This is a genomic window from Nitrosopumilus piranensis (assembly GCF_000875775.1).
Classification (GTDB): domain Archaea; phylum Thermoproteota; class Nitrososphaeria; order Nitrososphaerales; family Nitrosopumilaceae; genus Nitrosopumilus; species Nitrosopumilus piranensis.
In genome coordinates, this window is the sequence record NZ_CP010868.1 from 1,334,488 (window position 1) to 1,389,828 (window position 55,341).

Genomic DNA, 55,341 nt, shown 5'->3' on the forward strand with positions numbered 1-55,341 from the left:
TATGGGTTTTTGAGATTGAGAAAGCCAAGTAATGATGCACACAGAGATGAAGTAGGGACAAATTCTTGCATCGTCAGAGAACTTCATGTTTATGGAAAGTCAGTAAAGATTGGACAAAAGGAAGAAAGTGAGATACAACACTCAGGTCTAGGGAAAAATTTGATGAAAGAGGCAGAAAGAATTTCAAAAGAAGAGTTGGACGCAAAAAAGTTATTGGTAATTAGTGCAGTTGGTACCAGAGAGTACTATCAAAAGTTAGGGTATTCGTTATATGGGCCATACATGTCCAAAATATTAAACAAGGGATAAGATATGTCAGAACAAGAAATTATCGGAAAGGGTACTTGGATTGACAAATTAGCTTCCGAATTACTTGAAAGGGAAAAATCACTTGGAAGAAATTTAGAACTTCTTAAAGTAGAAAGTGGTCTAGGAGCATCAGGAATTCCGCATATTGGAAGTTTGGGCGATGCAGTAAGAGCTTATGGAGTAAAGCTAGCTTTAGAGAATTTAGGTTACAAATCAGAATTAATTGCATATTCAGATGATCTTGACGGATTGCGAAAAATCCCAGAAGGAATGCAAGAGTTTGGTTTGGAAGAACATCTAGCAAAACCAGTATCACTCATTCCAGATCCATATGGATGCCATGATTCATACGGCATGCACATGAGCAGTATTCTTTTAGATGGACTAGACAAAGTTGGAATTAAATACAAATTTAGAAGAGCAATTGACACATACAAACAAGGATTACTAAAAAACAACATCCACACCATTTTACAAAACAGCACAAAGATCGGAGAAAAAATTTCAGAGTTAGTAGGACAAGAGAAATATCAAAAGTACCTGCCATATTTTCCAGTATGTGCAAGCTGTAATCGACTCTACACAGCAGAAGCAACAGAGTATATAGCAGATGAAAAGAAAGTCAAGTATCATTGTCATGATGCTGAAATAGGCTCAAAAATGATCAAAGGATGTGGGCATGAAGGAGAAGCAGACATTGCAAAAGATCTTGGAAAACTTGCCTGGAAGGTAGAATTTGCAGCAAGATGGTCAGCATTTGATATTAGATTTGAGGCGTATGGAAAAGACATCATGGATTCTGTTAAAGTAAATGATTGGGTAGCAGATGAGATTTTAGATTTCCCACACCCACATCACGTAAAATATGAAATGTTCTTAGACAAAGGCGGAAAAAAGATTTCAAAATCATTAGGAAATGTGTTGACTGCACAAAGATGGTTAAAGTTTGGCAGTTCAAAATCAATTCTATTGTTACTTTACAAAAGAATCACAGGGGCTAGAGAGTTGGGATTAGAAGACATACCATCTCTGATGAATGAATACAATGAATTAGAAGACATCAATTTTGGAAGAATTAAGATAGATAATCAAGCAAAACTTGTAAAGTCAAAAGGACTCTACGAATATGTTAATCTATTAAATCCCCCAAAACAGCCAAGTACACATGTTAACTATAGACTATTAATTGAATTAGCAAAAATTTTCAAAGAAAATAGAAATGAAAGGGTGATGAAAAAGTTAATTGACTATGGGGTAATAAAAAACCCAGAACCAGAAATTGAAAAACTCATTGAACTTGCAGGAAATTACTCTGATGAGTTTGATGAACAAGAAAAAATGCAAATTGAACTAGATGGCACTGCAAAAAAAGCATTAAAAATTTTAGCAGAAACTCTTGGAGCAGAGGATGAACCAGAAGACATTCAAAATACAATTTACCAAATTGCAAAATCAAATGATGTACAACCAAAAGATTTCTTTAAAATATTATATCAGATAATTCTTGGAACCTCCAGAGGACCAAAAATTGGTCCATTTATCTCAGATATTGGAAGAAAACAAGTAGCAGAGAAACTTTTAGAGTACACGTAAAATTGGTCCATTCTGAGCATAACAGATCAAAAAACAGTGGGGGATTTGCCCTAATTATTTTGGGGGCATTATTACTAATTATTGGCCCACAAGAAGCAATTGTTCCAAAAAGTATGAGCATAGCAACATGGATTGTAGGACTAATAATTGGAGGATTAGGATTTTACCTTAAATTTTTGAGAGGCAGAACAAAACAACAATAAAGAAAGATTCATCTTTTAGAGAAAGACGGTGAAAAATGATATGGGGTTGTTTGGTAAAAAGGAAGAAACAGTATCAGAAAACAGTGATGAATATGTACTAAAAGAAGAACTAGAAACAGAAGTAGAAAATCTCCAAAATGAATTTAGAGCAAAACAAGATGAATTAAAGAGTATTCAGCAAAAAATTGAATCAGTAAAAGGAGAATATGAAACAGCAGTAAGTAGTTTGATGTCCGTCAAAAAAGAGCTAAATCAAAAAAGAATGGAGCTTGACATATCTATTCGTGAGTATAAAGAAACTAAAGAAAAAACAAAAAATTCTGAACAAATCAAAGATTCAAAATCAATTACAGAGTTTAATAAAACAGAAGATGACTTGTCAAAGATGAAACAAGAGTTAGAAGAAATGACTAAAGAATATGATGAAATTAAAGAAAAAATTACATCAGAACAATTAGCACTTGCTCAGATTAGAAAGCAACAGATAGATGCAGAAAAAGAACTTGATGAAGCAAATTCACGATTGTATAATGCAAAAGAGGAATTGGACAAAAAAGATCAATTTCAAGACACCAGTATTCTCACACCCAAGGAGAAAGAGTTCATTCAAGGAAATAACAAAAGTTCTGCAGGCGTAATTGAGGCTGCTAGTGCCGTTGTAGGATCACTGAAATCAAAACTCAACATGACACAAAAAGAATTAGAAGCAATACAGTCACTGTTAGAAAAAGAGAGAGAAGAGCACGAAGAAACTAAAAAAGAATTAAAAAAACTCAAATCCGAAAATCAGAAATTATAGACTTTCAAAATGCTTTTTCCATTTCAACTTGATTTCCTCTTCACTGATTCCCAAATCATACAATGGAGAAATTACCTCTGAGATATCAGTTACATCAACTAATACAATAGAACCAATTGGACTTTTGATTCCACTATCACGATAGTGTTTTAAAATATCATCATAAGGATTGGAATTACTTAAGATTTTGGCTACACCCTTGAACAAAAACCCCTTTCGCAACAAGGGATCAATGACGTTAATTTCCACATTAGGATTTGTTTTCAAATTAGTCATTGTGTCAGGAGAACGAATGTCTGCAAATGCTAATTGAGTTTTAGACCATCCAATTATAGTTCCTTTAGGCGAAATATTTGGAGTGCCATCAGAAGAAACAGTTGCGATATAACCTAACTTTTGAAGATCCAAAAATTTTTTGATTTGAGGAGTGATTTCAGACAATATTTTTAGGAATTCTTACAGTGTAATTAATTTTTGAGTTATCGCATGAATTCAGCAGCTTCTATAGAAAAGAAGAAGAACCCTATTCCGCCCCCAATAATTCCAATCCAAATAGCAATTTGTTTTATTCTAGACATATGATAGGAATCATTCAAACTCATTATTGAATCTAATTAGTCATTCAGACAATTATAATTAGAATGACTACAATCAAGCATTATTGGCCAGCATAAAGGATGTAGGGAGATTTTTTATTTTCATAGTTGGAGGATTAGTAGCAATTATTGTAGGCTCATTTATGATTAGAGGAACTATGCACATGTGGGATAACCCAGACAATGCAGATGATGAAAAAAAGGACTAAAAAACAAGTATACTAAACAAGTTACAATTGCTTCAAGACTCATCAATAAGAAAATCACTTGACTTATACATTAAAAATAGAATTTTAGATGTAGACTCTGAAATCAAACAAACATTTCCAAATGTCAAAAAGATTTGGAAGTGTGAAAATGAATTAGATTTTCTATATGGATATTATGTTGGAAAAATAGAAGAAGGGGCATTGCGTTATTTGCTAAAAGCAACTAGGGCATCAGCAGGAGGATACGTGGATTCATTTGAGATACGAGGAATCATAGAATCATACAAAAATCAATTATACAACACAATAAAGACTGCAATAAATCAGTGAACTAGAAATACTACATCACACATCTAAAAACATGGTAGGCCCACAAGATGGCGGTTTTGGATTTGACCAATCAAAAAAATATACCAAGGTAGACAATATTGATGAGGTTTGTGTACAATGTCAAGCAGGCCAACACAAAAACTGTTTGAAAAAAGCAAAAAAACAAGATGATTGTGAATGCGAGCATTGTATAATTTACGGTTAAATTAATCAAAAATCAAGAAATTTTTTAATAATATTATGTTTAAGGATTAATCTTGTCAAATGAATACACCTTCTATTGTAAGTTTTGTGGAAAAGACTTTGGCAGTAGTGTTATTGACCTTGCAGCACATATCGGCAAGGAACATGATGAACCCAAAAAAAATAATTTCTAAGATGGGAAAATGAAATGTAGTAATGATGGAATCGGATGCTATCATGATAACTCAATCCACATGGACGGAAATAGTAAATGTCTAGTCAGAGGATGCAAATGTCAAAAGTACAAACCTTAGATACCAGATAACTTGTTTTCAAGTTCTGTGATTTCTTTTTGGTATGATTCGGAAATATTGTTTGCAAATTCTTTGTGTTCTGCAATTATTCTAGTCAATGCATCTTTGTATTCGGGGTGACCATTTTTTAACACATCACATGATTCCAAAGAAGTTACATGGCCAGTAACAGTAGCTATTGCATCTTTTTGATTAAATTTTACAATCCCACCAAATGCCTCAATTAGCATGTATGCAGAATCTGCTTTACATTTGTAAGTCACACGTCCAGTATCAGTATTGAATAGTTGTGTTATTCCACCAGGTTTTCGTGTAACAGTGACTGTCATGGATGAATTGTAAAATATGAAGTATTAATTATTTTAGAAAAAAATTAGGCGGTAGAAGAAGGTGGATCACCAGAATCAGAAGCTAAGAATTTATCAACTTCATTAATTCCGAGTTTGTCCCTACCAAGAAGATCAAACTTTTGCAAGATTGTTTCAAATTTTGTTTCTTCTTGAACTTGTTCGTTTACAAACCATTCTAGAAATGCATATGTGCAATGATCTTTTTCTTTATGTGCAAGTTCAACAATTTTATGAATTGCTTTTGTTACAGATTGTTCATTTTTGAGAGCAGTTTTGATTGTTTCTTCAAGGGATCTGTATGAACTTTTTGGTGCTTTGACTGCAGGTATTGTTGCAATTGCCCCAACATCATTTAAGTAATGAATTATTTTTAGCATGTGTGTTTTTTCTTCGTCTGATTGAGCATAGAAGAATGTTGCACCGCCTTGGTATCCTGTAACTTCACACCAAGAAGCCATTGCAAGATAACTGTTAGATGCTGCAGATTCTAGAGCAATCTGATCATTTAGTGCTTTTTTCATTTTAGTAGAGATTCTCATTGTTATCATAAGGAGGTCATTTCTTTTTAAATTTAAAGGATTATGAATAAAACTTCATAATTAAGAATATCATTGCAAATCCACTAAGAAAAATTATTCCTGCAAAACTCAAAATCCTCAATATCCCAGATGGTTGAGATTCTTTATTCAAGAATTTACCAGTAACTAGTCGGAAATTAAATACTGCAATTATAGGTGCAATAATAAATGAAAGAACTGTTGCAAAATCAACTAATTCCTTTAGATTATTCCCAAACTGAAATATTACAACAAGTGAACCTGTAGCGATTACGAGTAAGAACACTACATACAAGGTTCGAAATTTTGTGTGTATTTTTTCCTCTTTTTTGGTAAAAATCAACTCTATTGTTCTTTGTAAGGAACGAGAATATCCATCAAACACTGCAATTATGGTTCCAAACATAACAGTGAATGCAGATGCAGTAATTATCAGGTAGCTCCAATCCCCAATTGTTTTAGTGTACAATGAAACAATCTCATTTGCAAATAGAGCATTGTTGTTTGGTAATTCATGACCAGAACCATAAAAGATGAAGGCACCTAATGTGACAAACATTATTGCAAGAATTCCCGTGATAAGATATGCCAATCGGAATTCAAACAAAGTTTCTTTGAGTTTTGGTTTGTAGTTTGTTTGTTTCATTCGTTCCAGCGTCCACAAACTATTCCAACTAGAAAGATCAACTGCAGTTGGCATCCACCCCATTAGTGCAAGCAAGAAAAAGATTCCAGACACACCCCAAAGATCTTTTGGTTCAAATCCTGCAACAGGTTCTATAGGGCCATTATAAAGAGAAAGTAGAAATGCTGAAACCGTAGATACAAGCAAAACTATTGCAATAATCTTAATCAAACTATCAAGAACATGATATTTTCCAATTCCAAGTATGCCAACACAGACAGCAAACAAAATGATTATCGTCCATTCTCCAAGAAAATCAAGTCCAAAAAGATTCTCAAAGAATCCTGCAGTAACAAATCCTACAGCTCCTGTAACAAAGAACATGGAAGCAATTGTAATGAAAAAGTACAACCACAATGCAGGTTTTCCAAGTTTTTTGTATCCATCAATTATACTAGTTTGAGTAGAATTTGCATAACGAGAACCATATTCAAAGAAAGGATATTTTAACAAAGTAACTACAACCACAAACCCTAAAATCAGCAAGCCATAATCTGCGCCTGCTCTAGTAGATTGAACAAGATGAGACACACCTATTGCAGTACAGGCAAATAAGATTCCAGGTCCAGCTGTTTTAGAAAAATGAGAAAGTTTTGAATCCATTATTCTAGACAGGGTTGATATTCCAAGAGCCATCAACCCAAACTCCAATAACTTTAGCGCCAGTGTTCCAAGATGAAATCACATCCACACCTTTTTTGATTTGAGATATGTGCTCTTCATCAGATACAGGATTTCCAGCGCAGTCATAGTGACCTGACACTACAATTAGTTCGGATTTGTGTGCATTAATTGAAATTCCAACTTTTGTCTTAATTGATTCAAGATCAGAATTGTCTGCAACTTTTTTGTCAACACCAGGTTCTGTAATGGCATCAACATAATTAACAGAATAATTTTCTTTAATCCATTGTGCTAGTGGTAGTTGAATTCTTCCATCCATACAGGAAACAGATGTTGCAAATTTTCCTTCTGCCATGCTTTATCAGAAATAGAGGAGAATAAAAATTATTTTCCATACAAAAAGCATCCAGTAGTGTGATCATTTACCATGCCTATTGCCTGCATTAAGGCATAGCATATTGTTGGGCCCACAAAACTAAATCCACGTTTTTTTAGATCTTTACTTAATTTTTCAGATATTTCAGTAGATGTGGGGAGATCAGATAATTTTTTGAATTTATTTTTAATTGGTTTGTAACCTACAAAGCCCCAAAGATATCTATCAAAAGACTCAAACTCTTCTTGGACTTTAAGGAATTGTTTTGCATTATTTATTGCAGAATTGATTTTGAGTTTATTTCGAATTATGAATTCATCTCGTAGTAGTTTTGATACATGTTTTTGAGAGTATTTTGAAACTTTGAGCGCATCAAAATTAGAAAATGCCTTTTTGTAGCCTTCCCTGCGCTTTAGTATAGTTACCCATGAAAGACCAGCCTGGGCACCCTCCAAGATTAAAAATTCAAACAATTTTTGATCATTATGTTGAGGTCTTCCCCATTCTTTATCATGATAGGTAATGTTTGGTTCTTGAGTTGCCCACTCACATCTATTCATGATTATTTAAAATTCTAACAAAATATTAGTTATCAAATTTTAAAAAAATCATGAAATTAAATCAGCAGTTACTGAGAATTAACAGAAGTTTTCTAATTTGCTTTGTAATTTCAGCATCACTTTCTGCAGTATTTGCACAAATGTTATCTGACTATGACAATTATCTTAACACAACATTTACAATAATTTTTGGTTATGTTGTTTACTTTGGAATATTTTCAGGATTATTTTACTGGGACAACAAAGATCGCTACAAATCAATGGGAAAGGAGTTAATCAGAAAAGAGTTACTTGCTTTAGTTTCTTCTTTTGGGGTTGGAGAGATTATTTATCTTGGGATAAGATGGCCAACTTTGTATTATTTTCTAGAAATAGGAATTGAACCATTTTTGGCATCATTGATTTCAGAAGTAATTGCCACAGGATGTTATATGGCATCAGTTACAATATTTCTTAGAAAGACAAAAACTTTCTAGTTATTTTGCTAGTTGATTTACTAGATCAGTAGAAGTGATGATTCCAGTAATGGTGCCGTTATCAGATACTGCTAGTTTTCTTATTTTTTTAGTGGCCATCATTTTTGCAGCTGCAGAAATTGACTCATCTGGATTAATTGTAATTAATGGAGAAGACATTATTTTCTCAACAGGAGTGTCTAAGGAAAGACTGTTTGCAGCAATTTTTGTAGCATAGTCTCTGTCAGTAACAATTCCAACAAGATTGTCGGCATCTTTTACAATGATTGCACCTATTCCACCTTGCTCCATCATCTTTGCCACTTGCAGTGCAGTAGTATTAGTATTGACAGTAATCAAAGCACGTCTCATTATATCCTGAACCTTGATTGATGAAAAATTGAAATCTTCCTGAGTCACTATTGACATATGATGTCATAATATTTAAGATATTCATATCACAGAAAACAGATTTTTTATTTAAAATTCAGATTATTATTCGTCGTCTTCATCCTCATCTTCACCCTCATCTTTGATAGAATCAATTTCAAATTCAATTACTTCTTCTATCTGTGCAATAGTTAATCCCGTAACAGAAGCAATTTCTGCAATAATATTTTGCTCATTAGTCCATTCAATTTCAAACTCTCGTTCACCATCATTTTTTTCAATTTTAATTTTAGCAATTCCATCTTCTACTTCCACTTCAATTTCTAATTCATTTTCATGTTTATCATCAAGATTTTCGGCAGATTTTCCAAGGAATTTCATTCTAGATTCAGATGCCAAATCTTTTGCATCCTCTGCTAAATCTTCAGCTTTGGAAAAAGCATCAGCAGCAAAATGGTCTTTTGCAAATATTAAAAGTTCTTTTGCTTCATCTAATTTTTCTAGTGAAATAAAAACATCCTTTCCATCCCTTTGTGCTTCATTGATTTTCTTTTCTGCCCTTGTAATTGCTTGTGATGCTTCTCTAATTTCTTTTGCTGCATCTTTTGCGCCATCTGAACCAGCTAGAATTGTTTTTAGTTCATCACGTTCTTTTTTGTGCTTTTCTCGTAATTCATCACGTTCTCTTTTTTCTTGTTCACGCAGGTGCTTTTTCTCTTCTCTTAGTTGTTCACTTATTTTCTGTTTTAGTTCTCTTAATTTTTCCCTTTTTTCAGTTGAATCAGAAATAGATTCAATATCTGCTATTGCGGCATCTCTTTGAGCAGAATTAACTGGTAGGCCTTTTGATTCTTGTATGAATATCTTCATGTTTTCTCTAAATTCTTTAAAAGTCTCACGATATATTTCTCTAAGTTCTTTGTAAGATTCTCTAATTTCTTCTAAATTAGATCTACACTCCTCTCTAACTGACTTTCTTTCAGAGGGTTCTGCATTTCTCATATTCTCTCTGCATTGTAAAATTACTTCTTTAGTCTCTGCTTTTTGTTGTTTAAATAATTCTCGTGATTCATGAACAAAATTTGAAACTTGTTGTCCTAAATTGCTCGCTATACTATCAATGTCTGTATCTTGTGTGTCTGTATCCTCACTAGTAATAGAGATAGATTCTTCTAATTCAATTGTAATATTTTCAAATTCATCATCAATGGTTTGAGCAAATGAAAATGGGCTGGAAAGTAATCCTAAAACAGATATTGAAACAACAAAAACATTGAGAGTGAATCTCACATCAAAAAATTGTGTTGATGATATATAGCAATTGCGAACAATTTCATAGTTTAATATTCTAATTGCAATAAAAAATTCTAGTTTCTAATCTCTTTATTCAAAGGTTTAGATTCTTTTTTGGCCATATTCTTCATCATTTTATATACCAAATCCTCAATTTGTTCATTAGAATCTATCAATCTACGCCTCAAGTCTGCATTTTCTCTAATTTTGAACATTACAACAATAAATGAAAAGACTGACGTGATACTGCCAATAATTGTAACAATCAGTATCAAGTCAAGTGAATCGCCTACTTTGTCTTCTAAAATCAAATCTTTACCACTAATTGCAGCTTGATTAGTAGGGTCAAGTTCAAGGGCTTCATCAAAATATTCCAATGCATCATCAATTCTACCCAATTCGACTAAAACTGATGCATCTCCAATCAACGCTTTTGTATTATCAGGATCAAGCTGTAATACCCGCTCATAAATTTTGTGAGACTTGATGTTTTTTTCTTCTAGAAAATGTATCTCAGCTAAACCTAGCAATGCAGTAATGTTTTCTGGATCCTTTTCAAGTGCAATGTTAAAGGCGTTTCTAGAAGGATCATATCGTTCTAATTCTAAGAACACATTACCAATTCCATTTAAGGCATTAACATTGTCAAGATCAATTTCAAGAATTTTTTCATAGAATCTCATAGCAGGACCATATTGATTTGTAGCTAATAACGCATCAGCTTTTCCTTGCAGTCCTGCTAAATTATTGGGATCTCTTTCCAATACAAGATTAAAAAATAATATAGAATCATCATGTTGCTCTAACTTTAGTAAAACATTACCACTTCCTACGAGAGCATCTGCATTTCTCCTATCTTTTTTTAAGATAAATTCATAATAATCCAAAGCATCATCATACCTATCAAGAAAGTAATACGAATTTCCTATTCCGTTAATAGAGTCAAAATTATTTGGATCAATACTTGCAGCTCGTTCAAAATTTTGCAAGGAGCTAACATATTTTCCTTGAAGTAATAAAATTGAGCCTTTCATATTTAGCGCATCAACATTTTCTGGTTCTATTTCCAGTATTTTATCTAATTCTAAAATAGATTCATCATATTTTTTTTCTTGGTAAAAATTTTTAGCGTTTTCCATAAATCGTGTATCCATGTCATTGAATCCAAAAGCTGGCGGCAATACCAAAAACGGTAAAATAATTCCAGGTAAAATAATCACGAGAAAGTTCATTTCTAATTATTTGTGTGTCATCAGGCTCTGCTGTCCGGATACAAGAGCATCACTCTGACATGCCATGCCTGGGTCACACATACAAAATGACTTTGATTTTGATTAATAAGGAAAAAGATAGTTGATTTCAACCAAAACAAAGTCAACTCGCTCGTAGTTAATTAATTTGGAAGCTTGAATGGTGTTCCGAGGTGAAAGATATGCAAACTCAAAAAATCGACACATGGAATAAAATAGTTAAGGCCCCATTCAAGAAGGTCGTAAAATTCGATCTTATTTGTATGAGCATTGGTGTTGTAATGGGTATGGGTATTGGTGCCTTTATTGCAACCAACCTATAACTTTTCTAGTGCACCTCATTTTGACAGACAATTTGTCTGTCATTTTTTATTTTAATCCAATCATAAAATATAACAAAATACAATAATTCTAACCAAAGGAGTTTCGAACAATGAATTAATTTATCTCTGAAAGTCAAAAGTAGACAAAACTCAGTTTTTATTTAAAATTTAATTTTTATAATTATGAAAGGTTGTCATCTAGAGGTAAAATTACAGAGAAGGTGGTAGGATCGTTTTTTACTGTAATCTTTCCACCGTGTTGTTCAACAATTGTCTTGCAACTAACAAGACTCAACCCAAGTCCTTCTTGTTTTGTTGTTAACAATGGTTCAAACAGTTTAGATAATACATCATCAGGCATATCAGGGCCAGAATTAATAAAATCAATGTTTAGATAACTCTTTTCTTTAGTCATTTTGATAGTAATTGTTCCCTCCCCATTAACTGCTTGAATTGCGTTTTTAATTAAATTAACAAAAACGATTTCTATTTTATGAGGGTCACATACAAGCTCATAATCTTCAGTGGGTTTGTTAACAATCACTTTATCAGGAATTATCACAGATTTTAATGATTTTGTGATAATTTTAGAGAGCAAAATTTTCTCTTTTTTCATAGTTTTTCCAACAAGAACAAGCAAATTGTCAATATGATCTTTTAGTTTGTCAGAAGCAATAGATACGCGTTCAAAATCTTCTTTGTCTTTATCACTCAATATGTTTTGATTTCTTTTTTTTATCAGATATACAAGTGTAGAAATTACATCTAAAGGATTTTTTAGTTCATTAATCAGTCGTGATGAAAATTCACTCACAGCATACATTTTAGCATTTTTTATTATGCGGTTTTCTGCTTTTTCCAATTCAGTTTTCATTGTTTGGATATCAGATGCTAACCCAATAATTTCATCAGGTCCGTTAAGTGTGATCTTAGTCTCTAGATTTCCTTTAGCAATATCTTTGGTTGCTTTACGCAAAGCAATGATTGGGGATGATATGTTTCGTGAAAACAGAATGGATAAAATCAATGAAATTATCGCAACAACAAAAACATTTCCAGCTGAAATTAATTGGACATATGTAAGATTTTGAAATATCTCAGATTTGTCAATTTTTACTACTAATCCCCAATCTGTTTTTTCAATATATTTTGAGGAGGATAAGACTTCAACACCCCTATAATCAACAGTGTCTATGAAATTAGATTCTTGTTTTGATAGTGCACGAATTATTGGAACATTTGATTGTTCAGAAGATATAACTTTGTTTAGCTGTGCATTAGAATCAAATCGTAGTGGAGTCAAAAACAAAGCATCACCATCTGCATTGCGTTGAGCCAAAAATGATTCTCCAGTAAGACCTAATCCAGTATGATCACTAGTAATATCCAAGATGGAATCAGGAATAGCAACTATCACAAGAGTTGCAAGAATTTTTTCATCAAGAATTAGAGGTGCAGACATTACAAGTTTTGGATTTATTCCATCATGTACAAAGTTAAGAAAATTGTCTTGATCAGATGAAATTATATCATCTGGAATAAAATTATGTGATGCATAATTCATGGTTGAGAACTTTTCATTGCCGTTTAAATCATAAATTATAATCTCTTCATAATCTACAATTGAGGCTACAGCGTCATTTAGAATGTGGCGGATTTTATCCCCATCAATTTCATTAGGGTTCTGGTTATATGCATCAAGACTCAAACGTAACTGTGTTCTACTAGTAACACTTTGCAGTCTTTCAAGATTTCGGTCTATAGAATCATTAACTCGTTCTTTTTGGATGGTTGCAATAGCATTAAGATGATCTAATGTATCTTCAATAATATGAAATTGTGAAGCATGGTAGTTCAAGGTGCCTGCTATTATAATCATTGGAATTGAGCTGATCATTATCACAATCAAAAATTTGTTTCTAAGATTCATACAAAAAACTTGAAAGAATACCTTAAAAACATATAAAATATTAGATCAGGTTAGCACTAGAAAAAAATCATTGGACACTATTAATAGAAAAAAATATTTTCAAGCAATATGCACACTAGAGGCCAAACTAATTTCAATACAAAACCATGTTCAATTTTAGTGACAGGAATGTGCGACGGTTGTTGCAATGTGTGTTGCAGAAGATGTCTAGAGGTCATCTACTACAGAAGAAGCGGAGAATCGGATTATAGATGACTACAAGTTTGTGGTAAACTTTCCAAATGTAGTCAGGAAAGGTTCCGGACATACATGATAGACGGACCCGATCGGACTGTTCTTCATTAATCAGTTCCAGTTTTTATTTTGAAACAGTAGTGAATATCCTGATGTGTAGATATTGACCAAAGGCATACAGGATGTATGACCATATCCAGAAAATATTGATTATGTGGGTTGGGCCATATGTGGCATCTAGTGACGTGACAAGATAAAGAGTGTCAACACCAATATCCAAAATGGTGGCAAGAAGGATCATAATCCAAAGCAAACTCACTTTGCCACCAAAAAATAGGAATACTGTAATTATTGAAGGTACAAAAATTATTCCACCTAAAACTGGATAGACCACATAAAAAAACATGGTCAGTACATCTATTTCTGCCTCACCAGATAATGATATGTAAATACTGGGGGCAACAAATGTCAGAGACATTAGCGATGCAAACACAATCATGGTTTTTGTTATGATCTTTTGTCTTGGTTTTAGATAGAATACCAAAAACGCAAAAAAGAAGGGATAACCCAAGATGTAAAAAATATCACTTGCTAGTGTGGAGAAATCATCTATATCATATTCATAATCATAACTATATGACAACTCTCCAATAAACCAACTTACAATTGCAATTGTGAAAAACAACCATGCCTTACCATGATATCCCTTAAGCCCATACTTCAAGTTGAGAATTATGCCAAGAATTATCACGATGCTCGGAGCGATAATAAACGCAATGTCTGTAGGATACCAATCCTCTGCCAGTGGATAATTTTCTTGCTCAAATACATCCGCAGCAACATAAATTACAACTACAGCTGCAAGGGACAAAAACAGAAACTGTTTCCAATGATGTGTTTTGGTGTTTATTTCCAACTCTAAGTACCCATCACATAAAGAAAATCTTTTATGACTTTGACATCTTTTTTATCATCTATTACCTGATAGATTGTATCCAATATGTCCTGATATGAATTTCCAAAATAGTCACGTAGAATATTTTTAAGATATTCTGGATTATCAAGTGAATTGGCCGTAGTGATTCCATATCTTTCATGTAGAACGGATTGGATTTTATGAAATTCTAGCTTTCCCATTACCAAAAGTGCATGCTCTACTGCAACTGCTACCAGTTCCCGGTATTCATCATATGATTCACTCAATATTTGTACAAAGATCTTAAGTTGATAAAATTTTAATGGTTGTTTTTATTGGTTTGGAAGTAAAAAAACATGATGATTGAATCACACATCAATTGTTGCGTTATAGGTATTTTGCTTATCATTCCAGACAATCTTGATTTCAGAATCATGATCATATTTTGATATCAATGTATCCAGATTTTCTTTCATTGACTTTTCCATGATGTCCAGTACCTGAAATTTTTCCTTGATCATGTTCTTTTCAACCTCATTGTATTTTTCACGAATGTCTATAATCTGTGCACTAAAGTTTTCAGCATCAATCTCGTCGGAGTTTAGTTTGTTTAGTACAGTCTTCTCCTCGTCTTTTTGCTGTTGTTCCATCTGTACGAACATGTGAGCATATTTTTTCTCCATGTTTTGGACTTGGGCCTCATAGTTATCGTGGATTTTTTGGATTTTCAAGTTTATTGCAGATACTTTTTCTCCAATTCGATCTTGGTTTAGTTGAACTCTTGTCAGTTCATCGGGAACTGAGTATTTCTCTTTGTGAATGGGGATTCCCATGCCATGTCGTTGCCACATCTCTGCAGTGTATTCAGTTACACAGACATAATCATCTGCATGATTTCTGTATATCAGTAGATATTCGTCTCTGCATTGTGTACTGGGATTGGTTTCACTCAAGTCTTCCCAAGATAACGTGTCTTTTGGATTTGCAGACAGATAGCCAGGGTTTGTTCTGTAATCAAGATAGTATTTTCGTAACTGCTCTCCGGACAAGTCAAGATTGAACTGCCCATCAGATTCAAACAGAATTTGCTGATTATAGTAAGCATTGCCGCTTAAAACATTGAATAAAGCATTGGCAGTAATCATCTCTGCCTGTGTTATCTTTGCCGCATTTGCAAAAGCGTCTCTTGCCTCTTCAGGGCCTCCGCCATTCTCAATTACTTGTGCCAAAGCAGCACGTCCTGCATTAATCTTTGAGGCAGTAAACTTTAGCGGATGATCATAAATGGTATCTGTGTCCTTTGCAAGGCTATCTTTGAGTGCACGCTCTAGCATTTTATCAAATGTATAATACCCCCACAAATCATCCCATTTCTTCAAGTCAGCATTCAGGTGCTCCAGCACTTCGGCCCTCTTTTCTTCTAGTTCGCGCTGTCTTTCAGAGGCCTCAAAATTTCTTTCTTGCAGTTTTGCAATCCATTTCTTGCTTTTCTCGATTTTCTCTAAAATATCCTGAGCCACTGGATTGTTCTCCAAGTCACCAGACAGAGTGACTTGTTCGTCGGCAATTTGGGCATATGCAGTATTGGTAAATATCAAAGCAACAGATACCAGTATTACAACCCCTGCAACCACCATATGAAAAAAATTGGTTTTTTGTATTTATAATGCACTGATGAATCATTAGTAAAAATATGATTTTTGCGCACAAAGCATGATGCAAAAGTTATACAGATTTGTCATTTGACATGACATGGTATGGCAAAGTTTGCTTAAAACACTAGTGAACAAATCATTCATAGAATTTCTAGTTTTTATTTTTCAAAGTAACATCCCATAGTTTTTCCCAAAATTATTGCAATTACCGACAGAATTGCAGCAAACACAATATTCTTTGTCCCAACCTTGTCCATTCTCAAACCTTTGAATCTTGTCTTTTAAGCATGTCGTAGAATTCACACCATATGAACAAACAGCTACAACAGATCATCAATAATTCAAGCGATTAAATAGAGTATTACCCATATAGAATCATGGATGAAGAATCCTTGCGATTCTGGATAATTCCTATGGTGTGTGTTGTTGTAGTTGCAATAATTTTTGGCGCATCTCTTGATTATAGATACAACGTGGTGTATCCAAATGCTGCAATAGAAAAAGAGATGTTAAAAACAATCACATGTCCTGAAATTCTTGAAAAACAAAAAACAGGAAGATACTGGAGTTCTGAAAATGCACTAGTGGGAGCTGAAAAAGCTTTGGCATGTATTCCGGCACCAGCAGAAAAATCTACAGGAGGCAATCCATACGTAGAGTTTTGTACTCCAGGAGGATTTGCACCTGTTAAAATAATTGAAAACAGTACCCATTCATTTAATCACGACACATGCATTTGGGATTTAAAGTAGGTTTAGACACTTTAATCCATTCAGTTTCAATGGGAATTGTCTAAATAGAATTAGAACTACTCAAGTAGAATCAACATCATAATAGATTTTCTAGTTTTCATTTTCTTCTCTTCCTTATTGCATAAATTACAATGAATAAAATTATGAGTATTGCTCCAAGACTCTGGATTACTACAATCACTTCAGGATTTGATATGGTTTCGCCCGTTTGCAAATCTCGAAAATCAGAGGGTTTTGGTTTTGGAACACATATTCCATATACTAGCACATGCTCATCTTCACAAAGTACCTTTGCTTGTTCAGATTTTTCTCCAGAAAATGGTACAGTATAAACAGTTCTGTCCAAACTTATTCCACTGTTGGATCTAGTATCCCATTTACAAGTATCAAGATCTATCAAATGGGTGTCATTAAGATATCTTAGTTCTCCAACATAATCAAGTGGGCCATGTTTTTCACAGTGCTCCAAGATGAATTGCAATCTTTGTGGATCATCAGATTTGGACAAGCTGATGTCTCTTAGCGGATTACCCATAGGTTCATCATAACAATTGTATTTCCAGTCAGTGGGAATTTCATTTTTTACTGCTTCTTTGCAATTAAAACTAGAGTTTGCAGCATCTAGAGACATTGGAGGAAACCACTTGTCACACATTGAATCATTTCTATAATCTTCTAAACTTGAAATTCGATAGTCATCTTTCCATTGTAACATTCGGTAGTGGGTCTGATCTTTCCAATCAAACGCAGTACAAATTATTGTTGGATGTTCATAGATCACATCAGTGCTTGTCCAGCTTCTGTCAGTTTGAATCCAGCCATCATAGTTTATTTCAAGATTTCTGTATATAGTATCCATGATCAATTCTTCTGTAAGAGGTTCTTGTGATACTAGAAAGCTGTCAAAACAAGGTTCTGGTAGAATTGTTGTAGCACAAGATGCATAAGAATACTGAATTACTGTAACACCAATCAACCCAATACATCCAATGACTATCAAAAGTCTAGTTTTCATTTTCCATAACTCCATTCTGTAAAATTTTCAGAAATTATTGCTCTAATATTTTCATTAAACAAATTTGTGTCCAGTAAATGTCCAAAAAAGTTAACACCAGTAATTGAACACACATTAGGCTCAGTCATACTATAATTATTGCTTACTCCCTTTCTGTTTTGAGAGAAATTATCAAGTGCTGCCAAAATATCAAATAGTCTAGGCTCTAGTGGAGAATCCATATGCCAAGATACAGTGTCATGAGTTCAAGTTAGGACAAAAAAAATCCCAATGTATGAACAAAACCAAGCATGTTGGGATTTTATTCCAAAATTATCCTCAAACATTAAGGTCAACATGAATTCCCACCATTCAGTTGTTTTCAGCATCTTATTTGCTCCTATCTAATGCGTTATCCTCACAAATGGTGCAATACATGGTACTCCCGAATGATTTCTGACAAATAACATATAGTATCCCGGTGGAACCAAGTTCTCATTTTTTGGAATCTTTGAGGAAATCTTATCCCCATTTTGCACAGTGTCGATCTCAATATAGCGTTGTTCAGGATTAAGACAGTGTGTAGTGTTGGATGGTCTTATCAGTGCAGTATCCAGGATCTCTGTACCATCATGCATTTGAATCTCAAATGATTCTTCATATTTTAACACAGATTTAACATCATCGATGACGGGCCTATCTCCTGCAAACAGATATGGTGGTGAAAAAATCTCTATTCTTTTTTCAACACATTTTCTTGTAGGATTGCTTCCCATAGTCATTACTTTGCCATCTGGCAACAAAATTGCATTAGCATGATACAGTCTGTCTACTTTCATTGGTTCTAACTTGCTCCATTCTTCAGTTTCTGTATTGTACAGTTCGGTGTCTAGTATTGCCTTATCGTTATGTTTGATTTCTTCTGGTGCAATCTCTTCACATTTGTGTTTGATTGAGTGACTGTTGTGACCTGACTTGCCACCTACAACCAAAATATTTCTATCCGGTAGAATTACAGGATATACATAGTATCTATCGTTATCCATACTTTTTGTTGGAATATATTTTTGCTTTGTTCCCGATTTGAATGAAATTTTTTCACAAGTTCTGGTTGCATGTGCATTCATGTCTCCACCTCCTATCAGAATTACTTCTGCAAGATAGTTTTTGCTTTTCACCAATGGCAACAACACAGTACTGCCTTCTTGTCGATGCATGTCTTTTGGATGCTCCAAATGTTTCCATTTCTTTTCTACAAAACTAAATGTTGCAATTTTGAATCCCCATCTGGAAAATGGAAACGTCATGTGTGTGTTGTATGAGCCCGCATAGAAAAGATCGCCATTTGGCAAAAGATGCATTCTAGGGTATAGTGGCATCAGGTTGTTTCCTCCTTCAATTTTTTGCCAAGAATTGTTTTGTTCATCATAGATTTCATTTACTGGTTGCCAAACCCATGGTGGCCATTTTGAGAGTCCTGCAAATGTCGCAATTTTTCCATCACCCATTGTTACACAAGTAGGATACCATCGACCATATCTCATGTTAGGTAGTCTAGTGAATTTTTCGGTATCTGGATCAAAGGTGTAAGTATGATCTAGACCCCAAAATGGCGGAAATGGAGCAGTCACAATTCCTAATCCATCATAAAGGTATGTACCACCTGCCAAAAACAATTTGCCATCTGGAAGATATGCATGACCTACACAAAATAGATCTCCTTCTATTCCATCATTGCTTATTTTTCGAATTGTGCCGTCTGTTGAACCTGTATAATCAGGTTCATAAATCTCGGGCTCATACCAGTTATTGAGCCGTCCGGGTTCATTTCCTGAACCTCCAAAGGCCAAAACCTTACCTGTATGTAATAGTGCTGTATGTACTGGTAGTGCATTAAACTTTGGTCCGATGGTTTTCCATTGACCCAAATGTGAGGACAATGTTATTCTAATATTCTCCCACTATATTACATTCTCTGAATTACTCAACATATTATATAGTATGAATGTCATACAAATGGGTTTGAATCCATAAAAATTCAGATACGAACATACCAAAATATTCCAAAAATTTCAAGAAAACAGAGTTCGTTGATAAATGTAAACGGACCCGACCGGATTCGAACCGGCGACCTAACGCTCCGCAAGCGTTCGCACTATCCAAGCTATGCAACGAGTCCGAAAACTTTGGTAAATTTACACTTAATTTGGATTGCTATTAGATAGATTCGGCAAAAATATACGGGGTTTCATCAGTTTCATGAAAGGTCCAAACAGTAGGCAAAGAAATTATTTTGATTTTTTTGAGTTTATTATTTTCAATAAGAGTCCCCCAACCAGCCTCATTTTTAGGATCAGGAGCGTATTTTTGAGAGTGTGTACCTGCAAAAACCCAACCAGCACTTTTCCTCAAATCATCAGATACAATATTTTCAATTACGCCGGTTGCCAAAGCAACGCCGCCCATCTGTGCAAGCCCTCCAATGAAAAAGACAGGACTAGACAAATTCAATGACTCATAATCAAAAGTTATAGCATTTGAGCAAAACGGATGAAAGTCAAGTGTTGTAACAAGAATCTTTTGAAGATCAACTAGTGACTCGTCTAGTTCTATACTATATGCTTCCATGTCCAAAACTTTGGCACAAAAAGCAATTCTTCCATCACCTGAGCCAATATCAATTACTTCAGAATACCCAAGATCTTTTGCCATCAATATTGCAACATAAGCAGACAGTATCCAGGTTGGAGAAAAGGGGGCATTACTAGAGCCATGTTGAATACTATTCAACCAATATTTGTTGATATCTCCCTCATATACAATACATTTTGTGTCATCAATTATTTTTTCATACGAGTTGTAGTAGATAGGATTCTTTGTTGCAAACTGATGCAGTAATTCTAGATCTTGTTGCTTAATTTGAAATAAATCAGATGTAGATATTGGAATTACTTCTTGCATCTGACTATTGCCATCATATGTTTTTGCAAATTCTTTTTTTAATGAAATAAGATTTTTTGCAAGTTGATCAATCATGTCAATCCTTTGTCATATTGCTCAACAAATTCTTTAGTACTCATTTTTTTTCGTAACTCTTCAAATAGTTTTGACTCGTTTTTAATTTGCTCTTTAGTTTTTTCTCCAGAATTTGATTGAAGTGATTTTGTTGTTTCCTGGATAGAATTTGAAAGTGTTTGCAAAATTTTTGGGTGAATGTCAGTGTTAAACTTCTCTGAAATGAGTTTCTCAGTTTTTCCAATTTGTTCTAACAAAGCATTGGGATTTTGGGAATCTAGTTGTTGTTTGAGCATTGAAATCATGGATGAGACATTCATCACTTGATAATACACCTCAACAATTTGAGAAATTTCCATATTTTCAGAAACATTTGAAATTAGATTTTGGAGTTTTTGTGTTTCTATATCAAACATTGAAGAAATTTCATCAGAACTCATACCAGAAAAATGATTTCAAATTTTTAAAAATGTTAGGTTATGCTTCTTGTTCTGCTTGCTTTACAAAGACGTAATTCATTATCAATCCAGCAATTATACCGCCCAAGATTGGGGCTGCCCAATATAACCAGTGGAATTCCCAGAATCCTGAAATTAATGCAGGACCAAATGTTCTTGCAGGATTCACTGATGCACCAGTTAGTGGAACTGCAATCAAGTGAATTAAAAATACCATACCACCGATTGTAAATCCATGCCAACCAGGAGATGCTTTTTTGTGAACAGCACTCATGAAGATTACTGTAACTAAGAAGAATGTCAAGATTGCCTCAATTGCAAATCCTGAACCAATACTGTTATTGATCAAGTCACTTGGTCCACCTTGAGTTGCAAAGTTTACTTTGGCTCCTAGTTCAGGTAAGATTGCTTTGAGTGTTGCAGCTGCTGCAACTGCACCAATTAATTGTGAAATAATATAACCAATTCCATCTGCAATTCCAATCTTTCTAGTAATCATCATTGGAATTGTAACTGCAGGATTAATGTGGGCGCCAGATACATGACCAAATGCATAGATCATCAATGCAATAGCACCACCGTGTCCAAGAGAAATGAATAGTACTGACATTGTTGTCAATTCCTCACCAAAAGATGCAATTGCCAAAATTACTGAGAGGGGTCCGAAAAATACCAATCCGTATGTAGATATTGCTTCAGCAAGGTATGCTCTTGGATTAACCATTAGCAAAAACCCCGTCAATTTCCATATAAAAGATTCGGATTAAAATTGTGATCAGCTAGGATCAAAAAGTAATTAATTACAGGCATATTCACTTGAGAACATATGATTTCAGAAGGGGATCCTGTTCCAAAATTTGAATTAAATGATGCAAATGGAAACAAGGTAAAATCTTTAGATTTCAAAGGTAAAAAACATGCCATCTATTTTTACCCAAAAGATTTCACTCCAGGATGCACTACAGAAGCAGATGAGTTTTCAAAAGATTATAAAAAATTTCAAAAAGAGGAAATTGAAATTATTGGAATCAGTCCTGATGATGTAGATTCACACAAAAAATTCTGTGATAAGATGAAAATCAAATATCCATTATTGGCAGATGTAGATAAAGAAATATCAAAGATGTTTGGTGTTTGGGGCAAGAAAAAATTCATGGGTAGAGAGTACATGGGAGTTATGAGAAGCACATTTCTTGTAAATGAAAAAGGAAAAATTTTCAAAATATATCCCAAAGTAAAACCTGCTGGACATTCAAAACAAGTTTTTGAAGATTTTAAGAGTTCAGAATAAAATAAAGTAAAAAGGTATAGAAGGTTAGAAACCTTTTGGAAGTGTACCTTTTGGTTTTGGTGGTTCAGGTTCTGGTTCAGATTTGGGTTCAAAACCTTTTGGTAAGCTACCACGTGATTGCTTAGCTCTTGCGTCCACTTCAGATTGAAGGGCCTCTTGATAAGCTTGTTCACGTTCTGCTTTTTCTTGTTCAATTCTTTGCAAGTAATCTTTTTCGTACTCTTCTAGTTGTTCTTGTCTTGATTTTCCATCTCCACTACTAGCAGTAGTTTGAGGCTTTTCGGCCGTACCTTTTGGAAGTGTACCTTTTGGTTTTGGTGGTTCTGGTTGGGGTGGCGGAGGTGCTTGCTGTGTTTGTGCTTTTGCTTCAACTCCTTCAACACTCATGTTTACTCCACTAAAACTTCCAAATCTTTTATCAGCTGGATGATAAGCCAATCTTGCTCTTGTTGCATAGTATTGGTTTGAACATGCTGTGTAACCAGTTACGGATGCCTTTTGTTGATTCCAATCAGATGTTGGAACTTTACCAACAGGAGCAGTCATTCTAACAAAATATCTGTTAGGTGCTGGAGAATAACCTGTTACTTTTGCTCTGTACTGATGGAAATCAGTCATAGGAGCATCATAGTATGCGGCCTCTAAAGCGTCTTGTACTGTTGCTGGAGGTTGTGCGGTTGTCTCAGCTGGTTTTGGTGCTTCTTGTGGTTTAGGAGTTTCTGCTGGTTTGTCGTCCATACCTTTTGGCAATGTTGCTTTAGGTTTGGCAGTTTCAGCAGGTTTTATCTCGGCTGGTTTTTCAGAGGGTTTTGTTTCAGATGGTTTCACTTCAGCTGGTTTGGTTTCAGCTGGCTTTGCTTCAGCTGGTTTTTCTGCGGGTTTGGTTTCAGCAGGTTTAGCCTCAATTTCTGAGGAAAGTTTTGACAGTTTTGCCTCGAGTTCGGCAATCTTGGCTTCAAGATCTTTTTTCGTACTTGCTTTTCGTTTTGCTGCCATTTCTTACAATAGATTAGGCATTGTTTATTTACATTTTGTTCAGTAAAGGATCTTTGATCAAATAAATTCGTAAAATCAATTGATTATTTGTAAAAATTATAATGTCTAAACTATTCAGCAGTTAGTCAGGTTCCCAAAATTGCATCATGTACATACAATTGTTACAACGCCAAATCTTGACATGGGTTCCATTAGCAGTATCTGCAACATATTTCCCATCATCCATTTTTGCAACTCTAGGCAAATAACTCAATTCAGGGTTTTCAAGCCATTCGTTTTGCTGGCAGTTAGGACATTGGATTTTTGGAGGCATGTAATATTAGAAAATGTGATCAAAGAAAAATATTATTATTAAAAATAGAAAATAAAAGATGTTTTTGAATTAGAATCCTTTTGGAAGTGTACCTTTTGGTTTTGGTGGTTCTGGTTGGGGTGGCGGAGGTGCTTGCTGTGTTTGTGCTTTTGCTTCAACTCCTTCAACACTCATGTTTACTCCACTAAAACTTCCAAATCTTTTATCAGCTGGATGATAAGCCAATCTTGCTCTTGTTGCATAGTATTGGTTTGAACATGCTGTGTAACCAGTTACGGATGCCTTTTGTTGATTCCAATCAGATGTTGGAACTTTACCAACAGGAGCAGTCATTCTAACAAAATATCTGTTAGGTGCTGGAGAATAACCTGTTACTTTTGCTCTGTACTGATGGAAATCAGTCATAGGAGCATCATAGTATGCGGCCTCTAAAGCGTCTTGTACTGTTGCTGGAGGTTGTGCGGTTGTCTCAGCTGGTTTTGGTGCTTCTTGTGGTTTAGGAGTTTCTGCTGGTTTGTCGTCCATACCTTTTGGCAATGTTGCTTTAGGTTTGGCAGTTTCAGCAGGTTTTATCTCGGCTGGTTTTTCAGAGGGTTTTGTTTCAGATGGTTTCACTTCAGCTGGTTTGGTTTCAGCTGGCTTTGCTTCAGCTGGTTTTTCTGCGGGTTTGGTTTCAGCAGGTTTAGAAAGCTGAGATGAAAGTGAGTTTAGTTTTGCTTCTAATTCGGCAATCTTGGCTTCAAGATCTTTTTTAGTTTGCTTTTTAGCAGTTGCCATTAGTCTGCATGGATAATCCGGGGTTTATGAGCATTTGGGTTATTTCCATACACAGATTTGATCAAGTTTTATAAGCACAAATTGCTTACTGATCATATGGACGACTTTGAAAAAGAATTTCCAGAATTTGACTGGAAAAATACACCTGCATACAAACACCCAGGTGGAAAAGATTGTCCATGCCCAAAACACGAGTACATCAGAGAGCAGATCAATTTTACAAAGCAGGTAAATGAAAAAGGTAAGGAACCAGCAAAAGTTACTCTCAAATTTTGCCCCGATCATTACAGAGTATACATGGATGAAGTGATCCCTGCAATGCCACTAAAGTACAAAATTCTAACAAAGATTGCACTAAAACTTGGTGCAATTCAAGTGGAGCAATTAAAGTACATGGAATCAGAATTATGCTTCTACTGCAAATTTGGTTCTGGCGGACATGACAAAAAGACAGAACTTCCACCAATGTAAAATATAGTATTTTTCAAGTGTAAATTCAAAGAAAATCTAGTTAAGCTTATACTTGAACCAGATTCAGAATTAATGTGCCAATAGAAGATATCCACGAGTTTATTTCAGAACTTGAAAGAAATGGCGAATTAAAGAGAGTAAAAACAGAAGTTGACTCGAATTTAGAGATTGCAGAAATTATGAGAAGAGAGATGTATTCAAACGGACCTGCGGTTCTTTTTGAGAATGTAAAAGATTATGATATGCCAGTTTTAGGAAATGCGTTTGGTTCTATGAAAAGATTAGAGATAGGACTTGAAATGACAGACTTTACTGAAATTGGTAAACGTATTGCAGATATGACAAAGATGGATGTGCCATCAGGTTTACTAAATAAAATAAAAAAACTTCCAGAACTCTCAAAGATGACAGCATCATTTCCAAAATCAGAATCGGATGGACCAGTAACTGAGATTACATCAACTGATGCGTCATTTGAGGATTTGCCAATTCTAAAATCTTGGCCAAATGATGCAGGACGATTTATCACATTAGGTTTAGTTGCAACAAAACATCCAGAAACAGGAGTTAGAAATCTAGGAGTATACAGAATGCAAATTGTAGACAAAACGCATGCATTAATGCATTGGCAAAAACACAAAAGAGGTGCCCACCATGGAGACATTTCAAAAGATAGAGGAGAAAAAATTCCAACTGCAATAATCATTGGTGGAGACCCTGCAACAATTTTTTCATCAATTGCTCCAGTTCCAGAAGGACTTGACAAATACTTGTTTGCAGGAATTACAAGAAAAGAAGGGATTAAGACTGTAAAATGTAAAACAATTGATTTGGATGTTCCTGCAAATGCAGAGATTGTTTTAGAGGGATATGTAGATCCAGCAGACATTAGAGATGAGGGCCCGTTTGGAGATCATACAGGATACTACACACCAGTAGAACCATACCCAACATTCACACTAACAGGAATTATGAGAAGAAAAGATCCTGTATATGTTACAACGGTAGTTGGAAAACCAATACTTGAAGACGCATATATTGGAAAAGTAATTGAGCGCTCATTTTTGCCATTAGTTCAGATGTTTCATCCAGAAGTAGTTGACTTTAGTATGCCAGCAGCAGGATGGTTCCAAGGATTTGCTATAATTTCAATTAAGAAAAGGTATCCAGGCCAAGCAAAAAAAGTGATGATGGGACTATGGGGAATGGGGCAATTATCACTAACAAAGATGTTCGTAGTAGTAGATGAAGACATCAACGTTCATGATATCAATGATGTTATTTGGGCAATCACAACCAGGGCAGATGCAGCAAGAGACACTACCATAATCAATAATGCCCCGACAGACACCCTTGATCCTGCATCACCACTTGTAAACTTGGGTTCAAAGATGGGAATTGATGCAACACAAAAAACAAAAGAAGAGGGATATGATAGAGAAATTCAGCAGCAAGTAAAAGTTGATAATAAAACAAGGAATCTAGTAGATTCTAAATGGTCTGATTATGGACTATAGTGTTGAGACAGGATTATAGAAATTATCACGTTCTTCAACAGAGTAACCAATTTGATGAATTGCATCTATGATTATTTTGTCAGTGAGTTCAGTTGAGCGTGCACCGGTACAAGAAACTACTTCTTCTCCAATCAAAGTTCCACCAAAATCATCTGCACCATACTGCAAAGCAAGTTGAGCCATACCTACACCGTTTGTCAGCCATGAGGATTGAATATGAGGGATAAGCCCATCAAAGATCAATCTAGAAATAGCAATCATCTTCAAGAGTTGAATTCCACCAGTACCATATTCTACCAAACCTTCCTCATGCATCAAAGTATTGTTTGGCTCAAAATTCCATGGAATAAATGCCATGAATCCTTTTGTTTTTTCTTGTAGTTTTACGAGTTTGAAAAAGTGATCAACAATATCTTTGTTATTTTCTACATGTCCATACATCATTGTTGCAGAAGACGGGATTCCAAGAGAATGAGATTCATCCATAATTCTAATCCAATCATCACTTGAAATTTTCTTTGGGCTAATAATTTCTTTAACAGAATCAGTCAAAATTTCAGCTCCTGCTCCAGGCATTGATTGCAGACCAGCGTCTTTGAGTCTAGATAAAATTTCCTTAGTTGATGATTTTTCAACTCTTGCAATCATATCAATTTCAGATGTAGATAGTCCATGAACACCAACTTTGGGGAACTTTTCTCTAATCATTCTAAACGCATCTTCATAATATTCAATTTTCAGATTTGGGTTATGACCTCCTTGAATCAAAACTTGACGAATCTTGAACATGTCCCATGCAGTTTTCACTCTGGATTCAATTTGATCCAATGTTAATGTATAAGAATCATCAGCTCCAGGTGATCGGTAAAATGCACAAAACTTGCAATCAGTAATACAGACATTGGTATAATTCAAAATTATATTATTTACAAAAGATGCTTTTTTCCCAAATTGTTTTCTTGTCAAATGACCAGATACAAGTCCCATCAAATGAACATCATCAGATTCCAATAATCTGACACAATCTTCAGATCCAGGTCGTTGACCATTTAGAGAATTTTCTAAAATATCTTTAATGTCACTTTTTTGTAGTTGCTCAGTTGTCTGACTCAATTGTCTTTCATCCTTTGTAATTTCTATTTAATCCTTGATAGAAAAAGTAATTGAGGCTTTGTGCTCAAATCTTAATGAATTTGAGATTAATGGTTCACGTTATTTTTAAGTAGGGCACAAAAAGCAGATCAACTCATGGTATCTGGCAACCAAATTAGACTTAATCGTATTCTTAGGAAAGGAAGAATGTTATGCATTCCAATGGATCATGGAATTTCAAATGGTCCTATTGAGGGTCTTGAAGACCCAGCATCAACAATTTACAAATGTGAAGGACATGGCCTTACAAGTGTAATAATTAACAAAGGGATCATCAAATCACTACCAAAACCACCCAAAGTTGGAGTTTTAGTTCATTTTTCAAGCAGTACAGCATTATCATTATCACCTAATCGAAAGATGCTCACAGGTACCGTGAAAGAAGCCGTTGCACTTGGAGCAGATGGAGTTTCTTTGCACATCAACATTGGTGGAAAAGAAGAACCAGAAATGTTAGAACAATTAGGATTAACTGCAGATCAATGTCACAGATGGAATATGCCACTTTTAGCAATGATGTACCCAAGAGGTGAAAATATCAAAGACCCACATGATCCAGAAATTGTTGCACATGTTGCAAGAATTGGAGCAGAGTGTGGAGCAGATATTGTTAAGACATTATACACAGGAGACATTGATTCATTTTCAAAAGTTGTAAAGAGCACACCAGTTCCAATTGTAATTGCAGGAGGACCAAAAGCAAAAACAGATTTAGATATTCTTCAAATGACAGAAGATGCCATGACTGCTGGAGCAAAAGGTGTCACATATGGGAGAAACATCTTTGCACATAAAGCACCTGAAAAAATGGTAGAAGCACTAGCTGAAATAATTTTTAGAAAGGGTACAGCAAAGGAAGCAATGAAGAAAATTGAATAAGAACAGAGAATTAATTATTTCCCCTAAAGGCTCACAGGCACAATTATCTAAACTTCTCCCACAATTAGAAGAAGATGGAATCAAGATGGTATATCTAGATCCAAAAAAAATTGGCAAGAAAAAAACAAAACTACAAACTGTTTATCCATCAAACAATGCAAATTATGTAATTCTTGAAAAAGAAAATGCTGTAAAACCAAAGGGCAAAAAAGTTGGAAGAAAGTTCAAAGTGTTATCAAATACAGATATCGAGAACATTTTATCTATTGCAAAAAAAGGTCTAGACTTTGTAGTAGTAGAAGTTAAAGATTGGAAAATTATTCCATTGGAGAACATTATTGCAAAGCTTCACAAAATTCATACCAAAATTTTTGCAATTGCTAGAACACCTGAAGAAGTTAGAAAGATGTTCTCAATTCTAGAAGTAGGAGTAGACGGAGTAATTTTCAGCACATCATCAATTAACCAAGTTAGAGAAGCAATGGTGTATTTAGGAACAAGAAGTTTTGACATGAAACCTGCAAAAATTATTGACATTAAAGAAGTTGGTGATGGAGAAAGAGTTTGCGTAGATACAGCATCAATGCTTCACAAAGGAGAAGGGATGTTAATTGGAAGTAGATCAAACTTTTTGTTTTTAGTTCATAATGAATCAGTTGGTTCATCATTTACATCACCAAGACCATTTAGAGTCAATGCCGGAGCTGTGCATTGTTACACATTATCACCAGATGGAACTACCAACTATCTATCAGAAGTAGAAACAGGCTCAGAAGTACTAATTTTAAACTCTAAAGGTAAAGCAAGAAGAGCCACAGTAGGAAGATCAAAGATTGAAAGAAGACCTATGTTAATGATTAAAGCAAAAGCAGGTGATGAAGTAGGGGGAATAATTGCACAAGATGCAGAGACAATCCGTTTTGTAAAACCTAACGGGCAACTAGTATCAGTTACACACCTTAAGAAAGGAGATATTGTAATGGTTCATTCAAAACCTGCAACAGGCAGACATTTTGGTATGGAAGTCTCAGACGAATACATTTTAGAAAAATAAAATGAAATACAAAACATGTGTATCAGTTGCAGAGAAGACACCACAAAAAGTAAAACAGACACTAAAAACAGCTTTGAAGAAATCAGATTTTGTCGAAATACGACTGGACTTTCTAAAAATTGAACAAATCCCACAAACATTGGAATTAATCAAAAAGGATCTAAAAAAATCAGTTTGCACATTAAGACCAAAAACAGAAGGAGGTCAGTTTTCAGGAAACGAAAAAGAGCGAATTGCAACAATAAAATTAATTGCAGAATACAATCCGTTTTTACTGGATGTAGAATTTAATACTCTTAAAAAAAATTCATCACTAATCAAATATCTAAAATCAACTAAAACAAAGTTACTTGTATCCTGGCACGACTTTAAAAAAACTCCAAACTCAGCAGAATTAAAAAAGAAGATGAACCAAATGAGTAAGTTTTCAAATTTTGTGAAAATTGTCAGTACTGCAAAATCAACTGATGACTCTACTAGAATGCTCGAATTATACAGCAAGAAAGGGAAAAACAATCTAATCGCATTTGCCATGGGAGATTTTGGCAGAATTTCAAGAATTTTATGCCTATATTTGGGCAGTCCATACACATATGTCTCCCTAGGAAAAGCAGTAGCACCAGGGCAGTTTAGTGTAGACGAAGTAAACAAAATCACAAACTTGAAAAAATAATCCATTTCATCAATTGAGAGTTTAAATCAATCATATTACTCGAAGATAACATGGGAAAGACATTTGCAGTAATTGGAGATCCAATTAATCATTCATTATCTCCAAATATTCACAGTGCAGCATTTAGAGAACTGAATCTAGATTGCTCGTACATTGCATATAGAATTCCAAAAGGAGAATTAGAAGAGGGAATAGAAAGTTTGAAAAAAATTAAAATTGATGGATTCAATGTAACCATTCCTCATAAAATTGAGATGATGAAATATTTAGATAAAATTGATGAATCATGTAGTTTGATTGGAGCAGTAAACACAGTAGTAAACAATGATGGAATACTAAAAGGATACAATACAGACATGGAAGGTTTTCTAGAACCAATAAAGAAAAAGAAGATAAACATTGCAAATTCAAATGTGCTGTTGTTGGGTGCAGGGGGAGCTGCAAGAGCAATTGTGGCAGGATTTGCAAAAGAAAAAGCAAAAAGCATTACAATAGCAAACAGAACAATTGAAAAAGCAAATGACTTGGTGGAATTTGCACAAAAGATTAGCCTGAATGCAAATTCCATAACTATTGAGCAAGTTAAAGACACTGCAAAAAATTACAACATTATTGTTAACGCAACATCAATAGGACTGCAAAATGAATCAAGCCTGATATCACTTGATGGAATTAATGACAAGACAGTGGTATATGATATTGTGTACATGCCATTGAATACCGATTTTCTAAAAAAAGCAAAAGAAAAAAACGCTATTGTTATTTTTGGATATGAGATGTTATTAGGCCAAGCAATAAGAGCATTTGAGATTTGGCACAGCATGGAAGCACCTTATAATGCCATGAAAAAAGCATTGTTAGGAGGGTTTTGATGGCAAAGGCAAAGGCAACCGTGCATGGGGCAGTTTCACTAGTAAATGCAATAGCAAATCAAAAAGGAGCCACGTTAGGAATTGATCTAAAAGTAGAGGCAACAGTTGAGACATCGCCAGGTAAAGGCATAATCATTCAATCAAAAAATAAAACACTCAGTTCACGTTTAATCAACAAGACAGTTGAAAAAATTGTTACAAAAAAAGACATGGAGCAAAACAAAATAACAATAACATTAGAATCAGAAATTCCAACAGGGTACGGATTAAAGAGTTCTAGTGCAATATCGTCTGCAGTTGCATTAGGATGCGCAAAAATTTTTAAATCAAAATTTACTGATCAGCAGATCCTACTTGCAGGAGTTGATGCATCAATTGAATCAAAGGTTAGCATTACAGGAGCATATGATGATGCGTGTTCATGCTACTATGGCGGATTTAATGTTACAGATAATGCAAAGAAAAAAAGAGTGAGTTATGAAAAAGGTCCATCAAATTTAATTGCAGTAATTTTTATTCCAAAAAATAGAAAACGGGGAAACCTAAAAAAACTCAAAGTGTTATCATCAGTTTTTGATCATGCTTGGAATTTAGCAAGAAAAGCAAACTATTGGGAAGCAATGATAATTAACGGATTAGCTACATCATCAATTCTAAGTTCAAATCCAGAAATCATACCAAGTTTAATTGAAAGAGGCTCTTTAGGAGCATCAGTTTCAGGGAATGGACCCGCAATTGCAGCAATTACAAAAAAAGAAAATGAATCTAATATCAAAAAAGCATTTTCAGCACTAGAAGGTAGTATTATAGTTTCAAAAATCAGTAACAAAAAGGCTGAAGTTCATGAAGTGTAAAGTAGAAAAGTCAAAAATTTCAGGACAGATAGTTTGTCCTCCAAACAAAAGCTATACACACAGAGCAATTTTTCTTGCATCACTTGCTGGAAATGATAGTAGGGTAGTCAATATATTATCATCAGCTGATACTGCAGCAACAATTGAGACCTGCAAAAAATTTGGTGCTGAAATAGAAACAGAAAACTCTTCAATAATTATCAAAAAACCCATAAAATTTGATAAAATTGTGCCTGAAATCAACACAGAAAACTCTGGAACAACAATCAGAATAGCCTCAGGAATTGCAAGTTTGTTTTCTGAAGAGATTACTTTGACAGGGGATGAGAGTCTCCAAAAAAGACCCATGCAGCCTCTTTTAGATGCATTATCAAGTATGGGGGCTCAATGTCAATCAACAGATGGAAAGCCACCAATCAAAATTAAAGGAAAGATTTCAGGAGGAGATGTTACAATTCCAGGAAACTTTTCTAGCCAGTTTATTTCTGCATTATTAATTAGTGCACCATTAACTGAAAATGGAATCAATCTTTCAATAAAAGACAATCTAGTTTCAAAACCATATCTTGATGCAACTATTGCAACAATGAGAAAATTTGGAGTTAGTGTGCAAACATTGATACCATATAAGAGATATAACATATCACCACAAATCTATAAAGCAACAACATTTACAGTTCCAATTGATTTCTCTAGTCTTGCATTACTTTTATCAGCAGCAGTACTCAATGGAGATAAAACAATAATCAAAGGAGATATTGGGGATTTACCACAGGGCGATGAAGTTTTCATTGACATTTTAGAACAGTTAGGAGTTACTATCAATATTGATGAAGATGAAATTAAAATTATATCACCTAAGAAATTAAAAGGTGGAAGATTTGACTTAAGTAATTCACCAGATCTTTTACCACCATTAGCAATATTGGCATTAAATTCAGAAACCCCAATTGAGATTGTCAATGTCAAACATGCAAGATTAAAAGAAACAGACAGAATTGCAATTACATCTAGGGAGTTGAAAAAACTGGGAATCAAAGTTGAAGAAAAAGAAGACGGATTAATTTTAGAATCATCTGAAAACCTTAATGGTGCAGAATTAAATTCTGAAAATGATCACAGATTATTCATGGCATTTTGTATTGCAGGAATATATGTAGGAAATTGTAGTGTTACAGATCCAGAGTCAGTTAAAGTGTCATATCCTAATTTCATTGAAGAGATGAATAGATTGGGAGCAAAAATTCAGATTCCATAATTTTTAAAAAAATCAACTAAAAGGGGTAAAAGGCGCGACCTTGGATAGGGTGAAAAGCATTCTCCACACCCTCAACGCTTTTGCGTAGATAACATGTCATTTTTCGCAAGGCCGCGCAAATTATGCAGTAAAATTTGCACGTTTTTCCATATATTATATATGTAATGATAATATTTAAGAATATATTATAATTATTTCATAAAACAAAGTTAAATTTTATAATTTATAATCACACCTAAATTTCATCTTAAAAATAATCCAAAACTACTTAAAAATTTTTGAAAATTCAGAATGAGGAATTATAAGCATCATTTAGCTTTGATAGTATGTTGCCGGGAAGTTCTATTGGTCAGCGTCTTGTGTTGACAAGTTTTGGTGAAAGTCATGGGAAATCCATTGGCGCAGTTTTAGATGGTTGTCCTGCAGGATTAGAAATTGATGAAAAAGACATTCAAAAAATGTTAGATCAAAGAAAACCAGGTCAGAATCTAATTTCAACACAAAGAAAAGAAGGCGATGTTATAGAAATTATCTCAGGAGTGTTTAGGGGACATACAACCGGTGCTCCAATAACAATGGTAATTTGGAACAGTGATCAAAAATCAAAAGATTATGAAAATTTGAAAACAAAACTTAGGCCCGGACATTCAGATTATACGGCCATGGTAAAATATAATCAAAAAAATGATTATAGAGGAGGAGGACGATTTTCTGGAAGATTAACTGCAACACATGTGATGGGAGGAGCCATTGCAAGAAAACTTCTAAAAGTAACATTGGGAATTGAAACAAATTCGTTTACATCACAAATTGGAAAAATAAAGATGGAAAGACAATTCAATGAAAAAATGATTAATTCAATTTATAAAAATGAAGTTAGATGTCCTGAAACTAAAACAGCAAAAATGATGAGAACAAGTATTTTGGATGCACGAAAGAAAGGAGACTCGTTAGGAGGAATTATTGAATCAGTAACAACAAATGTTCCAGTAGGTTTAGGGGAACCAATTTTCAGTTCATTAGAATCAGATTTGAGTAAAGCAATATTTTCCATTCCATCTGTAAAAGGTGTAGAGTTTGGTTCAGGGTTTAGAGGATCAGAGCTTTATGGTTCAGAAAATAACGACTTGTATACAGTAAAGAGAGGCAAAATCATTACAAAAACAAATAATTCTGGAGGAATTCTAGGAGGAATTTCAAACGGCATGCCTATTACTATGAGAATCGCATTCAAACCTGCATCATCTATTTCACAAAAACAAAGTACCATAGACATTAAAACCAAAAAAGAAACTACGCTTCAAGTAAAAGGAAGACATGACCCATGTGTTGTTCCAAGGGCACCACCTGTAGTTGACTCCCTTGTAGCACTAACAATTGCAGATCATGCTCTAATTTCAGGGCAAATTAAGCCTGTTTTGTAAGAAAATGTCAGATATCAACGACCTACGAGACAAGATGGAGGAAGTAACTCTTGAAATGATAAAGTTACTAAAAACTAGAACAGATATTGCAAAAAAGATAGGAGAAGTAAAGAAAAACATAGGTAAAGTAGTAACAGATGAAACACGCGAAGAAAATCTTCGTACAAAAGTAATTTCAGTATGTCAGGAAATTGGATTAGATGAAAAAATTGCTACAAAGTTTTTGAATTTTCTACTAAACGAATCAATCAAAGTACAATCAACAAACAAACAGACACATCTTTCAATATTTCTTAAAGCAAAAGAACTGGAACAGCAGGGTAAAAAAATTATCCATATGGAGGTAGGAGAACCAGACTTTTTACCCCCAACAATTGTCAAAGATGCATTAGAAGAAGTGTATGATAAAGGATTTTTGAAATATGGGCAAGTAAGGGGAATGCCAATCTTCAGAGAGACACTAGCCAAATATGTCAATAAAAAATTCAAAACAAGCATCACACAAGAAAATATCATAGTAAGCCCAGGTGCAAGATTTTCAATATTTACAGCGATTACTACACTTCTAAATCCAGGTGACGAAATAATTGTAATTGAGCCTGCATGGCCTGCATACAAAGATTGTGCACTAAATTCAGGAATTAAGGTTAGAACAATTAATACAACATTAGAAAGTAAATGGGAGCCTTCAATAGAACAAATCCAAAAAACAATAAATCCAAATACAAAAATGATTGTCTTGAATTATCCTAATAATCCAACAGGAAAAATTCTTCCAGAAAAACTACAAGATGAGATTATTGAGATTGCTAAAAAGAATAATCTCTATGTTCTAAGTGATGAAATTTATTCAGAATATGTAAAGGAAAGCTGGAAAAGTATTTTGAGTTATAATTATGAAAAAGGTATTGTAACACAATCGTTTTCAAAATCTCACGCAATGACTGGATTTAGAATTGGATATGCAATTGCAGACCACAAAATCATTGAAAAAATGTCAAAGCTTCAAGCTTTGTGTCTAACAAATGTATCAGAACCCATCCAATACATTGCTATGAAGGCATTAGAATCAGATACATCCAACAATAATAAAACAGTTCAAAATAGATTAGATCTATTGATCCAAAAAGCAGATGAATTGAATTTAGATATCATTGTTCCAGATGGAGCGATGTATGTTTTTGCTAGAATTAACAAAGATGGTTTTGATGGAGTGCAATTTGCAAATAAAACTCTTGAAAAGGGTTTAGCAATAGCTCCTGGAGAAGGATTTGGAGATTACAAAAATTTCATAAGAATTTCTGCATGTCAAGACGAGAAGACACTAATTGAGGGAATGAATATACTAAAGGAGACCATGAGTGAATATCAATGAAGAAAGTTACAGTTATTGGAGCAGGAGGCCAAATGGGTCAATGGTTTGCAAAATATTTTGCAGATAAAGGATTTGAAGTTACAGGATTTGATTCAGAAAATAAGATTCCAGGTAAAAACATCATACAATCAGATTCATTAGTAGGTGGAATTCTGAAGGCAGATTATGTAGTGCTATGCACCCCAACAAGAAGAACTCCTGAAATCATCAGGTTGATTGCAAAAGAAATGAAAAGAGGAACATATCTAATTGAAATTTCATCTGAAAAATCTAAAGTTGTATCATCATTATCAAAAATGCCGGCAAAAATTAATCCAATTTGTATTCATCCAATGTTTGGCCCAGGTGTAAAAACAATTAAAGGCCAAAATATAATTTCAGTTCCAATTAAAGATGCAAAAAAAGAGCTTACTGTAACAAAATCATTATTTGAAGGAGCGAATTTTGTTACAATTGATGCAGTAGAACATGACAAAAAAATTGCAGTTATTTTGGGATTAACACATTTGATGAATTTAGTTTTTGCAAACATTGTTTCAAAGGACGAAAAAATGTTACTTACAGAAAAAATGTCAGGTACAACTTTCAGAGTTCAAAAAACTTTGGCAGAAAGTATTATGACAGAGTCACCAGAATTAATTGAGACCATCATTGCTAATCCAGAAATTCGTAGAGTTGCAGAAGAACTTTGGAAAGATATTGGCAGACTGCTTACTGCAGTTCAAGAATCAAAGACAGAAGAAGTAGTAAACTACATCAAAGATTGTCAGGAAAGACTAGCCAAGCATACAGACATCAATGAGTCATACAAGAAACTTACAAAGATGGTCAAAGCCGTTGAAAAATAACGGATATGCGTTCAACAAAGATAGTTACATCTTTTATCAAAAGTAATGAAAAATTACTGATTCTAAAGAGAAGTGAAGAAGTCAAAACTATGAAAGGTTTGTGGGCAGGCATTAGTGGAATCATAGAGAAAAATGAAGAGCCATTGAAAAGAGCAAAAATTGAAATTTTTGAGGAAGTTGGAATTACAGAAGATAAAATAACTTTGATCAAAGCTGCAGAAGAAATAAGAGTAAATTCACCCCAATACCAAAATCACGAATGGGAGATTTTTCCATTTTTATTTGAAGCAAAAAATCCAACTATCAAACTCAATTGGGAAAATTCTGATTTTAGATGGATTAAAGTAGATGAATTAGAAAAGTTTGAAACAGTTCCTAGCCTTCAAAAAGTATTATTCAATTTGTTGTAAATTTTCATTTTCTTTTTCATACTTTTTTTGTTGTGGCAGCATCATATAGACACATGCACCACCACACATAGTACAAGGAACATTATTGCCAGGATGCTGGCCAGTTCTACTATGAATTTTTGCTGCTTCTTCAGGATCAATTGATAATGCAAGTTGTTTTTCCCAATCCAAAGTACGACGGGCCTCAGTCATTTCCATATCCCATTTGATAGCTTTATCACGAATTTTTACAAGATCACCTGCATGCGCAGCTATTCTATATGCAATTAATCCAGCCTTTACTTCATCGGCATTAGGTAATGCAAGATGTTCTGAAGGGGTAAGATAACACAAAAGATCAACACCCTCACTTGCAGATACGGCTGCACCAATTGCACTTGCTATATGATCATGTCCAGATGCAACATCAGTCACTAACGGACCTAGAACATAATATGGAACATCACCGATTAGAGATTTTGCAAGTCTAACATTTGCTGCAACTTCATTTAATGGAACATGCCCTGGTCCTTCAACCATTACTTGCACATCTTGTTCATGTGCACGTTTAGTTAATTGTGAGATATTGATCATTTCTTGAACTTGTAATTCATCATGCGAATCCAAAATTGAGCCGGGTCTCAGGGCATCACCAAGGCTAAAAGTTACATCATATTTCTTTGCCATTTCAACAAGGTAATCATAATGAGTCAAGTAGGGATTTTCTTTGTCATGTTTTAACATCCATGCCGCAGTAATCGTACCCCCCTTACTAACTACACCACCATGTCTCTGAACCTTGAGAATCCTTTTAGCAATATCTTTTGTAATTCCACAGTGTATAGTAGTATAATCAACACCGTCTTTTGCATTATTTTCAAATGCATTTAGATAATCATCTTCAGTAAGATTCAGAGGATTTTTGTGAATCTCAACACCATAATTGTATGCCTCATAGATTGGAACAGTTCCAAAAGTTATCGGAGCAGTTTCTAGCAAAGTCTTTCTTATTTGCTTAACATCACCACCATCACTAAGATCCATCATAGTGTCAGCATGATACTTTACGGCAACCTTTGCTTTTTCAATCTCTTCTTCAAGATTTACATTTAATGTTGATGTTCCAATGTTTACATTAACTTTAGTTTTAAGGCCCTTACCAATTCCAACATTGTGAATTTTTTGTGGTCTGCAATTGTTACTTGGAATAATTATAGAGCCCTTTGCAATTTTTGGAATTAGCCATTCAAGTGAAACATCTTCATCTTTTGCAACTTGTTTCATTTCATCAGTTGCAACACCACGTCGTGCAGCAGTCATTTGAGTTGCCATATAGTAATCTAGGCTTTTGCCTGATTTAAACAATCATAAAGTTACAGAAATTTGTTGATCGCTGGATATTTTCTGAACACTATATTAAGAAAATAGATCGTTCTTAAATGCAATTATGTGATAATGGATCCCATGAGAACTATTAGAGAATGCAGACATTGTGGAAGGGAATTTTACAGTATGAAAGATGAGTTTTGTTCTTTTGATTGTGTCACTCAATCATCATCATAAAATTAGTTCAGATTCAGTTCTTTTTCAAGAGACTGCTTTTCAAATTGTATTTTAGAAATTCTATCCAAAATAGGCATAATTATACGCTCAAGATTTTAAGAATTTACAAAATTTTGTTTTATTTCAGCAACCCTTTGAGATAATTCTAGCTCAGCTTTAATCAATTCAATATATTCACGCAGTTTTTTGTTTTCTAAATTCACATAATCTTTTTCAGGCATAATTTACCTAGGCGGACTCCAACTTTCCTCAAGAGAATCGTCATTATTTTGTGATACAAGATATTGCTTTCCACATTTGAAACATTGCCAAAGAAATTTTCCATCTTTTTTTATTTGATATTGCATTGGCAACAAACAAGTTGTGCAACGTAATTCTTCTGGAGGAGAATCATTAATAATTGGAATTTCAGTCATTAACATAAAATAAACTTCAGACTATAAAATAAATATCAAAAATTTAGAAGTTTGATTAAAAGGAAAAATAGATTAGTACTCACAATAAGAAAATAGTGTGAACATACTTTCTATTGGTGGATCTGATCCGTCATCAGGTGCAGGAATTCAAAGTGACATTACAATGTTTTCAAAATTGAATGTTCATACATTGACAGCAATAACAGCAATTACAAGTCAAAATACTTCTAGTTTTGGAATAGTTGAACCAGTATCACCAAAAATATTAAAAAAACAGTTGGAATCATTGTTTTCAGATTTTAAAATTGATGGGATCAAAATTGGAATGGTGTATAATGCAAAATTAATGAAAGTGATTTATCAACAATTAAAAAAATTAAAAATTCCTATTGTAGTTGATCCAGTAATAAAATCAACTACAGGAGGAAAACTATTAGAATTCAAATCAGTAAAAGACTTTCAAAAATACATCATCCCACTTGCCACAGTTCTTACACCAAACAAATTTGAAGCAGAGATTCTTTCAAAAATAAAAATTTCATCAAAAAATACTCCTGAAACAGTTGCTAAAACCCTTCAAAAAATGGGTGCAAAAAATGTTGTAATTACAGGAATTGAAGAAAACAACAACAAAGTATCAGACTTTGTTCTAGAAAAGAATTCAATGTATATGATTTCAGATGAAAAAATTTCAAAAATTAATCATGGTAGTGGATGTACCTATTCTGCAGCTATAGTATATTCACTTGTAAACAAAAAAAATATCAAAGAATCACTATATTTTGCAAAAAAATTTACACATAATTCAATAAAAAATGCAAAAAAGTTCGGGAGAGGAATACCAATTACAAACATAGAAAATAAAAAAAGTATCGAAGAAGAACTATCATCTGCAATAACAAAGTTTACAAAAATTAACGGAATTTACAAGAACATTCCAGAGTGTCAAACAAATTTTGTATTCTCAAAACAAAAACCAAAATCTACAAAAGATGTTTTAGGAATTTCAGGTAGAATTGTAAGGGCAGGAAAAAATGTTATTGTTGCAGGGAATTTAGAATACGGAGGTTCAAAACATGTAGCAACTGCACTCTTGGCAATGAATAAAAAATACCCCCAGATTTGCTCTGCAATTAATTTAAAATACCAAAATGAAACCATATCAAAAATTAAAAAATCTAAATTAGTTGTTAGTAATTATGATAGAAATAAGGAACCCCAAGATGTTAAAAATAAAGGTTCAACAATCAAGTGGGGGATAAATTCTGCAATTAAAAATTCAAAAAGTTGTCCAGACATAATTTATCATAAAGGGGATTTTGGAAAAGAACCAATGATAATTGTTTTTGGAAATACTCCAAAAAATATTTTGAAAAAAATCTCAAAAATAACAAGATGAAATTTCAACATCAATTCATCCTTGAACATAAATAGTCACACATGAAATAATATTTGTGAAGGCAGTAATTTTAGCAGGAGGGTTAGGTATGAGATTACGCCCAATAACACTCAAAACTCCAAAACCAATGTTACTATTAGGTAAAAAACCAATTTTGGAGCACCTCATAGATTGGAATAAAAAAAATGGTGTAAAATCAATTGTGTTGTGTGTAAGTTATCTTCGAAAAACAATCGAAGGTTATTTTGAAGACGGTAAAAAATTTGGAGTTAAGATAGAATATGCTGTTTCAAATAAGCCATTAGCTACTGCAGGTCAACTTAAAACTGCAGAAGAATTCATTGACGATACTTTTGTTTGTGTGTACGGGGATTCAATTTTTGATTTTAGTCTTAGAAATATGATCAAACAACACAAAGCAAAGAAAGCATTTGCAACAATGAGTCTATATGAATACAAAACTAACTTGGAATATGGAGTGATTAATACTTCAAAAACAGGTAAAGTGACAAGTTGGATAGAAAAACCAGAGATTAAGGCAAACATCAACATGGGATGTTATGTAATGGAACCAGGAATTTTGAAGTACATTCCAAAAAACAAGCCATATGGTATGGATGACGTCATTAAAAAAGCGATGAATAGAAAAAAGATTGTCAATAGTTTCATTACAAAAAAAGGTTTTACTGATATTGGAAATAAAGAATCATATGAACAAGCAAATAAAGAATATGCTAAAAAATTCAGAAAGAAAGGATAGAAATGAGTACACCAATAATTAGAAAATTAAAAAAAGATGATTTGAATAAGGGATTTCTCACTACGCTTGATTCATTAAGAAAAGCAAGTGACATTGACAAAAATAAAGCAGAAGAGATTTTTAAAAAAATTGATTCAAATCCAGATTATACCATAGCAATAGCAGAAATAGATGGAAAGATAGTTGGTTCAACTACACTTTTGATTGAGCAAAAATTCATCCACAAGGGCGGACTAGTAGGCCATATTGAGGATGTGGTAGTGGATAAAAATTTTCAAGGACAAAAAATAGGAGAGAAAATCATGAGATATCTTCTTGAAATTGCAAAAAATCAAGGCTGTTACAAGACAATTTTAGATTGTACGGATGATGTAAAACCATTTTATGAAAAACTGGGATTCAAACAAGTAGCAAATGAATTAAGATATGATCATACTTAGAAGTATTCTTTTTTTGGACGAGCCTTTCTAACTTTCATTAGTCGTATTCCAAAATACATTACAGGTGCAGACAATACCATGAACAGAGGAGGCACAAGTAAAACAGTATCTGTCATGTATGAATCATTAATTTTTTCTACGAGAGTTTGACAAAATGCCATTCCAACAAGTAAAATAATTCCGTCTACTAAAAGCATCATACCTATTTTTTTAGAGCCATAGTATTTTGATAGAATGAACGCAACTGCAGCTAAAATTCCTCCAGGGGCAATGGTAATTGAAATAAACTGAAGGAGTTTTGGATTTGCAAAGTTATCTGGATTTATAGGAAGATCAGAAGTATTTGGATCATCAAACATGAAAAAATATAGTGAACTTACTACGAGAACAAATAATACAAAAAAAGCAATACTACCAAGCCCTAACCAGTATTCGAGTTGCATGGTTTATGAAAGATATTAGTCAGATAATAAACTATTCAAAAAGTTATACAATTCCAACTAGGTTTGCCAATTCTTTTCTGCATGCTGCACCAAGTTTTTCTGCAGCCTCCTCAGGAGAGATATCATTTAAGAAAATTCCATATCCCCGTTCTAATCCAGACCAGGATTTGGTGATTGGATAAATTTCAATATGCCAATGAATCTGTCTACTGTTTTTTTTCTCAGGAGAAAGATGGAATACAAGATTATAGGACACATTTTTGATAGTTTGAGACAATCCACCAAGTGTGGCCCGGAGGATCAGAGACAAATCATTGATTTCTTTTTGGGTGATTTTAGAGAAACTAGTAGTGTGTTTTTTAGGAGCAATCCAAAATTCGTATGGATATGAAGGAGACCAAGGGCAAAATGCAATAAATCCTTCAGTTTGAAGAACCTGCCTAGGGCCACTTATTTCCTCATTTACGGTTTGGCACATAGGACACACTCCTTTTTCATTTAGAATTTTGTGTGAGGCTTCTGCCTCTTCCTCAATAATTGGAGGAATTGTAGAAAAGGTCAGTATGTTAAGATGTGGATGAGGGGTGGTGCTTCCAGATAATTCACCTTGATCAGCATAAATTGAAACGTATGTGACACCTTTTTGGGTATAAAGCCATCTTAATCTATCTTGAACAACAACTAGAATGTTGGACCATTGCTCAGTATCAATTGTTGCAAAAGTATCTTTTTGATTTGGAGAGGCAACAACAATGTAATGATATCCATATGCTGGTTCACTATAAAATGGCCTATCACTGTAGGAGTTTTCAGTTTCAACAGAGACAATAGGATCCTTACTTTCAAAGACTCTGATTGACCAACCTTCAACAAACTCATCATCACTGTCTTGTAATCTTTGCAACATCCCATCTTTTGCAACAAGAGACAGAACTGAAGGGTTGGTCATAGACTCATTTCCAGGTGCAAATGGTGATTTTTTTGAATCTTTTACTTTGTCATCTTTTTTCGAAACAATCATGAAACGCTCAGAAACATAATCTTTGCGCATATCCCCCATAATTGTAATTTGCAGTAAATGTCTGTTAAAACGTTTACTAAGATCCAAGAAGATGTGAAATAAAAAATATTTTTCAAATAAATTTTATAAAAAAATAAGAAAATACGAAATTCATCAAAAACAGTTCTGAATAGAAATTAAAAAGAAGAAAATACAAAATTTCAGTATTGTTTTGATCGCAAAATTTGTTGCAAGCTTTAAAGGAGAGCATCAGGTCTGAATTAATCAGGGGAAAATCATGGAGAATTCTGATATTCATATGATTTACGTTCTTTTAGATGGTATAGGGGACCTGCCACATCCAGATTTAGATGGAAAAACACCATTGGAGGCTGCAAATACACCAATTTTAGACAAAATTGCAAGCAATGGCGCAATCGGTGAAGTGATTTCAGTTGGAAAAGGAATCGCTCCAGAATCAGATATTGCGGTATTCAATATGCTTGGATACAAATTCAAACACGAAGATTATGCAGGTAGAGGAGTAATTGAAGCAATTGGGATCGGGATTGATTTTAAAGATGGAGACTTGGCCTTAAGAGGAAATTATTCAACATTAGATGATCAGGAAGTTATTATTGATAGAAGGGCAGGAAGACATATTGAAAAAGAAGATGCAGATGGAATAGCAAAAGAGATTGAAGAAAAGATAAAGTTTTCAAATCCGGATACATCTGTTGTAGTAGCACCAACAATTGGTCACAGAGTAACTGTAAGGATTAGAAATACATCTAAGAAACTATCATCAAAGATTACAAACACGGATCCGGCATACAGCAACATTGGAGGTATGGGAGTAGCAAAAGCGGTTGGTGATTTTTTGAAAATTGAAAAATGTTTACCATTAGAAGACACCGAAGATTCAAAATCTACTGCAAATACAGTAAATGAATTTTCAGACCAAACAATTAGCATTTGTAAAGAAAGTCAGATAAATAAAAAACGTCAAGAACAAGGGAAAAAGAGACTCAGTTGTATTCTACTCAGAGATGCGGGAAACAAGTACCCAGATGTAATTCCAATTAATGAAAAGTATGGTATGAATTTTTCATGTATAGTAGACATGCCAGTAGAGTTAGGAATTTCAGAAGTGCTAAAGATGAAAGCCTTTGAAGCAGGAGGACTAACAGATTATGAAGAGAAGGCAAAAGTTGCTGCAAAAGCTATGGAGACTCAAAATTCAATCTACGTTCACCTTAAAGGGCCAGATGAGTTTGGACATGATGGAGATGCAATAGGAAAGATGAAAAACATAGAAGAGATTGATCAAAGATTCTTCAAAACACTTGTGGATAATATCGATACAAATAAGGTTGCAATAGTGATTTCAGCAGATCATTCAACTCCATGTATTAACAAAGGACATAGTGATGATCCAGTTCCAGTTTTGGTTTCAGGCCAATTTATTAAAAAAGATGGAACAACTAGAATGACGGAAGCACAAGCAAAGAAAGGAAGTATAGGGCTGCTACAAGGTGCAGAGGTAGTTACAAAATCTTTAGAGTTAATTAAATCTCAAACGTAGTTAGTTTATTTTCTTGCTGCATTTCAACTGCTTTAGTTCTAATTCTATCAACATCAATTGAATGATATGTAGATGGAGATGTTCCTAGTTTTTCTAGAACTCTTCGAAGCATGCCAATTCCAATACTCAATTCATTCTTTTGGGCATGAGCAAAAGCAACAGCCATTAAGATAATTCCTTGAACAATTTCTTTTTCTCTTCCAAAGCATTTTTTCCAAACACCTTCAAATGCTTCATGACTTTCCCAAAATCGTTCATTGTTAAAATAAAATATTCCATCAGCAATTCCTTTTTCTTTATCAATTTCTTCTTCAAGTACATGACGAATGTTGTCAATTGGTCCTATAGGCGATAACTTTTCAATTAGTTGATCAAGATCGTCAGGTTTCACAGATACATCCAGTTCTACAAATTTCTTAGCAATTCTGGCGACCCTGATTGAGGCATTCATGTCAGATACAAGATCTCTTGCTTTGTAAACAACCTCACGGGAATTCTCAGGGGTATAACGAGTGTTTTTCAAATGTAGCATATAGCGTTCCATACTAGATTTCAACAAGATTTTCTTAAATTTCTTATCTATTTCAATCAAGGTTTATATGAAATATCTAAAGGATTTTGGATACATGTCCATCATTGAGACCATTACAGACATAGACAATACCTTTCTATCCAGAAGAGAGCTTACGTGCAATTTTGCTGGATTGGCAGGAAAACTCAAAAAACTTGAGGCAATAGATATGGTTACTAAAGAATTCAAACTTGATGGAAAAGTGGTAATTCCAATGAGACTACAAACTCATGTAGGAAAGCCAATAGTGACAGGAACTTTCTTTGTTTATGAAGATGAAGGATTGGCAAAGAGACATGTCAACCCAACAATTTTCTCAAGATTAGAAAAATCAAAAACAAAACTTGCTGAAGCAGAAGCTGCAACACAAGAAGCCCCATCTGAAGATGCAGTTGCTGAAGAGAAATCATCTGAAGATTCTCCAGCAGAAGAAAAAGCAGTAGATGCACCCGCTGAAGAACCAAAAAAAGAGGAGAAATCTGAATAATGACAGGCAAAAAGGGTTCTAGCCCAAATGTTTATGCATACTACAAAGTAGATGGAGACAAAATTTCACGAATTAAAAAAATTTGTTCAAGATGCGGTAAAGGAGTTTTCATGTCAGAGCACAAAGATAGACATACTTGTGGAAAGTGTGGCCTAACAGAATTTAATCAATAAAATTTAATTTTAATATAATTTCTTTTTACGAATTTTAGAACTCTTTTCTTCTAATTGTTCAATCCTTGAAACAAATGCAGGATCAAGTTTAATTTTTGAAAGTGCATCAGCAGGTAATTTTATTGTATTTTCATCCAAAGAAACATTGATCTTCGGGAGATTTTTATTAATCCAAAATTTTGTAACTTTATCTTCAAGTTTATAATCACGAAATCCAGCAGGGAATTTTTTTGTAATATGATTTAACAATGTACGATCTTTGAATACAACTCTTGGTTCAAACAATCGGGTTTCATCACTGTAAACATTTTCAAACAAATTTCCAGAAATTTCATCGGAGAGTAATTCCATCTTTGAGATTTTTCGTATCAATTCTAGGAAATGCAAAAACTCATGTGCCAGAATTGCATGAATCGTGCCTTTGAGACCATAAGCAACCAAAGGTGCAGATATTTGAATCACTACCTGAAATTTATTCTCAAAAACTACAGGGATGGTTCTTGCAAATAAAATTCCATATTCATAAGAATTAGGATTTGGCGTAGATAGTACCAATGAGGGCTCTACATATGCAATAGGATAACGTATTCCAGATGCTTTTTCAATTCGATTAATTCCTGCAACAGTAATTGGAAAACGCTTAAGTGTTAAATCATACACATTGTCAGGAATAATTCCTTTAGAATGTGCATCTTTGAAGCGAACTAGTGGATCCAATATCATCCCTCGACAATTTTGAATGTAAAAAGGTTGATTTGGCTATGAACTTGGTTTTCCAGCTTTTGCGTGCTTTTTTCTTCGTCTCTCTGCTCTTTGATCAGCATGTCTTTGGTGTTTACCTTTTTTTCTTAGGGGCATGATATTTTGAAATATTCAGAGCTAGTTAATTGTTATCATTTTACCTCAACGTCATAAAAATCAAATTCAAGACATTTGCATGAAATGTCAAGAATTTGAGATATTCCGGGAGAGACATCATCTCCTGCAACAAAACGTTTTACTGGTAGCCCTCCTTCAAACTTGAAAAATAACGTAAACAAATGATCGTTTTGTTTTTTGTATTTTATTGAAAAAATTTTTTTTTCAGTTCGTTTTCCAGATTTTTCATAAACAATTACGGGGTTTTCTGTAAGAGTTTTTAATTTTTGTAATAGTTTTGAATCAATTTTTAATGATGCAGAAATCTTTGCCTCAACTAAAGAATTGAACTTTAGGGGCGTTTTTGGAGATTCTCGAACGATCTTAAAATTACTAACTTTGACATGCTTTAGATTAGCAGAAGATATCTTCAGATGACGTTTGTGGGGGTTTCGAATTTTGACAAAAAAGGGTCGTCCTGTGCCCAGAATTAAACTAGATTTATCCTCACCTCCAATCCAAGTAAATTTAGCAGTTGTACCTCCTAATTTTTTAAAAAGAAATTCAGAAATTTCACCTTCAACGCTATCAAATTCTGAAATTCCATGAAAATCACAAATTCGGCAGCCCTTTCCAGAACAATTTGAACAAGATTTTTGTTTTTGTGGGAAGCCTCGTAAAGATTTCACATATCTACCAGAAAGAGTCAATGATTTTGAGCGAATAGCACAAGTCTCTTCCTTGAGATTTACAGTGAAAACAATTTCAGGATCTAAATAATCAAAACTCTTTTTTGTTTTTTTAGAAAACAGTTTTACTAGTTCTTGTGTGATGTCAGTTTTTATCCCATCTATTCCTTTTAATTTAAATTTTGACCGAATTATATCATCTCTATCTACGATTGAGGGTTTAATTATAGCCCCAACGCTAAATGACGAAAAAGAATACAAGGATGCAGAATCATGCATCATTTTCAAGAAATAATTTAGATTATCAAACAGATTTTTGCAAATGTAGCATCTTTGATTTGATTTAGAATTTCTCTTTAGTTTTTTCCCAAGAAGTTTATTTGATGAAAGGTGAAGTTGTTTTGAGAATAATCGTCCAAGACAATGTTCACATAGATCATATTTTTTTAATATTTTATTTGCGATAGGAACAATTTTTTGATAGGTAGTCATTTTATAGAAAGATTTGTTTGTACTGCTAACCTAATCCCATTCTTCTAAGAGTTCCTTGCATTTGCCTTCCTTTGGAGGCCTTCATCATATTCTTAGAATTTTTGTAATTTTTAATCAGTTCTTTAACTTCACCTTCTGGCCAGCCTGAACCACGAGCAATTCTCTTAATTCTAGAGGAGTTTAACAAGTCAGGATCTGCTTTCTCTTCTTTGGTCATACTTTGTATAATGTATCTCCATTTTGAGACTCTGTCCTCCATTTGGTTTACTTGATCATCTTTTACCATTCCAGAAAGACCAGGCATACTTTCTAGCAGCCCTTGAAGTGAACCAACTTTAGTTACTTCCTCTAATTGATAAAAAAAATCATCCATGTTCATCTTTCCACTAGAAATTCTTTTCATTCTAACATCATCACCCTCATTTTCCAAACGTTTTGCCAGATCTAGAACGGCTTGAATGTCACCCATCCCCAACAAACGGCCAACAAATCTTGTTGGAGAGAACTTTTCTAAATCATCAATTCGTTCACCAGTACCAATGTACATTATCTGTGCACCAGTAGCTGCAGATGCAGCTAATGCACCACCGCCCTTTGCAGAACTATCTAATTTTGTAATTATTACACCACCCACAGGGATTGTTTTGTGAAATGCTTCAGCTTGATTGAAACACTGTTGCCCAATTGTTCCATCAATTACAAGTAATGCTAAATCGGGATCAGTAACTTTGTTGATTCTATCCATTTCTTCAAGCAGATCTTGTTCTTCCTTATGACGACCTGCAGTATCAATTAAGATAACATCTAGGGGTTGATCCTCAAAATGTTTCAGTCCATTTTTTACAATACTAGGGGAATCTTTGTTATTTTCTTCACCAAATACCTCAACATTGGATTTTTCACACATTGTTTTGAGCTGTACCAAAGCGCCAGGTCGGTAGGTATCTGCTCCAATAACACCAACTTTGTATCCTTGTCTAGTGAGGAATTTAGCAAGTTTTGATGCAACAGTAGTTTTACCACTTCCCTGAATTCCCAAAAGAATGATTTTATTTTGTTTTCCAGGCTTGAAATCAAATTCTGATTCATTTCCAAGTAGGTTTGAGAGTTCATCATAGAGTATTTTTACAATATGATCCTTTCTAGAAAGACCGGGTGGAGGGGTTTCGTTTAGAGCGCGTTCCTCCAAGTGTTTTGTTATTTCAAGAACCAATCTCACATTAACATCAGATTGGAGTAGTGCCCTTTGAACATCCTTTGAGAGTTCCTTAATAAGTTCTTCATCTATTCCTGAGGATTTGACAATTTTTTTGATTGCATCGCCTAAACTACTCTTAAGTCCATCAAGCATTGTAATTCAATTCTGCATCCACTATTTCAAACCTTCCTCTATAGCCATCCCATTTTTTTTCTGATTGATTAATTTTGATCGAGTTTGAAAATAAAGGACAGCCAATTACAAATGTTTCAGCTTCGCCACCTTCAAAATTTAAATTGAATCCAAACTTTTTAGATAGTTTTTTTAGAGTTTGTATTTCATTAATCCCAATTGATTTTCCCAACCATGAATCATCCAAGCCATCAGATGAAACAGTTATCATAATAAATGAAAAATTTGCTTCAAGTAAATCATTCATGTATTGTTCGGGTTCTGCATTCCACAATGGTGCAACTATAACCAAATTATATTTTGAACAAACCTTTTCAAATTTTTCTTTTTGGAAATTGCTTTTAATTCCACCATGCACTATTCCTTTTACTCCATATTCATCCTTTGCAGTCTTCAATAAAATTTCTAATGCAGATAATTCATCATCAGTTTTATCAGAATCAGAACTGATTGTGATGTGAGGGATTTTCATTGATTCAGATTGTAATTTTGTCCATTGTATGTTTGGATGATGAAGTAAATGGCTTTCCTCAGATTTTGTAAATACACTTAGAAGACATTCTACATCGTGGCCTTGTTTTTGTGCCAGATATATGGCATAAGTACTATCTTTTCCACCTGAAAAAAGAGACGCAAGTTTCATTTAACAAAAAATTAATTCAATAATTGTTTAAGTTTATTCAAAGGACGCTTCAATACTCATAATCGTCATCACAAAATCAGACGGCTTTTCCGATAATCATCAGCATCCGCACTATGTCTTAATGCGCATGATTTTAGTTTTATCCATCACAACCCAGTACTCTACATTTTGTCCATTTTCTAATTTACCTTTAACTTCATCATCAATTAGACTGACGTCAATTGTTTCAAAAGTTTCAGAGTCCATAACTTGTACTGTGTCACCATTAATAGAGATGATCTGACCTACTTTTTTGTTAATCATAGGCACATGAATTTGCATACTGACAGGGCCCACATGAGGTCTTTTTTGACCATCAAAAATTCCTTCAGCTACAATTCTTGCTTTTGCTGCACCATGTTTTCCTGGTTTAGATGTATCATATTCAACAATTCTACATGGCTCACCACTTGGTTGATCTGAGTGAGGTAATAGAATGTAAGAACCAATTTTTAACGAACCTAAATCAGATGGTTTACTCATGCAAAAACAATTTTTGGTCGAATATTTAACGTTTACACCCACAAGTCAAGTAGAACAAATAAAAAATATGAAAATTTTACTAAAAATGGATCAAGAAATGATCTAATCAATTATTCAATATCATCAAATTGAAACATTTCTACAATCACCACAAAGTTGATTGTAAACTAGATGCGGATAAGATGAGATAATTTTCCACAGTTCTTACAAAAATATCAGTGAATCAATTTCCATTTTTGGTGGGATTATCTTAATTATATCTAGAAATAGTAAATTTATGGCAGAAAGAATTACAATCATGTTAAATAGTGATATTGCAAAAAAATTAAGGAATTTGCAGGCAAAAAAACTGAAAGAAACTTCATCATCAGTTAGCTTTTCAAGAATTGTGAATGAAGTGTTAGAAAAAGGATTGGACAACATATCCTAAAAACTACTGAAGACATTATCTGTATTTGATTTATGAAATGCTTGAATGTGTCTAGAAAGAAAACCTTTAACTAGAAATTTTTTGCAGTAAGGACATTGTATTCTTTCAGACATAATAAATTCATACTTTTTATGAAGTTCATATATTTTAATGTTGAATCCATGTAAATTAGAAAAAATAACCCAAATTTATGATCTCACATACTATGAAATGCCAAAATTTACACAAATTTGGTATTCCATTCTTTTGACCAACGTCTAACAAGACAGATTGCAAGAATACTAATCCAGCATGTTGAATCATGTATGAGATAGAACAAATTAGATTATTTACATAATCAAAGAACAACAACCAGTATTACTGTCTCCAAAACCTTGATCAATAGAAATTCCATGTGACACCCCATATACTCTGAACCTACGGCAAATGTTACAGGTATTCATGACTATCAAATATTTTCGCAGTCTTTTTGACTCTATGCTGCGTAAATATCGATAAAATATATCATACAATATAACCAATAGATTACAATTTGGGCATATTTGGAGATGACTATGCCTTACCTAAAAGCTCGCGAACCTCTCTTAGGGTTTGCAAAATCAAAATAACTATAATTATTTTGTAATTTATTGATTATGAATTATCTTCTACAAATCACATAATCAGGCTTAAAATCAATATGGCTTGATCAAGTCTTTTCTATTGGTCATATGTGTAAACGTTAAATATTCTACTTTAGTTGCTCTAAAAGTGAAAGACTCATCAGATTGGTCATTGTCAGTCCCCTTCGGTTAGCATCTCGTCTTGTTTGCTCACAGTATTTTTTTACACTTTGATGACTTTTCTCACTTGCAACTTCAATGACAATAATATTTTCAGAGTATGGAAATGTAAATTTGGAGGGATTTGAACAGAAAGTTTCCACATTACCTATTCCAGCTTTCTCAATTTGGTCTTTTTTGACTAGTAATTGAGCAATTTCAGAAACATCTTCATCCTCACCATATTCCATGTAATAGACAGATACAAAATTAACATCTCCATTAACTTCATGCTCAAATAGATCGTCTTTTACATTAAAGACAAAAGATGTTTTTTCTTGATTATGTGCAATCAGATCATTTGTAATCTTTTCACTATCCTTGAATTTAGCTAAAAGGTAATGGTTTGTGGAATCTGAAAAGTAAGGCTTGCTTTCTGATGAAAAAGTACAGGTAACAAAGTACAGTCTTTCAATATTTTTTGAAGTCATCCAGGATTCTTTAAGTTCAATAGATTCATGGGTGTGTAGATAAGGTGCGCAAACGTAACCAGAATATGAGAGTTTTAGTTCAGACATTAAACAATCAACAATTTTGGAGGCTATTTATGCTTATATTGATTACTAGATCAAATCGCTACGATAGTTTTTTAATAGCAGTAAACTTCGTTTTTCTTGTCCCAAGCTAGCTCAGCCTGGTAGAGCTTCCGGCTGTAGTTGTTGGCTTTAGATGGCTGACCAAATAACAGCATATCAGGCATACAGAAACCGGGTTGTCGAAGGTTCAATTCCTTCGCTTGGGACCACAAATTTTTTGATTAAAAAATAATTGTAAAAATAATAAAAAGATAGACTAGGTTAAGAAAACATAAGATGAAATCTTAAATTAAAAATTCATTGTCTACTCTGTTTTTTTGACTTTTTGTGCTGCTGGGCCTTTTTTGCCTTCACCGATTTCAAACTCGACTTTATCGCCTTCGTTGATGAATCCGTCAACATCTGTTTTGTGAACAAATAGATCGTCTCCACCTTCTCTTTCAATAAAACCAAAGCCCTTAGTACGGTTAAACCATTTTACGGTACCTTGTTCCATTTGGTTTACAAGGAATTTATTCACTATATTAACTAAGGTATTAAATTAGAAATCTTTTGGAATGTGCCCATTTTCCTTTAGCCATTCTACTTGAGGTAGTGTGAATCTCCAAACAATATCACCTTTTTCTGCTTCGTTAAAGTCCCAAGGTGCAATAATTACAATGTCATTGTCTCTAATCCAAACTCTTCTCTTTAATTTTCCTCTAATTCTACCTCGTCTTGTGACATTATCAGTACATTTGATCAAGACATTTTCTCCACCAAGCATCTTGAGGACTCTGCCAAAGAGTTCACCCTCTTCAGGTAGACGAATTTCTTTTAATGCACTCTCACTTTTTACTTGGCGCTTACCCATGAAAGTAATTTGCATAAAGAGCATATAACTGATAGGGTTTTTTTAAAAAATCATAACTGCGTAATGAATTTTATGCTTTAAAATTAGAATAAAAATATGGAATTCAGATGTGTTGAAGAATGTTCTCAATGCTGCATAGAAAGAGAATATTATCCCAGCAAAAAATTTGGAAAAATTGGAGTTTTGATATTACCTGAAGAAAAAGAAAGGATAGAAAAATTAGCAAAAGAAAAAAATCTAGATATTAAAATTTTACCAAGGATAGGAATATCAAATGACAGGAGTTCACCTCCAACAAAAATTTTAGCATATCAAATGATGGGCATTGATAAAAATGGTAACACCTGCCCTTTCTTGGATACAGAGAGCGGAAACAAATCACCACATAATGGATTTCCATGTAAAATTTACAAAGACAGGCCACTAGCATGCAAAACATATCCGCTAATTGAATCAGACCCAATCACACTTGATGAGAAATGTAAATTTTGTAAAGAACACAAAACAGCTGATGAAAATCTAAATTCTGAAATGGAGTCATTGATAAAAATTAAAGAACAGATGAGTACAGATTCTCCATTTATTTGGAGATTTGCAACAGAGGTAGGTGAGATTCAAGATAGTTCCATGTTTGAATCAGGTTGGATTTTAGAAGAATAGGCAATTCTTTTTGATACAAACATGAAAATAGCCAAAAATTCTTAGACGGTATAAGTGAAGATGTCTGGTCTACTTTGTCAAATAGATCAGAAAATTATTGAGATTCTTAACAACAATGCTAAAACACCATCAAAAGAAATTGCTGCAGAATTAGAAAAATCAGGACATAATGTTTCAAATGTTACAATTAGATCATGGATTAATTACTGCACGGCCAATAATTTTTCTGGCTTTAAGATCTTCTAAAGCAGTATTTGCTTCATCAAGAGTATATCTTTTTGAGATGACTGGGTTGATTGTTCCCTTTCTTGCAAGATCAAGAAGTTCAACCATATCATTATAGTTTCCAGTATAAGCACCTTGAATTGTTATTGATTTGAGAGGGATTGTAACAAGAGAAAGTTCCAAAGAGCCACCAAACAACCCTACCAATACAAGATTTCCTCTTTTACGTAAAACAGCTAAAGCAGTTTTTACTGTAGGTGGGGCATTGACAAAGTCAATTACACTATCAGCGCCCTTGCCATTACAAAGTGAAATTATTTTTTCAATTGGGCCTCCAGTTCCAGTAGATACAGATGCAGAGACATTGGTGTTTACAACATAATCAGCACCCATTTCTTTTGCAGTATCAAATTTTTTGTCATCATTATCAATACAAATAATTTTTGCATTTGTGATTGCTTTTGCAATTTGTATTGCCATGAGACCCAAACCACCTGCACCAACAATGACTAAAAATTCAGGAGAATTTGCATTAGCTTTTTTGACTGCATTGTATGCTGTAAGTCCAGAACATGCAAGAGATGTTGCAGAATCTGGATTAACACCATCAAGTTTTGCTAAATATTTGAAATTTGGGATCAAAGAATAATCAGAATAACCACCATCTTGAAAAACACCCATTGATTTTGGTGTGTCACAAAGATTTTCATTTCCCACTTTACATGCAGGGCATTCACCACAACCTATCCATGGAAAAACTAGAACTTCATCGCCTTTTGATATACCAGAAACAGAATCACCAATTTCTTCAATGGTTCCAACAATTTCATGGCCAGGAGTTACAGGATATTTTACTCCCCTATCAGTGACTTTCATGAATTGGCCATCT

At 33.9% G+C, this 55,341-nt stretch carries 69 protein-coding genes and 2 tRNA genes (2 of these 71 cut by a window edge); 32 read left to right on the forward strand and 39 right to left on the reverse strand.

Going from position 1 to position 55,341, the window contains the following annotated elements:
• The 4 genes in view from NPIRD3C_RS08070 to NPIRD3C_RS08085 are tightly spaced (at most 28 nt apart) and all read left to right on the forward strand, a layout consistent with a single transcriptional unit that may run on beyond the window.
• A protein-coding gene (locus NPIRD3C_RS08070) for an elongator complex protein 3 (RefSeq protein ID WP_148703662.1) crosses the window boundary here: on the forward strand, positions 1-309 show its end. 1,281 nt of this gene lie to the left of the window's left edge; the window shows 309 of its 1,590 coding nt (coding positions 1,282-1,590); its start codon lies off the left edge, out of view; its stop codon occupies positions 307-309.
• Positions 310-312: 3 nt separating this feature from the next.
• Positions 313-1,902, forward strand: coding sequence for a lysine--tRNA ligase (gene lysS / locus NPIRD3C_RS08075; protein WP_148703663.1), 1,590 nt, complete (start codon positions 313-315; stop codon positions 1,900-1,902).
• A 2-nt stretch (positions 1,903-1,904) separates the two neighbouring features.
• Positions 1,905-2,105, forward strand: a complete 201-nt coding sequence (locus NPIRD3C_RS08080; RefSeq protein WP_148703664.1) for a hypothetical protein — start codon at positions 1,905-1,907, stop codon at positions 2,103-2,105.
• Between the two features lie 28 nt (positions 2,106-2,133).
• Positions 2,134-2,904 carry a coiled-coil domain-containing protein gene (locus tag NPIRD3C_RS08085; protein WP_237087642.1) on the forward strand — a complete coding sequence of 257 codons (771 nt, stop codon included), beginning with the start codon at positions 2,134-2,136 and terminating at the stop codon, positions 2,902-2,904.
• Here the strand turns inward: NPIRD3C_RS08085 and NPIRD3C_RS08090 are convergent.
• The gene (locus NPIRD3C_RS08090) at positions 2,899-3,345 is read right to left on the reverse strand and encodes a pyridoxamine 5'-phosphate oxidase family protein (protein ID WP_148703665.1); all 447 of its coding nucleotides are present in this window, start codon (positions 3,343-3,345) and stop codon (positions 2,899-2,901) included. The two genes, NPIRD3C_RS08085 and NPIRD3C_RS08090, sit on opposite strands and share 6 nt — an antisense overlap.
• Before the next feature lie 220 nt (positions 3,346-3,565).
• On the opposite strand from NPIRD3C_RS08090, the gene NPIRD3C_RS10705 reads away from it, so the two are divergent.
• Genes NPIRD3C_RS10705 through NPIRD3C_RS10710 form a run of 3 tightly spaced genes read left to right on the forward strand, consistent with a single transcriptional unit; the run spans position 3,566 to position 4,244 of the window.
• Positions 3,566-3,709: a hypothetical protein gene (locus NPIRD3C_RS10705; RefSeq protein WP_182126816.1), complete on the forward strand. Its 144-nt coding sequence runs from the start codon at positions 3,566-3,568 to the stop codon at positions 3,707-3,709.
• A 27-nt stretch (positions 3,710-3,736) separates the two neighbouring features.
• Positions 3,737-4,039 carry a hypothetical protein gene (locus NPIRD3C_RS08095; RefSeq protein WP_148703666.1) on the forward strand — a complete coding sequence of 101 codons (303 nt, stop codon included), beginning with the start codon at positions 3,737-3,739 and terminating at the stop codon, positions 4,037-4,039.
• Positions 4,040-4,070: 31 nt separating this feature from the next.
• A complete protein-coding gene (locus NPIRD3C_RS10710) occupies positions 4,071-4,244 on the forward strand; it encodes a hypothetical protein (RefSeq protein ID WP_182126818.1) in 174 nt (57 codons plus the stop codon).
• 288 nt (positions 4,245-4,532) lie between these two features.
• Here NPIRD3C_RS10710 and NPIRD3C_RS08100 read toward each other — a convergent pair whose 3' ends face one another.
• From NPIRD3C_RS08100 to NPIRD3C_RS08120, 5 genes are read right to left on the reverse strand one after another with little or no spacing between them, the layout of a single operon-like run.
• Positions 4,533-4,865: a hypothetical protein gene (locus NPIRD3C_RS08100; protein WP_148703667.1), complete on the reverse strand. Its 333-nt coding sequence runs from the start codon at positions 4,863-4,865 to the stop codon at positions 4,533-4,535.
• Between the two features lie 44 nt (positions 4,866-4,909).
• Positions 4,910-5,425 carry a ferritin-like domain-containing protein gene (locus NPIRD3C_RS08105; protein WP_148704176.1) on the reverse strand — a complete coding sequence of 172 codons (516 nt, stop codon included), beginning with the start codon at positions 5,423-5,425 and terminating at the stop codon, positions 4,910-4,912.
• A 40-nt stretch (positions 5,426-5,465) separates the two neighbouring features.
• A complete protein-coding gene (locus NPIRD3C_RS08110; RefSeq protein ID WP_237087644.1) occupies positions 5,466-6,764 on the reverse strand; it encodes an NRAMP family divalent metal transporter in 1,299 nt (432 codons plus the stop codon).
• Positions 6,736-7,107: a carbonic anhydrase gene (locus tag NPIRD3C_RS08115; RefSeq protein WP_148703668.1), complete on the reverse strand. Its 372-nt coding sequence runs from the start codon at positions 7,105-7,107 to the stop codon at positions 6,736-6,738. The genes NPIRD3C_RS08110 and NPIRD3C_RS08115 overlap by 29 nt, the downstream gene beginning before the upstream one ends.
• Positions 7,108-7,136: 29 nt before the next feature.
• Positions 7,137-7,688 carry a DNA-3-methyladenine glycosylase I gene (locus NPIRD3C_RS08120; protein WP_148703669.1) on the reverse strand — a complete coding sequence of 184 codons (552 nt, stop codon included), beginning with the start codon at positions 7,686-7,688 and terminating at the stop codon, positions 7,137-7,139.
• Between the two features lie 50 nt (positions 7,689-7,738).
• Between NPIRD3C_RS08120 and NPIRD3C_RS08125 the strand changes: the two genes are divergently transcribed.
• Entirely contained in the window at positions 7,739-8,164 is a 426-nt protein-coding gene (locus NPIRD3C_RS08125; protein ID WP_148703670.1) for a hypothetical protein, read from the forward strand.
• On the opposite strand, the gene NPIRD3C_RS08130 is transcribed toward NPIRD3C_RS08125, so the two are convergent.
• The 3 genes from NPIRD3C_RS08130 to NPIRD3C_RS08140 form a co-directional block, all read right to left on the reverse strand.
• On the reverse strand, positions 8,165-8,572 hold the full coding sequence (locus NPIRD3C_RS08130) for a CBS domain-containing protein (protein WP_237087645.1): 408 nt from the start codon (positions 8,570-8,572) through the stop codon (positions 8,165-8,167).
• 66 nt (positions 8,573-8,638) lie between these two features.
• Positions 8,639-9,823 (reverse strand): hypothetical protein, encoded by a 1,185-nt coding sequence (locus NPIRD3C_RS08135; RefSeq protein ID WP_237087646.1) that lies wholly within the window; start codon positions 9,821-9,823, stop codon positions 8,639-8,641.
• A 77-nt stretch (positions 9,824-9,900) separates the two neighbouring features.
• Positions 9,901-11,046: a tetratricopeptide repeat protein gene (locus NPIRD3C_RS08140; RefSeq protein ID WP_237087647.1), complete on the reverse strand. Its 1,146-nt coding sequence runs from the start codon at positions 11,044-11,046 to the stop codon at positions 9,901-9,903.
• A gap of 212 nt (positions 11,047-11,258) precedes the next feature.
• Here NPIRD3C_RS08140 and NPIRD3C_RS10715 point away from each other — a divergent pair, with 212 nt between their 5' ends.
• Positions 11,259-11,399, forward strand: a complete 141-nt coding sequence (locus NPIRD3C_RS10715; RefSeq protein WP_182126820.1) for a hypothetical protein — start codon at positions 11,259-11,261, stop codon at positions 11,397-11,399.
• Positions 11,400-11,580: 181 nt separating this feature from the next.
• On the opposite strand, the gene NPIRD3C_RS08145 is transcribed toward NPIRD3C_RS10715, so the two are convergent.
• The 4 genes from NPIRD3C_RS08145 to NPIRD3C_RS08160 form a co-directional block, all read right to left on the reverse strand.
• Positions 11,581-13,257 carry a sensor histidine kinase gene (locus NPIRD3C_RS08145; RefSeq protein ID WP_160272904.1) on the reverse strand — a complete coding sequence of 559 codons (1,677 nt, stop codon included), beginning with the start codon at positions 13,255-13,257 and terminating at the stop codon, positions 11,581-11,583.
• Between the two features lie 430 nt (positions 13,258-13,687).
• Entirely contained in the window at positions 13,688-14,434 is a 747-nt protein-coding gene (locus NPIRD3C_RS08150) for a hypothetical protein (protein WP_148703673.1), read from the reverse strand.
• Positions 14,435-14,481: 47 nt separating this feature from the next.
• Positions 14,482-14,766, reverse strand: coding sequence for a hypothetical protein (locus NPIRD3C_RS08155; protein WP_148703674.1), 285 nt, complete (start codon positions 14,764-14,766; stop codon positions 14,482-14,484).
• 81 nt (positions 14,767-14,847) lie between these two features.
• Positions 14,848-16,116, reverse strand: a complete 1,269-nt coding sequence (locus tag NPIRD3C_RS08160) for a hypothetical protein (protein WP_148703675.1) — start codon at positions 16,114-16,116, stop codon at positions 14,848-14,850.
• Between the two features lie 395 nt (positions 16,117-16,511).
• On the opposite strand from NPIRD3C_RS08160, the gene NPIRD3C_RS08165 reads away from it, so the two are divergent.
• Positions 16,512-16,886: a hypothetical protein gene (locus tag NPIRD3C_RS08165; RefSeq protein ID WP_182126822.1), complete on the forward strand. Its 375-nt coding sequence runs from the start codon at positions 16,512-16,514 to the stop codon at positions 16,884-16,886.
• A gap of 97 nt (positions 16,887-16,983) precedes the next feature.
• On the opposite strand, the gene NPIRD3C_RS08170 is transcribed toward NPIRD3C_RS08165, so the two are convergent.
• The 7 genes from NPIRD3C_RS08170 to NPIRD3C_RS08200 form a co-directional block, all read right to left on the reverse strand.
• Entirely contained in the window at positions 16,984-17,901 is a 918-nt protein-coding gene (locus NPIRD3C_RS08170; protein ID WP_148703676.1) for a hypothetical protein, read from the reverse strand.
• Positions 17,898-18,122 (reverse strand): hypothetical protein, encoded by a 225-nt coding sequence (locus NPIRD3C_RS08175; protein ID WP_148703677.1) that lies wholly within the window; start codon positions 18,120-18,122, stop codon positions 17,898-17,900. The genes NPIRD3C_RS08170 and NPIRD3C_RS08175 overlap by 4 nt, the downstream gene beginning before the upstream one ends.
• A 162-nt stretch (positions 18,123-18,284) precedes the next feature.
• Positions 18,285-19,820 (reverse strand): galactose oxidase early set domain-containing protein, encoded by a 1,536-nt coding sequence (locus NPIRD3C_RS08180; RefSeq protein WP_160272907.1) that lies wholly within the window; start codon positions 19,818-19,820, stop codon positions 18,285-18,287.
• A 164-nt stretch (positions 19,821-19,984) separates the two neighbouring features.
• A tRNA-Arg gene (locus NPIRD3C_RS08185) sits at positions 19,985-20,059 on the reverse strand.
• A 38-nt stretch (positions 20,060-20,097) separates the two neighbouring features.
• Positions 20,098-20,916: a hypothetical protein gene (locus tag NPIRD3C_RS08190; RefSeq protein ID WP_148703679.1), complete on the reverse strand. Its 819-nt coding sequence runs from the start codon at positions 20,914-20,916 to the stop codon at positions 20,098-20,100.
• Entirely contained in the window at positions 20,913-21,335 is a 423-nt protein-coding gene (locus NPIRD3C_RS08195; RefSeq protein ID WP_148703680.1) for a hypothetical protein, read from the reverse strand. Before NPIRD3C_RS08195 ends, NPIRD3C_RS08190 begins: the two co-directional genes overlap by 4 nt.
• Before the next feature lie 37 nt (positions 21,336-21,372).
• Positions 21,373-22,077, reverse strand: a complete 705-nt coding sequence (locus NPIRD3C_RS08200; protein ID WP_014962863.1) for an MIP/aquaporin family protein — start codon at positions 22,075-22,077, stop codon at positions 21,373-21,375.
• Between the two features lie 102 nt (positions 22,078-22,179).
• Here NPIRD3C_RS08200 and bcp point away from each other — a divergent pair, with 102 nt between their 5' ends.
• Complete coding sequence (gene bcp / locus NPIRD3C_RS08205; protein ID WP_148703681.1) at positions 22,180-22,644, forward strand: thioredoxin-dependent thiol peroxidase; 465 nt, start codon at positions 22,180-22,182, stop codon at positions 22,642-22,644.
• A 24-nt stretch (positions 22,645-22,668) separates the two neighbouring features.
• Here bcp and NPIRD3C_RS08210 read toward each other — a convergent pair whose 3' ends face one another.
• From NPIRD3C_RS08210 to NPIRD3C_RS08220, 3 genes are all read right to left on the reverse strand, one after another.
• Positions 22,669-23,640, reverse strand: a complete 972-nt coding sequence (locus NPIRD3C_RS08210) for a trans-sialidase (protein WP_148703682.1) — start codon at positions 23,638-23,640, stop codon at positions 22,669-22,671.
• A gap of 121 nt (positions 23,641-23,761) precedes the next feature.
• Positions 23,762-23,953, reverse strand: a complete 192-nt coding sequence (locus NPIRD3C_RS08215; protein WP_148703683.1) for a hypothetical protein — start codon at positions 23,951-23,953, stop codon at positions 23,762-23,764.
• Positions 23,954-24,022: 69 nt separating this feature from the next.
• Positions 24,023-24,730, reverse strand: coding sequence for a trans-sialidase (locus tag NPIRD3C_RS08220; protein ID WP_148703684.1), 708 nt, complete (start codon positions 24,728-24,730; stop codon positions 24,023-24,025).
• Between the two features lie 96 nt (positions 24,731-24,826).
• Between NPIRD3C_RS08220 and NPIRD3C_RS08225 the strand changes: the two genes are divergently transcribed.
• Both NPIRD3C_RS08225 and NPIRD3C_RS08230 read left to right on the forward strand, forming a co-directional pair.
• Positions 24,827-25,201, forward strand: a complete 375-nt coding sequence (locus tag NPIRD3C_RS08225; protein WP_014962859.1) for a hypothetical protein — start codon at positions 24,827-24,829, stop codon at positions 25,199-25,201.
• 74 nt (positions 25,202-25,275) lie between these two features.
• Entirely contained in the window at positions 25,276-26,718 is a 1,443-nt protein-coding gene (locus NPIRD3C_RS08230) for a menaquinone biosynthesis decarboxylase (protein ID WP_148703685.1), read from the forward strand.
• Here NPIRD3C_RS08230 and NPIRD3C_RS08235 read toward each other — a convergent pair.
• Complete coding sequence (locus NPIRD3C_RS08235) at positions 26,713-27,831, reverse strand: radical SAM protein (protein ID WP_148703686.1); 1,119 nt, start codon at positions 27,829-27,831, stop codon at positions 26,713-26,715. The genes NPIRD3C_RS08230 and NPIRD3C_RS08235 overlap by 6 nt on opposite strands.
• A gap of 135 nt (positions 27,832-27,966) precedes the next feature.
• Here NPIRD3C_RS08235 and NPIRD3C_RS08240 point away from each other — a divergent pair, with 135 nt between their 5' ends.
• The 10 genes from NPIRD3C_RS08240 (at position 27,967) to NPIRD3C_RS08285 (ending at position 37,517) form a co-directional block, all read left to right on the forward strand.
• Positions 27,967-28,749, forward strand: coding sequence for a 2-amino-3,7-dideoxy-D-threo-hept-6-ulosonate synthase (locus NPIRD3C_RS08240; RefSeq protein WP_148703687.1), 783 nt, complete (start codon positions 27,967-27,969; stop codon positions 28,747-28,749).
• Complete coding sequence (locus NPIRD3C_RS08245) at positions 28,742-29,803, forward strand: 3-dehydroquinate synthase II domain-containing protein (protein ID WP_148703688.1); 1,062 nt, start codon at positions 28,742-28,744, stop codon at positions 29,801-29,803. Before NPIRD3C_RS08240 ends, NPIRD3C_RS08245 begins: the two co-directional genes overlap by 8 nt.
• A gap of 1 nt (position 29,804) precedes the next feature.
• The gene (gene aroD, locus NPIRD3C_RS08250; protein ID WP_148703689.1) at positions 29,805-30,476 is read left to right on the forward strand and encodes a type I 3-dehydroquinate dehydratase; all 672 of its coding nucleotides are present in this window, start codon (positions 29,805-29,807) and stop codon (positions 30,474-30,476) included.
• 50 nt (positions 30,477-30,526) lie between these two features.
• Positions 30,527-31,348, forward strand: coding sequence for a shikimate dehydrogenase (gene aroE, locus NPIRD3C_RS08255; RefSeq protein WP_148703690.1), 822 nt, complete (start codon positions 30,527-30,529; stop codon positions 31,346-31,348).
• The gene (locus NPIRD3C_RS08260) at positions 31,348-32,202 is read left to right on the forward strand and encodes a shikimate kinase (protein WP_148703691.1); all 855 of its coding nucleotides are present in this window, start codon (positions 31,348-31,350) and stop codon (positions 32,200-32,202) included. Before aroE ends, NPIRD3C_RS08260 begins: the two co-directional genes overlap by 1 nt.
• The gene (aroA, locus tag NPIRD3C_RS08265; protein WP_148703692.1) at positions 32,192-33,460 is read left to right on the forward strand and encodes a 3-phosphoshikimate 1-carboxyvinyltransferase; all 1,269 of its coding nucleotides are present in this window, start codon (positions 32,192-32,194) and stop codon (positions 33,458-33,460) included. Before NPIRD3C_RS08260 ends, aroA begins: the two co-directional genes overlap by 11 nt.
• A 326-nt stretch (positions 33,461-33,786) precedes the next feature.
• Complete coding sequence (aroC, locus tag NPIRD3C_RS08270; protein ID WP_148703693.1) at positions 33,787-34,884, forward strand: chorismate synthase; 1,098 nt, start codon at positions 33,787-33,789, stop codon at positions 34,882-34,884.
• Positions 34,885-34,888: 4 nt separating this feature from the next.
• A complete protein-coding gene (locus NPIRD3C_RS08275) occupies positions 34,889-36,259 on the forward strand; it encodes an aminotransferase class I/II-fold pyridoxal phosphate-dependent enzyme (protein ID WP_182126716.1) in 1,371 nt (456 codons plus the stop codon).
• On the forward strand, positions 36,256-37,107 hold the full coding sequence (locus NPIRD3C_RS08280) for a prephenate dehydrogenase/arogenate dehydrogenase family protein (protein WP_148703694.1): 852 nt from the start codon (positions 36,256-36,258) through the stop codon (positions 37,105-37,107). Before NPIRD3C_RS08275 ends, NPIRD3C_RS08280 begins: the two co-directional genes overlap by 4 nt.
• A 5-nt stretch (positions 37,108-37,112) precedes the next feature.
• A complete protein-coding gene (locus tag NPIRD3C_RS08285; RefSeq protein WP_148703695.1) occupies positions 37,113-37,517 on the forward strand; it encodes an NUDIX domain-containing protein in 405 nt (134 codons plus the stop codon).
• Here the strand turns inward: NPIRD3C_RS08285 and thiC are convergent.
• From thiC to NPIRD3C_RS08300, 3 genes are all read right to left on the reverse strand, one after another.
• Positions 37,500-38,828 (reverse strand): phosphomethylpyrimidine synthase ThiC, encoded by a 1,329-nt coding sequence (gene thiC / locus NPIRD3C_RS08290; protein WP_148703696.1) that lies wholly within the window; start codon positions 38,826-38,828, stop codon positions 37,500-37,502. The genes NPIRD3C_RS08285 and thiC overlap by 18 nt on opposite strands.
• Positions 38,829-39,154: 326 nt before the next feature.
• Positions 39,155-39,280: a hypothetical protein gene (locus NPIRD3C_RS11020; RefSeq protein WP_255464661.1), complete on the reverse strand. Its 126-nt coding sequence runs from the start codon at positions 39,278-39,280 to the stop codon at positions 39,155-39,157.
• A 3-nt stretch (positions 39,281-39,283) separates the two neighbouring features.
• Positions 39,284-39,475, reverse strand: a complete 192-nt coding sequence (locus NPIRD3C_RS08300; protein WP_148703697.1) for a hypothetical protein — start codon at positions 39,473-39,475, stop codon at positions 39,284-39,286.
• Between the two features lie 97 nt (positions 39,476-39,572).
• Between NPIRD3C_RS08300 and thiD the strand changes: the two genes are divergently transcribed.
• The 3 genes from thiD to NPIRD3C_RS08315 are packed head-to-tail and all read left to right on the forward strand — an operon-like array spanning position 39,573 to position 42,074.
• On the forward strand, positions 39,573-40,874 hold the full coding sequence (gene thiD / locus NPIRD3C_RS08305; RefSeq protein WP_148703698.1) for a bifunctional hydroxymethylpyrimidine kinase/phosphomethylpyrimidine kinase: 1,302 nt from the start codon (positions 39,573-39,575) through the stop codon (positions 40,872-40,874).
• A 55-nt stretch (positions 40,875-40,929) separates the two neighbouring features.
• The gene (locus tag NPIRD3C_RS08310; RefSeq protein ID WP_148703699.1) at positions 40,930-41,634 is read left to right on the forward strand and encodes a nucleotidyltransferase family protein; all 705 of its coding nucleotides are present in this window, start codon (positions 40,930-40,932) and stop codon (positions 41,632-41,634) included.
• 2 nt (positions 41,635-41,636) lie between these two features.
• Positions 41,637-42,074, forward strand: coding sequence for a GNAT family N-acetyltransferase (locus NPIRD3C_RS08315; RefSeq protein WP_148703700.1), 438 nt, complete (start codon positions 41,637-41,639; stop codon positions 42,072-42,074).
• Here the strand turns inward: NPIRD3C_RS08315 and NPIRD3C_RS08320 are convergent.
• Complete coding sequence (locus NPIRD3C_RS08320; RefSeq protein ID WP_148703701.1) at positions 42,071-42,517, reverse strand: hypothetical protein; 447 nt, start codon at positions 42,515-42,517, stop codon at positions 42,071-42,073. The genes NPIRD3C_RS08315 and NPIRD3C_RS08320 overlap by 4 nt on opposite strands.
• 43 nt (positions 42,518-42,560) lie before the next feature.
• Positions 42,561-43,577, reverse strand: coding sequence for a galactose-1-phosphate uridylyltransferase (locus NPIRD3C_RS08325; RefSeq protein ID WP_148703702.1), 1,017 nt, complete (start codon positions 43,575-43,577; stop codon positions 42,561-42,563).
• Positions 43,578-43,815: 238 nt separating this feature from the next.
• On the opposite strand from NPIRD3C_RS08325, the gene NPIRD3C_RS08330 reads away from it, so the two are divergent.
• Positions 43,816-45,102 (forward strand): BPG-independent phosphoglycerate mutase family protein, encoded by a 1,287-nt coding sequence (locus NPIRD3C_RS08330; RefSeq protein ID WP_192827844.1) that lies wholly within the window; start codon positions 43,816-43,818, stop codon positions 45,100-45,102.
• On the opposite strand, the gene NPIRD3C_RS08335 is transcribed toward NPIRD3C_RS08330, so the two are convergent.
• Positions 45,086-45,646 carry a DUF309 domain-containing protein gene (locus NPIRD3C_RS08335; protein ID WP_182126710.1) on the reverse strand — a complete coding sequence of 187 codons (561 nt, stop codon included), beginning with the start codon at positions 45,644-45,646 and terminating at the stop codon, positions 45,086-45,088. The genes NPIRD3C_RS08330 and NPIRD3C_RS08335 overlap by 17 nt on opposite strands.
• 82 nt (positions 45,647-45,728) lie before the next feature.
• Here NPIRD3C_RS08335 and NPIRD3C_RS08340 point away from each other — a divergent pair, with 82 nt between their 5' ends.
• Entirely contained in the window at positions 45,729-46,160 is a 432-nt protein-coding gene (locus NPIRD3C_RS08340) for an eS24 family ribosomal protein (protein WP_148703704.1), read from the forward strand.
• On the forward strand, positions 46,160-46,333 hold the full coding sequence (locus NPIRD3C_RS08345) for a 30S ribosomal protein S27ae (protein WP_148703705.1): 174 nt from the start codon (positions 46,160-46,162) through the stop codon (positions 46,331-46,333). The genes NPIRD3C_RS08340 and NPIRD3C_RS08345 overlap by 1 nt, the downstream gene beginning before the upstream one ends.
• Positions 46,334-46,342: 9 nt before the next feature.
• On the opposite strand, the gene NPIRD3C_RS08350 is transcribed toward NPIRD3C_RS08345, so the two are convergent.
• The 5 genes from NPIRD3C_RS08350 to NPIRD3C_RS08370 all read right to left on the reverse strand — a co-directional run bounded on the left by NPIRD3C_RS08350 (position 46,343) and on the right by NPIRD3C_RS08370 (position 50,927).
• Positions 46,343-47,056 carry a hypothetical protein gene (locus NPIRD3C_RS08350; protein ID WP_192827845.1) on the reverse strand — a complete coding sequence of 238 codons (714 nt, stop codon included), beginning with the start codon at positions 47,054-47,056 and terminating at the stop codon, positions 46,343-46,345.
• A gap of 170 nt (positions 47,057-47,226) precedes the next feature.
• Positions 47,227-48,372 carry a tRNA pseudouridine(54/55) synthase Pus10 gene (locus tag NPIRD3C_RS08355; protein WP_148703706.1) on the reverse strand — a complete coding sequence of 382 codons (1,146 nt, stop codon included), beginning with the start codon at positions 48,370-48,372 and terminating at the stop codon, positions 47,227-47,229.
• A 25-nt stretch (positions 48,373-48,397) separates the two neighbouring features.
• Positions 48,398-49,723 (reverse strand): signal recognition particle receptor subunit alpha, encoded by a 1,326-nt coding sequence (locus NPIRD3C_RS08360; protein ID WP_148703707.1) that lies wholly within the window; start codon positions 49,721-49,723, stop codon positions 48,398-48,400.
• Positions 49,716-50,405, reverse strand: coding sequence for a diphthine--ammonia ligase (locus NPIRD3C_RS08365; RefSeq protein WP_148703708.1), 690 nt, complete (start codon positions 50,403-50,405; stop codon positions 49,716-49,718). The genes NPIRD3C_RS08360 and NPIRD3C_RS08365 overlap by 8 nt, the downstream gene beginning before the upstream one ends.
• Positions 50,406-50,516: 111 nt before the next feature.
• Complete coding sequence (locus NPIRD3C_RS08370) at positions 50,517-50,927, reverse strand: translation initiation factor IF-5A (RefSeq protein WP_148703709.1); 411 nt, start codon at positions 50,925-50,927, stop codon at positions 50,517-50,519.
• 277 nt (positions 50,928-51,204) lie between these two features.
• Between NPIRD3C_RS08370 and NPIRD3C_RS10720 the strand changes: the two genes are divergently transcribed.
• The gene (locus tag NPIRD3C_RS10720; protein ID WP_182126705.1) at positions 51,205-51,357 is read left to right on the forward strand and encodes a hypothetical protein; all 153 of its coding nucleotides are present in this window, start codon (positions 51,205-51,207) and stop codon (positions 51,355-51,357) included.
• 730 nt (positions 51,358-52,087) lie between these two features.
• Here the strand turns inward: NPIRD3C_RS10720 and NPIRD3C_RS08375 are convergent.
• A complete protein-coding gene (locus tag NPIRD3C_RS08375) occupies positions 52,088-52,696 on the reverse strand; it encodes a hypothetical protein (RefSeq protein ID WP_148703710.1) in 609 nt (202 codons plus the stop codon).
• Positions 52,697-52,796: 100 nt separating this feature from the next.
• On the opposite strand from NPIRD3C_RS08375, the gene NPIRD3C_RS08380 reads away from it, so the two are divergent.
• Positions 52,797-52,923: transfer RNA gene (locus NPIRD3C_RS08380), tRNA-Tyr, on the forward strand.
• Positions 52,924-53,018: 95 nt separating this feature from the next.
• Here NPIRD3C_RS08380 and NPIRD3C_RS08385 read toward each other — a convergent pair.
• Positions 53,019-53,210, reverse strand: coding sequence for a cold-shock protein (locus tag NPIRD3C_RS08385; RefSeq protein ID WP_014962828.1), 192 nt, complete (start codon positions 53,208-53,210; stop codon positions 53,019-53,021).
• 45 nt (positions 53,211-53,255) lie between these two features.
• Positions 53,256-53,567 carry a translation initiation factor eIF-1A gene (locus tag NPIRD3C_RS08390; RefSeq protein ID WP_012214909.1) on the reverse strand — a complete coding sequence of 104 codons (312 nt, stop codon included), beginning with the start codon at positions 53,565-53,567 and terminating at the stop codon, positions 53,256-53,258.
• A 96-nt stretch (positions 53,568-53,663) separates the two neighbouring features.
• On the opposite strand from NPIRD3C_RS08390, the gene NPIRD3C_RS08395 reads away from it, so the two are divergent.
• Positions 53,664-54,227, forward strand: coding sequence for a YkgJ family cysteine cluster protein (locus tag NPIRD3C_RS08395; RefSeq protein WP_148703711.1), 564 nt, complete (start codon positions 53,664-53,666; stop codon positions 54,225-54,227).
• Between the two features lie 192 nt (positions 54,228-54,419).
• Here NPIRD3C_RS08395 and NPIRD3C_RS08405 read toward each other — a convergent pair whose 3' ends face one another.
• Positions 54,420-55,341, reverse strand: partial view of an alcohol dehydrogenase gene (locus NPIRD3C_RS08405; protein ID WP_148703712.1) — the 3' portion only. 155 nt of this gene lie beyond the right edge of the window; only the last 922 of its 1,077 coding nucleotides appear in the window; the start codon falls outside the window, past its right edge; it ends in the stop codon at positions 54,420-54,422.

Bases quoted from the DNA above. Each gene is read 5' to 3' on its own strand.
- NPIRD3C_RS08190 (WP_148703679.1), bottom strand. From the start codon at position 20,916: ATGATTGATCAACTTGCAAAAAATCTTATTTCATTAAAAAAAGAATTT.
- NPIRD3C_RS08160 (WP_148703675.1), bottom strand. From the start codon at position 16,116: ATGGTGGTTGCAGGGGTTGTAATACTGGTATCTGTTGCTTTGATATTT.
- NPIRD3C_RS08360 (WP_148703707.1), bottom strand. From the start codon at position 49,723: ATGCTTGATGGACTTAAGAGTAGTTTAGGCGATGCAATCAAAAAAATT.
- NPIRD3C_RS08220 (WP_148703684.1), bottom strand. From the start codon at position 24,730: ATGGCAACTGCTAAAAAGCAAACTAAAAAAGATCTTGAAGCCAAGATT.
- NPIRD3C_RS10715 (WP_182126820.1), top strand. From the start codon at position 11,259: ATGCAAACTCAAAAAATCGACACATGGAATAAAATAGTTAAGGCCCCA.
- NPIRD3C_RS08240 (WP_148703687.1), top strand. From the start codon at position 27,967: ATGGTATCTGGCAACCAAATTAGACTTAATCGTATTCTTAGGAAAGGA.
- aroC (WP_148703693.1), top strand. From the start codon at position 33,787: ATGTTGCCGGGAAGTTCTATTGGTCAGCGTCTTGTGTTGACAAGTTTT.
- NPIRD3C_RS08340 (WP_148703704.1), top strand. From the start codon at position 45,729: ATGTCCATCATTGAGACCATTACAGACATAGACAATACCTTTCTATCC.
- NPIRD3C_RS11020 (WP_255464661.1), bottom strand. From the start codon at position 39,280: ATGCCTGAAAAAGATTATGTGAATTTAGAAAACAAAAAACTGCGTGAA.
- NPIRD3C_RS08395 (WP_148703711.1), top strand. From the start codon at position 53,664: ATGGAATTCAGATGTGTTGAAGAATGTTCTCAATGCTGCATAGAAAGA.
- NPIRD3C_RS08315 (WP_148703700.1), top strand. From the start codon at position 41,637: ATGAGTACACCAATAATTAGAAAATTAAAAAAAGATGATTTGAATAAG.
- NPIRD3C_RS10710 (WP_182126818.1), top strand. From the start codon at position 4,071: ATGGTAGGCCCACAAGATGGCGGTTTTGGATTTGACCAATCAAAAAAA.
- NPIRD3C_RS08260 (WP_148703691.1), top strand. From the start codon at position 31,348: ATGGCAAAGGCAAAGGCAACCGTGCATGGGGCAGTTTCACTAGTAAAT.
- NPIRD3C_RS08330 (WP_192827844.1), top strand. From the start codon at position 43,816: ATGGAGAATTCTGATATTCATATGATTTACGTTCTTTTAGATGGTATA.
- NPIRD3C_RS08325 (WP_148703702.1), bottom strand. From the start codon at position 43,577: ATGGGGGATATGCGCAAAGATTATGTTTCTGAGCGTTTCATGATTGTT.
- NPIRD3C_RS10720 (WP_182126705.1), top strand. From the start codon at position 51,205: ATGGCAGAAAGAATTACAATCATGTTAAATAGTGATATTGCAAAAAAA.
- NPIRD3C_RS08100 (WP_148703667.1), bottom strand. From the start codon at position 4,865: ATGACAGTCACTGTTACACGAAAACCTGGTGGAATAACACAACTATTC.
- NPIRD3C_RS08385 (WP_014962828.1), bottom strand. From the start codon at position 53,210: ATGGAACAAGGTACCGTAAAATGGTTTAACCGTACTAAGGGCTTTGGT.
- NPIRD3C_RS08115 (WP_148703668.1), bottom strand. From the start codon at position 7,107: ATGGCAGAAGGAAAATTTGCAACATCTGTTTCCTGTATGGATGGAAGA.
- aroA (WP_148703692.1), top strand. From the start codon at position 32,192: ATGAAGTGTAAAGTAGAAAAGTCAAAAATTTCAGGACAGATAGTTTGT.
- NPIRD3C_RS08300 (WP_148703697.1), bottom strand. From the start codon at position 39,475: ATGACTGAAATTCCAATTATTAATGATTCTCCTCCAGAAGAATTACGT.
- NPIRD3C_RS08275 (WP_182126716.1), top strand. From the start codon at position 34,889: ATGTCAGATATCAACGACCTACGAGACAAGATGGAGGAAGTAACTCTT.
- NPIRD3C_RS08350 (WP_192827845.1), bottom strand. From the start codon at position 47,056: ATGATATTGGATCCACTAGTTCGCTTCAAAGATGCACATTCTAAAGGA.
- NPIRD3C_RS08210 (WP_148703682.1), bottom strand. From the start codon at position 23,640: ATGGCAGCAAAACGAAAAGCAAGTACGAAAAAAGATCTTGAAGCCAAG.
- NPIRD3C_RS08105 (WP_148704176.1), bottom strand. From the start codon at position 5,425: ATGAGAATCTCTACTAAAATGAAAAAAGCACTAAATGATCAGATTGCT.
- NPIRD3C_RS08130 (WP_237087645.1), bottom strand. From the start codon at position 8,572: ATGTCAATAGTGACTCAGGAAGATTTCAATTTTTCATCAATCAAGGTT.
- thiC (WP_148703696.1), bottom strand. From the start codon at position 38,828: ATGGCAACTCAAATGACTGCTGCACGACGTGGTGTTGCAACTGATGAA.
- NPIRD3C_RS08365 (WP_148703708.1), bottom strand. From the start codon at position 50,405: ATGAAACTTGCGTCTCTTTTTTCAGGTGGAAAAGATAGTACTTATGCC.
- NPIRD3C_RS08215 (WP_148703683.1), bottom strand. From the start codon at position 23,953: ATGCCTCCAAAAATCCAATGTCCTAACTGCCAGCAAAACGAATGGCTT.
- NPIRD3C_RS08110 (WP_237087644.1), bottom strand. From the start codon at position 6,764: ATGGCTCTTGGAATATCAACCCTGTCTAGAATAATGGATTCAAAACTT.
- NPIRD3C_RS08195 (WP_148703680.1), bottom strand. From the start codon at position 21,335: ATGAGTTCTGATGAAATTTCTTCAATGTTTGATATAGAAACACAAAAA.
- NPIRD3C_RS08200 (WP_014962863.1), bottom strand. From the start codon at position 22,077: ATGGTTAATCCAAGAGCATACCTTGCTGAAGCAATATCTACATACGGA.
- NPIRD3C_RS08285 (WP_148703695.1), top strand. From the start codon at position 37,113: ATGCGTTCAACAAAGATAGTTACATCTTTTATCAAAAGTAATGAAAAA.
- NPIRD3C_RS08355 (WP_148703706.1), bottom strand. From the start codon at position 48,372: ATGACTACCTATCAAAAAATTGTTCCTATCGCAAATAAAATATTAAAA.
- bcp (WP_148703681.1), top strand. From the start codon at position 22,180: ATGATTTCAGAAGGGGATCCTGTTCCAAAATTTGAATTAAATGATGCA.
- NPIRD3C_RS08170 (WP_148703676.1), bottom strand. From the start codon at position 17,901: ATGAAAACTAGACTTTTGATAGTCATTGGATGTATTGGGTTGATTGGT.
- NPIRD3C_RS08320 (WP_148703701.1), bottom strand. From the start codon at position 42,517: ATGCAACTCGAATACTGGTTAGGGCTTGGTAGTATTGCTTTTTTTGTA.
- NPIRD3C_RS08390 (WP_012214909.1), bottom strand. From the start codon at position 53,567: ATGGGTAAGCGCCAAGTAAAAAGTGAGAGTGCATTAAAAGAAATTCGT.
- aroD (WP_148703689.1), top strand. From the start codon at position 29,805: ATGAAATACAAAACATGTGTATCAGTTGCAGAGAAGACACCACAAAAA.
- aroE (WP_148703690.1), top strand. From the start codon at position 30,527: ATGGGAAAGACATTTGCAGTAATTGGAGATCCAATTAATCATTCATTA.
- NPIRD3C_RS08120 (WP_148703669.1), bottom strand. From the start codon at position 7,688: ATGAATAGATGTGAGTGGGCAACTCAAGAACCAAACATTACCTATCAT.
- NPIRD3C_RS08225 (WP_014962859.1), top strand. From the start codon at position 24,827: ATGGACGACTTTGAAAAAGAATTTCCAGAATTTGACTGGAAAAATACA.
- NPIRD3C_RS08125 (WP_148703670.1), top strand. From the start codon at position 7,739: ATGAAATTAAATCAGCAGTTACTGAGAATTAACAGAAGTTTTCTAATT.
- NPIRD3C_RS08335 (WP_182126710.1), bottom strand. From the start codon at position 45,646: ATGGAACGCTATATGCTACATTTGAAAAACACTCGTTATACCCCTGAG.
- lysS (WP_148703663.1), top strand. From the start codon at position 313: ATGTCAGAACAAGAAATTATCGGAAAGGGTACTTGGATTGACAAATTA.
- NPIRD3C_RS08175 (WP_148703677.1), bottom strand. From the start codon at position 18,122: ATGGATTCTCCACTAGAGCCTAGACTATTTGATATTTTGGCAGCACTT.
- NPIRD3C_RS08280 (WP_148703694.1), top strand. From the start codon at position 36,256: ATGAAGAAAGTTACAGTTATTGGAGCAGGAGGCCAAATGGGTCAATGG.
- NPIRD3C_RS08165 (WP_182126822.1), top strand. From the start codon at position 16,512: ATGGATGAAGAATCCTTGCGATTCTGGATAATTCCTATGGTGTGTGTT.
- NPIRD3C_RS08345 (WP_148703705.1), top strand. From the start codon at position 46,160: ATGACAGGCAAAAAGGGTTCTAGCCCAAATGTTTATGCATACTACAAA.
- NPIRD3C_RS08370 (WP_148703709.1), bottom strand. From the start codon at position 50,927: ATGAGTAAACCATCTGATTTAGGTTCGTTAAAAATTGGTTCTTACATT.
- NPIRD3C_RS08375 (WP_148703710.1), bottom strand. From the start codon at position 52,696: ATGTCTGAACTAAAACTCTCATATTCTGGTTACGTTTGCGCACCTTAT.